This is a genomic window from Porphyromonas sp., assembly GCF_030529325.1.
GTDB lineage: Bacteria > Bacteroidota > Bacteroidia > Bacteroidales > Porphyromonadaceae > Porphyromonas_A.
Genome location: NZ_JAUMXC010000012.1, coordinates 1 through 50,264, shown reverse-complemented (window position 1 = coordinate 50,264; position 50,264 = coordinate 1). Strand labels below are relative to the sequence as shown.

General features: G+C 44.7%; 36 protein-coding genes and 1 pseudogene. 27 read left to right on the top strand and 10 right to left on the bottom strand.

The features are described from left to right. Positions 1-167: 167 nt before the first annotated feature. Positions 168-1,460 (bottom strand): UDP-N-acetylmuramoyl-tripeptide--D-alanyl-D-alanine ligase, encoded by a 1,293-nt coding sequence (gene murF / locus Q4A14_RS03395; RefSeq protein ID WP_303169944.1) that lies wholly within the window; start codon positions 1,458-1,460, stop codon positions 168-170. 93 nt (positions 1,461-1,553) lie between these two features. Here murF and folP point away from each other — a divergent pair, with 93 nt between their 5' ends. From folP to recG, 4 genes are read left to right on the top strand one after another with little or no spacing between them, the layout of a single operon-like run. Next, positions 1,554-2,405, top strand: a complete 852-nt coding sequence (folP, locus tag Q4A14_RS03390; protein ID WP_303169943.1) for a dihydropteroate synthase — start codon at positions 1,554-1,556, stop codon at positions 2,403-2,405. Continuing rightward, on the top strand, positions 2,405-2,941 hold the full coding sequence (locus Q4A14_RS03385; protein WP_303169942.1) for an RNA methyltransferase: 537 nt from the start codon (positions 2,405-2,407) through the stop codon (positions 2,939-2,941). The genes folP and Q4A14_RS03385 overlap by 1 nt, the downstream gene beginning before the upstream one ends. Further along, positions 2,938-3,621: a 2-C-methyl-D-erythritol 4-phosphate cytidylyltransferase gene (locus Q4A14_RS03380; RefSeq protein ID WP_303169940.1), complete on the top strand. Its 684-nt coding sequence runs from the start codon at positions 2,938-2,940 to the stop codon at positions 3,619-3,621. Before Q4A14_RS03385 ends, Q4A14_RS03380 begins: the two co-directional genes overlap by 4 nt. A 1-nt stretch (position 3,622) precedes the next feature. After that, positions 3,623-5,725, top strand: a complete 2,103-nt coding sequence (gene recG, locus Q4A14_RS03375) for an ATP-dependent DNA helicase RecG (RefSeq protein WP_303169939.1) — start codon at positions 3,623-3,625, stop codon at positions 5,723-5,725. Positions 5,726-5,970: 245 nt separating this feature from the next. Here the strand turns inward: recG and Q4A14_RS03370 are convergent, their stop codons facing one another. The 4 genes from Q4A14_RS03370 to Q4A14_RS03355 form a co-directional block, all read right to left on the bottom strand. Beyond that, entirely contained in the window at positions 5,971-8,445 is a 2,475-nt protein-coding gene (locus tag Q4A14_RS03370) for a bifunctional UDP-N-acetylmuramoyl-tripeptide:D-alanyl-D-alanine ligase/alanine racemase (protein ID WP_303169938.1), read from the bottom strand. Between the two features lie 6 nt (positions 8,446-8,451). Then, positions 8,452-9,441, bottom strand: coding sequence for a GSCFA domain-containing protein (locus Q4A14_RS03365; RefSeq protein ID WP_303169936.1), 990 nt, complete (start codon positions 9,439-9,441; stop codon positions 8,452-8,454). A 12-nt stretch (positions 9,442-9,453) separates the two neighbouring features. After that, positions 9,454-10,440, bottom strand: coding sequence for a glycosyl transferase family 90 (locus Q4A14_RS03360; protein ID WP_303169935.1), 987 nt, complete (start codon positions 10,438-10,440; stop codon positions 9,454-9,456). A 232-nt stretch (positions 10,441-10,672) separates the two neighbouring features. Further along, a complete protein-coding gene (locus tag Q4A14_RS03355) occupies positions 10,673-12,175 on the bottom strand; it encodes a Do family serine endopeptidase (RefSeq protein ID WP_303169934.1) in 1,503 nt (500 codons plus the stop codon). Positions 12,176-13,028: 853 nt separating this feature from the next. Here Q4A14_RS03355 and Q4A14_RS03350 point away from each other — a divergent pair. The 21 genes from Q4A14_RS03350 to Q4A14_RS03250 all read left to right on the top strand — a co-directional run bounded on the left by Q4A14_RS03350 (position 13,029) and on the right by Q4A14_RS03250 (position 40,990). Continuing rightward, the gene (locus Q4A14_RS03350; protein ID WP_303169933.1) at positions 13,029-13,637 is read left to right on the top strand and encodes a hypothetical protein; all 609 of its coding nucleotides are present in this window, start codon (positions 13,029-13,031) and stop codon (positions 13,635-13,637) included. A 14-nt stretch (positions 13,638-13,651) separates the two neighbouring features. After that, on the top strand, positions 13,652-14,536 hold the full coding sequence (locus Q4A14_RS03345; RefSeq protein WP_303169932.1) for a DUF2764 family protein: 885 nt from the start codon (positions 13,652-13,654) through the stop codon (positions 14,534-14,536). 146 nt (positions 14,537-14,682) lie between these two features. Further along, the gene (locus Q4A14_RS03340; RefSeq protein WP_303169930.1) at positions 14,683-16,467 is read left to right on the top strand and encodes a V-type ATP synthase subunit A; all 1,785 of its coding nucleotides are present in this window, start codon (positions 14,683-14,685) and stop codon (positions 16,465-16,467) included. Positions 16,468-16,480: 13 nt separating this feature from the next. Next, positions 16,481-17,803: a V-type ATP synthase subunit B gene (locus Q4A14_RS03335; RefSeq protein WP_303169928.1), complete on the top strand. Its 1,323-nt coding sequence runs from the start codon at positions 16,481-16,483 to the stop codon at positions 17,801-17,803. A gap of 12 nt (positions 17,804-17,815) precedes the next feature. Then, positions 17,816-18,427 (top strand): V-type ATP synthase subunit D, encoded by a 612-nt coding sequence (locus tag Q4A14_RS03330; protein ID WP_303169926.1) that lies wholly within the window; start codon positions 17,816-17,818, stop codon positions 18,425-18,427. Positions 18,428-18,435: 8 nt separating this feature from the next. Beyond that, on the top strand, positions 18,436-20,286 hold the full coding sequence (locus tag Q4A14_RS03325) for a V-type ATP synthase subunit I (protein WP_303169925.1): 1,851 nt from the start codon (positions 18,436-18,438) through the stop codon (positions 20,284-20,286). Between the two features lie 46 nt (positions 20,287-20,332). Beyond that, the gene (locus Q4A14_RS03320) at positions 20,333-20,797 is read left to right on the top strand and encodes an ATPase (RefSeq protein ID WP_303169924.1); all 465 of its coding nucleotides are present in this window, start codon (positions 20,333-20,335) and stop codon (positions 20,795-20,797) included. A gap of 516 nt (positions 20,798-21,313) precedes the next feature. After that, positions 21,314-22,003: a tetratricopeptide repeat protein gene (locus Q4A14_RS03315; RefSeq protein ID WP_303169923.1), complete on the top strand. Its 690-nt coding sequence runs from the start codon at positions 21,314-21,316 to the stop codon at positions 22,001-22,003. A 289-nt stretch (positions 22,004-22,292) separates the two neighbouring features. Beyond that, positions 22,293-23,213, top strand: a complete 921-nt coding sequence (locus tag Q4A14_RS03310; protein WP_303169922.1) for a transcription antitermination factor NusB — start codon at positions 22,293-22,295, stop codon at positions 23,211-23,213. Positions 23,214-23,253: 40 nt separating this feature from the next. Beyond that, the gene (gene yajC, locus Q4A14_RS03305; RefSeq protein WP_303169921.1) at positions 23,254-23,580 is read left to right on the top strand and encodes a preprotein translocase subunit YajC; all 327 of its coding nucleotides are present in this window, start codon (positions 23,254-23,256) and stop codon (positions 23,578-23,580) included. A 161-nt stretch (positions 23,581-23,741) separates the two neighbouring features. Further along, positions 23,742-24,629: a CdaR family protein gene (locus tag Q4A14_RS03300; RefSeq protein ID WP_303169920.1), complete on the top strand. Its 888-nt coding sequence runs from the start codon at positions 23,742-23,744 to the stop codon at positions 24,627-24,629. A 5-nt stretch (positions 24,630-24,634) separates the two neighbouring features. After that, the gene (locus Q4A14_RS03295) at positions 24,635-25,240 is read left to right on the top strand and encodes a dephospho-CoA kinase (protein ID WP_303169918.1); all 606 of its coding nucleotides are present in this window, start codon (positions 24,635-24,637) and stop codon (positions 25,238-25,240) included. Positions 25,241-25,258: 18 nt separating this feature from the next. Continuing rightward, the gene (locus tag Q4A14_RS03290; RefSeq protein ID WP_303169916.1) at positions 25,259-25,684 is read left to right on the top strand and encodes a DUF5606 domain-containing protein; all 426 of its coding nucleotides are present in this window, start codon (positions 25,259-25,261) and stop codon (positions 25,682-25,684) included. Between the two features lie 513 nt (positions 25,685-26,197). Then, a complete protein-coding gene (locus Q4A14_RS03285; RefSeq protein WP_303169915.1) occupies positions 26,198-27,460 on the top strand; it encodes an Omp28-related outer membrane protein in 1,263 nt (420 codons plus the stop codon). Positions 27,461-27,470: 10 nt separating this feature from the next. Continuing rightward, positions 27,471-29,120 (top strand): DUF6029 family protein, encoded by a 1,650-nt coding sequence (locus tag Q4A14_RS03280; protein WP_303169914.1) that lies wholly within the window; start codon positions 27,471-27,473, stop codon positions 29,118-29,120. An 11-nt stretch (positions 29,121-29,131) separates the two neighbouring features. Then, positions 29,132-31,426, top strand: coding sequence for a BACON domain-containing protein (locus Q4A14_RS03275; RefSeq protein ID WP_303169912.1), 2,295 nt, complete (start codon positions 29,132-29,134; stop codon positions 31,424-31,426). A 73-nt stretch (positions 31,427-31,499) separates the two neighbouring features. Next, positions 31,500-33,410 (top strand): M64 family metallopeptidase, encoded by a 1,911-nt coding sequence (locus Q4A14_RS03270; RefSeq protein WP_303169910.1) that lies wholly within the window; start codon positions 31,500-31,502, stop codon positions 33,408-33,410. 483 nt (positions 33,411-33,893) lie between these two features. Beyond that, positions 33,894-37,106, top strand: coding sequence for a SusC/RagA family TonB-linked outer membrane protein (locus tag Q4A14_RS03265; protein ID WP_303169909.1), 3,213 nt, complete (start codon positions 33,894-33,896; stop codon positions 37,104-37,106). Between the two features lie 16 nt (positions 37,107-37,122). After that, positions 37,123-38,580: a RagB/SusD family nutrient uptake outer membrane protein gene (locus Q4A14_RS03260; protein ID WP_303169907.1), complete on the top strand. Its 1,458-nt coding sequence runs from the start codon at positions 37,123-37,125 to the stop codon at positions 38,578-38,580. 9 nt (positions 38,581-38,589) lie between these two features. Next, positions 38,590-39,282 (top strand): hypothetical protein, encoded by a 693-nt coding sequence (locus Q4A14_RS03255; protein ID WP_303169906.1) that lies wholly within the window; start codon positions 38,590-38,592, stop codon positions 39,280-39,282. Between the two features lie 13 nt (positions 39,283-39,295). Beyond that, positions 39,296-40,990, top strand: coding sequence for a PKD-like family lipoprotein (locus Q4A14_RS03250; RefSeq protein ID WP_303169905.1), 1,695 nt, complete (start codon positions 39,296-39,298; stop codon positions 40,988-40,990). Positions 40,991-41,290: 300 nt separating this feature from the next. Here the strand turns inward: Q4A14_RS03250 and Q4A14_RS03245 are convergent, their stop codons facing one another. Beyond that, positions 41,291-41,434, bottom strand: a complete 144-nt coding sequence (locus Q4A14_RS03245; RefSeq protein WP_303169904.1) for a hypothetical protein — start codon at positions 41,432-41,434, stop codon at positions 41,291-41,293. A gap of 55 nt (positions 41,435-41,489) precedes the next feature. Between Q4A14_RS03245 and Q4A14_RS03240 the strand changes: the two genes are divergently transcribed. Both Q4A14_RS03240 and Q4A14_RS03235 read left to right on the top strand, forming a co-directional pair. After that, a complete protein-coding gene (locus tag Q4A14_RS03240; protein ID WP_303169903.1) occupies positions 41,490-43,763 on the top strand; it encodes a zinc-dependent metalloprotease in 2,274 nt (757 codons plus the stop codon). 14 nt (positions 43,764-43,777) lie between these two features. Beyond that, positions 43,778-45,757 carry a DUF5117 domain-containing protein gene (locus Q4A14_RS03235; RefSeq protein WP_303169902.1) on the top strand — a complete coding sequence of 660 codons (1,980 nt, stop codon included), beginning with the start codon at positions 43,778-43,780 and terminating at the stop codon, positions 45,755-45,757. 71 nt (positions 45,758-45,828) lie between these two features. On the opposite strand, the gene Q4A14_RS03230 is transcribed toward Q4A14_RS03235, so the two are convergent. The 4 genes and pseudogenes from Q4A14_RS03230 to Q4A14_RS03215 form a co-directional block, all read right to left on the bottom strand. After that, positions 45,829-46,656, bottom strand: a complete 828-nt coding sequence (locus Q4A14_RS03230; protein WP_303169900.1) for a GIY-YIG nuclease family protein — start codon at positions 46,654-46,656, stop codon at positions 45,829-45,831. Between the two features lie 276 nt (positions 46,657-46,932). Continuing rightward, positions 46,933-47,489: pseudogene (locus Q4A14_RS03225) on the bottom strand (GNAT family N-acetyltransferase). A 259-nt stretch (positions 47,490-47,748) separates the two neighbouring features. Further along, a complete protein-coding gene (locus Q4A14_RS03220) occupies positions 47,749-49,626 on the bottom strand; it encodes a P-loop NTPase fold protein (protein ID WP_303169898.1) in 1,878 nt (625 codons plus the stop codon). 280 nt (positions 49,627-49,906) lie between these two features. After that, positions 49,907-50,044, bottom strand: a complete 138-nt coding sequence (locus Q4A14_RS03215; protein ID WP_303169896.1) for a hypothetical protein — start codon at positions 50,042-50,044, stop codon at positions 49,907-49,909. Between the last annotated feature and the right edge of the window lie 220 nt (positions 50,045-50,264).

Below are 50,264 nucleotides of genomic sequence, written 5' to 3'. Positions count from 1 at the left end.
ATTGAAATCGTCAGAAATCCTAAACTACCCACTTGTGCTTAAATCGAACTGGCGTTACCTACAATAGTGTAGCAACATACGCCCAAATCGACTGAAAACGATCGGAGCGGCGGGAGGTTGTCTTAACCTCGTCCCTGCTCCCATAGGGGAGGAATATTGACGGGTATTCAGGAATTGGGAGAGAGCAGTGGAAGTACTTTCTCAAGAGCTATACCTCGAGATCCCTTGATAAGTACAAGACTTTCGGCTTTTAGGGAGTGGACTTTGAGGTGCTCTGCAACCTCTTCGGAAGTCTCAAATGTGGGATAATTGTTGCCTTTTATGCCCTTGAAGTGCTGACCGCAGAGGATTACTTCGATTTCCGGATGAGAGCGAAGTAGGTCTACTATCTTACGATGTTCTCCATCGGAAGCTTCTCCGAGTTCGAGCATGTCTCCGAGAATTGCCACCTTGTGTGATGCCGGAGATTCTATGAGATTGTTGATCGCTGCGAACATGCTTGAGGGGTTGGCATTGTAGGCATCTACGATGAGTTGTAGTCCCCTTGCTCCATGGATGAGTTGAGAGCGGTTGTTGGTCGGGGTGTATTCCTCAATCCCTTGATAAATTTCTTGGTCAGGAATCTCAAAGTATCTGCCGACAGCCACTGCTGCAAGGATATTGATGAGATTATACGCTCCGACGAGTCGTGAGTGGATTGCTTTTCCATCAATATTGACGTCAAGGAAAGGTAAGTGTCCGGCTACGTCTCCTTGCACAAAGCTACCCCGGGTACCGTAGGTTAGTTGCGTGAATACGCTCCACTTTTCCACCAATAGAGGGTCATCGGCATTAAGAAGAAAAGTACCTCCGTTTGCAAGGAGGAAAACCGGCAACTCACTTTTGGTACGCAATACCCCTTCGATGGAGCCAAATCCTTGCAAGTGTGCCAAGCCGATATTGGTGATCAATCCTACCGTAGGGCGAGCGATCTCAACGAGCGTCTCTATCTCTCCGGGAGCTCCTGCTCCCATTTCTACGAGAGCCATCTGATGATCAGGTCGGATCTTCAGTACCGTAAGTGGTACGCCGATGTGGTTGTTGAGATTACCCTCGGTTGCAAGGAGATTATATCGGCGCGAAAGGACAGAGCGAATCAGTTCTTTGGTTGTCGTTTTACCATTGGTCCCCGTTATACCTATGACGGGTATGTTGAGTTGTTTACGATGATATGTGGCAAGGGATTGCAGAGCAGAAAGTGTATCCTCAACGACAAGATAGTGAGGGTCTTCCGGTGCAATATCTCTATCTACGACGACATGAGAAGCTCCAAGTTCGAGAGCTTTGAGAGCAAAATCATTGCCATCAAAGTTAGCTCCATGTAAAGCAAAAAAAAGATCTCCCTTTTGTAGTTTTCGGGTATCTGTGCAGATATTGGGATGAAGGTTGTAGACTTCGTACAGTCGTTGTATTGTCATCATATACTTTACTTTTTAGCATGAATTGTGGCAGTTCTCTCGAGCCATTGCAAATATAATCGTTAAATTTGTTACAAAGAGAATAAATCCAGTAATATGAATCCAAATCTACTTGTCAATATTCGTGGCCGACTGCTTGATCTCGGAGAGCGTCCGGTGGTCATGGGGATACTCAATCATACTCCCGACTCTTTCTATGCCGGTAGCCGCATCCGAGGAAAGCGCGCCATACATGAACGCATAGAGCAGATACTTGCAGAAGGTGGTGAGATGATCGATGTCGGAGGGTATTCGACACGTCCGGATGCCGTAGAGGTTTCTCCACAGGAGGAATGGGAACGAGTGTCCATGGTCCTTGATGTCTTGCGTAAAGATTATCCTGATGTGACAGTATCGGTGGATACGTTCAGATCTGAGGTCGCTCGTAAAGCGGTAGAGATCGGTGGGGTTGCTCTTGTCAATGATGTCTCAGGTGGATTGCTTGACAATGATATGTATCGGACTGTCGGAGAGTTGCAAGTGCCTTATATATTGATGCATATGCGTGGAACTCCAAAGACGATGCAGAGCTTGACGGAGTATGAGGGTAAGGTGACGGATGTTGTCATATCGGAACTCCTTCAACCTATCCGGCAGGCTCGCGAGGCCGGAATTAAGGATATCATCCTTGATCCGGGATTTGGATTTAGTAAGACTCTTGAGCAGAACTATGAACTGATGAGAGAGATGGACAAATTTGCAGTCCTTGAACTCCCTCTCCTTGTCGGGATATCTCGGAAGAGTATGATATATAGGCTTTTGGGTACAACTCCTCAGGAAGCTCTCAACGGTACAGCCATACTGAATACCTTTGCCTTACTGCATGGAGCACATATCCTGAGAGTGCATGATGTCCGAGAGGCTGTCGAGGCAGTGAAGATCGTACAAATGCTAAAACCTCAGAGCTGATGGTGCGTAAACTGAGTATACAGGAGATGGAACGCCTGACTCCGGCAGAGTTTTTATCTGCGGAGAAAGTCCCCGTTACGGTCGTTTTAGACAATGTCCGGAGCATGAATAATATCGGGTCTATCTTCCGAACTGCAGATGCCTTACGCATAGAACATTTGTGCCTTTGTGGGATAAGTGCCCGTCCTCCGCATCCCGATATTCATAAAACGGCATTAGGTGCTGAAGAAGTTGTGTCCTGGTCTTATCATGAAAGTACTTTGGAGTGCGTCAAGGCTTTGGTAGCAAGAGGTTATGAAGTCTGGTGTGTAGAGCAGGCAGAGGGAAGTGTTTTCCTTGACGAATTTGCTGATAAAGTACCGCTCAAACCTATTGCTCTTGTCATGGGTAATGAGGTCAAAGGTGTTGATCAAGCTGTGATAGATACCGGTCATGGGTGTATAGAGATCCGCCAGTATGGGACAAAGCACTCGATGAACGTTTCGGTTGCTGCGGGGATAGTTATGTGGGAAATCTGTAAGAGATACGAGAGATGAAGAAGGGATGTATCGTTGTTGCGGGAGGTAAAGGCCTGCGTATGGGCGGAGAGATCCCCAAGCAATATCTTGAAATTGGGGGTAAACCTATCCTTGTCCGTACTGTAGATGCTCTTAGGGCATATGATGGAGATATGTTCATTGTCGTTGCTGTCCCTGAGAGCGATCTTACATTTGTCAGAGAATTATTGTCCATAGGGCAAGAAGAGCATCATATTTCCATCGTTGCAGGGGGAGAAACTCGTACCGAAAGTGTGCTCAATGCACTTTCTGCCATGCCTCGAGACATCGATAGGATAGGTGTACATGATGGGGTAAGACCTTTTGTTGATGAACAGCTTTTGAGTCGACTTTTTGGGGATAAGGCTGCGGTGGTTATCCCCATTGTTCCATGCACTGATTCTGTACGTCTGAACATAGAGGGTACTTATGTCCCCGTAGACAGATCGGAAGTAGCACTCGTGCAGACTCCTCAAGTCTTTGATGCTTCGGTGCTGAGAATGGCTTATGATGAGTATATCGACAGGGGGGGCACAACAACCTTTACCGATGATGCTTCTTTGGTCGGGGCTCTGCTTGAAATACCTCCGAGTGTTGTCCCCGGTAGTGAGTACAACATCAAGATAACAACACCCAAGGACATGATCCTTGGCGAATGGATAGCTTCCAAAGCTGACTGATATGCGTGCACTGTTGGACACTGATATCAAGTATCTCCCCGGAATGGGCGAGCATCGAGCAAAGGTGTTTGCCAAGGAGATCGGTGTCCGCACCTATCGTGATTTACTCTACTATTTCCCTTATAAACATATCGATCGTACCCGCATCTACAAAACCGTAGAGGTGAATGAACAGTTGCCTTATATCCAACTCAAAGGGGTTATCACTTCAAAGTCCATTGAGGGGGAAGGTAATCGTAAGAGGCTCAAAGCTATCTTTCAAGATCCCTATGGTGAGATCGAACTCGTGTGGTTCAATAGCATTCCTTATTTCCGAGACCATCTTAAACTAAATACCCCTTATCTCATCTTCGGTAAGCCTACTCGCTTTGGCAACACTTATAGCATTGCCCATCCTGAGGTTGATGATCTCAAAAATCCCAAGCAGGCAAGTGCAGGCAAGCTCTATCCCATGTACTCGACCACCGAGAGGATGAAAAAGCTCTCCCTCAACTCCAAGTTTATCAGCGAACTCGTGTACAAACTCCTTGATCTCATCAAGGATAAAATCCCCGAAACTCTTCCTTCATACATCATCGAGCACTATAACATGCTTTCTCTGCAGGACTCTCTCCGTCAGATACATGCACCGGAGGACGAAGATATGTTACGTCGGGCTTCTGCAAGGCTCAAGATGGAAGAGATCTTCTATGTGCGTCTCAGGATGCAGTATCTCAAGGAGAAGCGCCGACATGAGACGGAGGGCATTTTGTTGCCTAAGGTCGGTGAGGAATTCAAGCGTCTGTACAGCGAAGTCCTACCCTTTGATCTTACCGAAGCACAGAAGAGGGTCGTCCGAGAGATACACACGGATCTCCAGACCGGAAAGCAGATGAATCGTCTCGTTCAGGGCGATGTCGGCAGTGGGAAGACTGTCGTGGCATTGTTGACTATGCTTCTTGCTGTCGACAATGGCTATCAGGCCTGTATGATGGCCCCTACCGAAATCCTTGCCCGACAGCACTATGAGAGTCTCAGTCAGTTGCTTGCTCCCCTGAGCACCTCTATCCGTTTGCTTACCGGTTCCACAAAGGCGAAAGAGAAGAGGGAGATCACTGCCGGTATCGCAGACGGCTCGATCAATATCTTGGTAGGTACCCATGCCCTTATTGAGGACTATGTGCAGTTCCGTCGGTTGGCCGTTGCGGTGATAGACGAGCAACATCGTTTCGGTGTCAATCAGCGCTCCATCATGTGGGAGAAAAATCATCACGTCCACCCGCATATCCTTATCATGAGCGCCACGCCTATCCCTCGTACCTTGGCAATGACCCTCTATGGTGATCTCGATGTCTCTGTGATAGACGAACTGCCTCCCGGCCGGACACCGATCCGCACGGCACATTATTACGAGAGCAACCGTCCCGAACTCAATTTTTTCATTCGTGATCAGATCGAGGAGGGACGACAGGTGTATGTCGTCCACCCGCTCATTGAGGAAAGCGAAAAGATGGACTACAAGAGCCTTGAAGAAGGATTTGAAATGCTCAAGGAAGCTTTCCCTACACGAAATATCGGCATAGTGCATGGTAAACTCAAGCCTGCGGAAAAAGAGGAAGCCATGTCCCTTTTTGTTTCCGGCAAGACCGATATCCTCGTTGCTACCACCGTGATAGAGGTCGGTGTCAATGTCCCCAATGCCACCGTCATGGTCATCGAGAGCGCTGAGCGTTTTGGGCTTTCTCAGTTGCACCAGTTACGTGGACGTGTGGGGCGTGGCAGCAAACAATCTTATTGTGTGCTCATGACCGGTAACAACCTTGGTGAGGACTCTCGTAAACGCATCGGTATCATGGTCGAAACTACTAATGGCTTCCGTATTGCCGAAGAAGACCTCAAGCTCCGAGGGCACGGAGATATGGAAGGGGTTCGCCAAAGCGGTATCGGGTTGGATTTCAAGATTGCCAACCTCGCAAAAGACGGTCGGATTGTCCAATTTTGTGTCAATCTTGTCGAACAAATTCTTCACGATGACCCCCTTCTCGAGTCTCCCCTTAATCTGATTTTGCGCCAACAGATCACAGATATCCTCAAACACGAGAAAGACTGGGGGCTTATCAGTTGATTTTCTCCTAAGTATTATTTTGTCTGAAAAAGGTTGTCTAACTTGATGCGTCAAGTTAGACAACTTCATTCATCAAGGTAGGCACATTGTTTTCGAACGTTGTCTACCTTTTTCTTTTCCTTCTTTTGAGCCGGATTTCGACTATCGGGAGTGCATTCTGATACGATACAAAAAGAGTCCGATGAGGTCACGTAGATCTCATCGGACTCTTTTTGCATCAGATAATGGATATCCTATCGGGAGGGCTACTCATTAAAGTAACGTCGGGCCACACGAGGAGAGAGACGTGATAGTATCTCATAGGGAATAGTCCCGATGGCATCGGAAAGGCGTTCGACGGGTAAGGTCTCATCAAAGACCGTTATCTCGCTTCCCTCCACAGCCATGGGGGCATCGGTGACATCGAGCATGAGTGTATCCATGCAGATATTACCTATCGTGGGGACGAGGGTGCCATCGGCTGTCCTCATGGTCAGATTGCCATTGCCAAGCCTGCGATCGATCCCGTCGGCATATCCGATCGGGATGATTGCTATGCGAGAGGGACGGGATACTTTGCCCCTACGGCCATAACCGATGGTTTCGCCTGCCGGCACTTCTTGCACTTGGAGTATGATCGTACGTAGTCCCGCAACAGGGCGCAGTCCTTCTGCTGATTCTCCGAGCGGAGAGATACCATACAGACCTATTCCCAAGCGCACCATATCCATCGCATGATCGGCAAATCGTGTGATACCTGCCGTGTTGAGAGCATGGGTATAAAACGGGTAAGGCACTTTTGCCGAAAGTTGTGCCGATATCTCCTTGATTTTGTTCAATTGGCCGAGGGTGAATATATCTTCACTCTGATCATCTGCGACAGCCAGGTGAGTAAAGACCGATGCGACACGCACCGCAGAGGTGTCCCTGAGCAGCTCAAGGAGTTGGTCTACCATCTCCATTCTCAATCCCATGCGATGCATTCCCGTATCCCATTTGAGGTGGATGGGGTAGTGATGTTCGCCTATGTTGTCGGCAACTTTGATGAAGTCTTTGAGGAGTTGGAGACTGTATATCTCCGGCTGCAGGCGATATTCAATCATTCGGGCAAAGGCAGAACGCTCGGGATTCATCACGATGATGGGCATATCTATACCTTTATCTCTCAGGGCTTTGCCTTCGTCCACTACAGCTACGGCAAGATAGTCGCAGCGTTGCTCCATGAGAGTCCGTGCTATCTCGTAAGAGCCTGTGCCATAGCCAAAAGCTTTGACCATACAGACTATACGTGTCCCATGAGGGAGGAGATTTTTGTAGTAGTTGAAGTTGTGGATGATGTTGCTGAGATTGACATCAAGGATGGTCTGGTGGGTATGCCTTTCGAGTGTCTGTACTATCTTCTCGAATCGGGCTGAGCGTGCCCCTTTGAGGAGTATCACTTTGCCTTCCAGCTGAGTGTGACGTAGAGCAGAGATAAGGTCGTCTGTCGTGCGGTAGCAGGTCGTGGGCACTTTGAACAAGGATGCATATCGGGCCAATTCCTCTCCTATGGCATAGACTTCGGAGATATGGTGGCGAGACACAAGGTCGGCCATACGCTGATATAAGACGGAGGGATGAGTGCCGCTCTCGTAGATATCGGACACCATCAGTACCATGGTTTTCCCCTCTGTATTACGTCTCGTCATATAGTCAAGGGCTATACGGAAGGAGTCAAAGTCGGAGTTGTAGGTATCGTTAATGAGCATCATATCTCCGTTACCTTCGATGACTTCGAGGCGCATGGAGATAGGTTCAAGGTGAGAAAAGGCTTCGGCCTCTTCGAGTATATTCGGATATACTTTTGCCAAAAAAGTAATGGCGAGCAGCACGTCATGGATAGAGCCCTCATCCGTGTATGGGACTTTGTACTTTCGCTCCTGTCCGAGTATGCTTAGTTTGAGTAGAGTCTCTTCCTTGCCTCTCTCCACACCGTGCACAAAGACCGGTGCACTTTTATTCGTCATGCTCCATGCAAAAACTTTCTCCGAGAGTCTGAGAGTTTTCAATCCCTCTTGTATTACGGTATCATCGGCAGAGCAGATGATCGTATCTGAATGGGCAAAGAGGTGTAGCTTTTCGATGCACTTCTGTTGCAGAGAGACGAAATTCTCTTGGTGAGCTTCTCCGATATTGGTGATGATACCGATGTTGGGGGTTATCATCCCTTCGAGTACCTTCATCTCGTCAGGTTTGGATATACCGGCCTCGATGAGCGCTATTTCATCGGTTTGTTCGATGCTCCATAGTGACAAAGGTACACCGATGGATGAGTTGTAACTTTTAGGTGATCGTCCGACTCTTATCCGGTGGTGCAACAGCTGATACAATATTTCTTTGAGTGTTGTCTTGCCGTTGCTCCCGGTTATACCCACGACAGGTATCGTCAATGAAGACCGATGAGTCTTGGCTATCTTTTGGAGAGCCTCAAGGGCTGACGGAACACGTATGAAGAACGCTTCAGGACAACTATCTCCATACTTTCCTTGTGAGATGACAAAGCTCCTCACCCCCTGACGGTAGAGCGTTTCGATGTAGTCATGTCCGTTGCCCTTGTGTGTGACTATGGCAAAGAAAAGTGTGCGCTCCGGATAGGTAAGCGAACGACTGTCGGTGAGCAGTATATCTATCATGGGATCTTCCTTGTGAGCAAAGGCAGATCCGAGTATTGTTGCGATGGTGGATAAAGGATAAGCTGTCATCTTTGATTACAATTGATCCATTAGAGATTGGAAATGTTTGATAGCTTCTTGTACTGAGGGATGGTGGAGCTGAGAGTTGAAATCTTCCAGTTCCAGGATTATTCCCGAATAATGCTGTCGTAGCTTATCGGGAGCTTTTGTCATCGGTCTGTGAGACATGCGTTTTCTCAATTTTTCCCAATGGACGAGGGGACCTTTGGTTGTTTTGGGGTTGATGCAAGCCTCCGTGAAACGTTCCATGATGTACTTTACCGCTATCGGGGAAGGGTGGGAGAGATCTTCACCATAGAAGCGATAATCTCTCAGTTCGTCTGTCATGATCTCGTATGATGGGAAGTATTTCACAGAAGGAAATCTGCGTTGCAACTCATCTATTGCGAGTAGAAGGACTGCCTTGCTTAGGCGGCTTTCGTGTGCTCCGTCGCGGTAGTGGCATATAGGACTGACGGTGAAGATCACTTCTCCTCCCATGTCCAGTAAGTGATGCAACAATGGCTCCCACTGCTCGACAATCTCATCTATACTCAACCTTCTGCGATGGAAGTCCTTGGCCGGGCGACGATGACAATTGTTGACAACTTCATGTGGTGCACGGCTTTCTTCATACACGTAAGACGTCCCAAAGGTAAACACCCACACGTTTATGTCTCTGAAAGCTCTGTGCAGTCGGGACAGTTCGCCATTGATCCGCGCAAGAGCAAGCTCCTTATCTTCCGATGCATAGTCTCCGTGGTGCATATTGCTATACCACGTTTCATTTTGGACGAAGAGATCCCCTTCTTCAAACGGTGTCCCATCTATCACCCGCCGTAGCCCCTTGGCTATCGATGCAGGATTGTACATGATGCCGAATGGCGAGGGGATGACATCAAACAAATTGTCAGACAAGTGACGAGTCAGTTCCGAGGAAAAGCATGACCCCCACAGACTGAACTTTGTCTTGTGATCATACAATCTTGTCCACTTGGGGATATTTACTCTGTGAGTGAGTTCCATGACCTTTTGGGGTTATTTCAACTTGTATCCGGGGTTTGTCTTTTCAAAGTACTTTTGGAGCACGAGTAGCGAGATAAGCTCTTCTCTCTCCTTGTCCCAAAACTGTTTCACATACTCATTGGCATTGTCGATGATGCGCTGTGCCTCATCCGTATGGGCTATGTAGTAGTTGACTCTTTCTTCGAGATCGCTGAAGTCCGGTTTGATCTCCACATAGTGGTGATTGGGGATCAGTTTTCCCTCCATGAACCATGTCTCACATGTCGGACGAGGCATGACGGCAAGAGAATTGGACGACATGACCCACTTCAGATTGCTTGCTACATCATTGCCCTCAAGTGCCATGATGAACTTATAGTCCAAGTGAGCCCTAAGGGTCATTTTTTCCACGATCCATTCTTGTCGTGGGCAACTACGAGAGACATCTCCCAAGTCACACATCGGATGTCCGAAGTACATTTCCATGAAGCGTATACGAGGCTCTTTGTCCTCGGTCTTGCCCCTGAATATGACTTTGTTCATCTTGTCCTTGAAGGGTTTATGATCCTTGATGAACGTAAAGTGACGCACCTTGTCCAGCTTCATCAGTACCGAATTGGCATTGTCTTCTGTCAAGGGACGACTTTTGACGATCGTGGGATGATCCGGTACATGTACGATGTCTCCCGGTAGTAACATCCATCTCAGGTCATCATCGAAGTAGCGTGTGTACTCGTATGTGTCAAAGAAATAGACTTTGTTTTCCTCTATACCATGGTCTCGGAGACGGGGAGTATCTGCCGGCAGTGGAGTCGTCCCGAGAGCATTGTAGTAGTTGACGCGCTCCATGATATACTCCTTGTCGCTTCGCTTTTCCAAACGTGCGAGGCGGCTACGAAGACGCTTGCGAAAGCATACTTTGGGCTGGAGATACAGCCGGAAATAATTTTGGATGTAGTAGACGAATTTTGGATTCTTTCCACTGTTGAAAATATACGAAAGTCGCTGGCGTAACTTCATCTGTATCAGTCTCTAAATCTTGGAGCTCTTTCTAAAAACATTTGTAACAAACAAAGATAGCCAAAATTATTCAGTGGCAGTCTGATAAGTTCGCTGTGGAGCGGCGGAGGGTGCGTCTGTAGCAGGGCAGAGAAAGGCGGTATTTCTATAAATCAAATAAAAACCCCGAAGACCGCACTTGGTGCGAATCCTCGGGGTACAGAGTAATTATTGATTATTGAAAGACGTTTTTTTAGCTGAGGTCGACTGCAAAGTATTTGATCTTACCGTTGGGATAAGCCCCCTTGATGAAGAGCGCCTTGTCGGGAGAGTTGGCGATGACTTCTTTGACGATAGCTTCCACATCTTCAGCCGTATTGACCTTTACATTGTTTATCGAGAGGATGATGAATCCCTTGGAGATACCGGCATCCTTGAGCTTGCCATTGTCTACCCCGACAACAGAGACACCGTGGTTGATTCCAAACTTTTTGCGCTGTTCCTCTGTGAGCGGTTTGAACGCTGCTCCGAGAGATGATGCTGAGAGTCCGTTGACTACTTCTGTTGTACCTTGCATATTTTTGAGAGTCAGGGAGATATCCTGAGTCTTTCCCTTACGGTCTACCGTGACAGTTATCTTGTCGCCCGGACGGTATTTGCTTATCTGTTCCTGTACTTCGGCCATGTTGCGTACAGCCACCTTGTTGATGCGAGTGATCACGTCTCCCTCCAATATGCCGGCTGTCTTGGCAGGGCTGTAGTCCGCAAAGTTGATGACCACCGCGCCCTCGCTCACTTTAAGATCATATTTTTGAGTCAAGTCGGATACGATATTCGAGCCCACGATACCCAATACCGCACGCTGTACGGCACCATACTTTTTGATGTCGGCTACCACTTTTGAAGCAATACTCATAGGTACGGCAAAAGAGTAGCCCGCATAGTTGCCGGTGTTGGAGTAGATCATCGTGTTGATACCGATGAGTTCGCCCTTGGTGTTTACAAGAGCTCCTCCACTGTTGCCGGGATTTACGGCAGCATCGGTCTGGATAAAGGAAGCGATCTGTAGTTCGCCCTTCGCTATGGTCGAACGCCCTTTGGCACTCACGATCCCTGCGGTCACTGTCGAAGAGAGGTTAAACGGGTTGCCTATTGCCAGTACCCACTCGCCTACCTTCACCTTTTCACTGTCCCCGATAGGTAGAGGAGCCAGATCTTTGGCCTCGATTTTTATCAATGCTATATCCGTTGCGGGATCCGATCCTATCACCTTGGCTTCCCATTCCTTGTTGTCGTTGGTGGTGACAATGATCTTTGTCGCATTGTCTATGACGTGATTATTGGTGATGATATATCCGTCGGTAGAGATGATCACACCGGAGCCTATCCCTATTTGTGAGGGTCTCTTTTGATCCTGACGAGGCTGATTCCCCCTATTGAATGGCCCAAAAAAGAATTCAAACGGATCCATATATCGGCGGGACATTTCCCGCTCCGAGAGCATCACCTCGGCACGGATGTTCACCACGCCATTGATCGAACTTTCCGCCACATCAACAAAATCCTGTGGAGCGTGATCTGCACCGAAAGCAACCGGCATGGATGCCCTTACGGTTCGGAACTCTCCTTGGGGAGTATCTTGCACTATGGAGTGAGTTTTGTGAGATTGATAATAGTCATAGAGTCCTACCGCGCCCACTGCGCTGAGGGTAGAACAGCACAAAAGAGCCGTAACTGTTTTTATTCCTCTTTTCATGTCTCAAATGTGTATTATAGTGATTGAATAATTTATTGTGTCTTTTACAGACCTGGGAGGGGTTCATGTGGGTGAGTCCCTCTGTCAGGTCAGACGCAAAGGAGAGAAAATCTTTCTTGTTTTCCTAATCTCGATGGGCTGTTTTAACAAAGTTAATGACAAAAATAGTCACCTTTAATCATGATTAACAGTAATAGGCTTTACAAACTACCAATTTGGAAAAGGATAGGGGCGTATGTTTAGTAGTTCGGATTTAGATTTTTTTGATGTGGATTCATGTTCATTTAGCTTTTTGGATGGTCGGTTAGGGAGACCGTTTGCTTCTTTTTTTTATTTGTAATTGTCTCTTTATCTTTTAGTTGTGTTCTTATTTTGTGCTTTTGATATACCTTCCTATGTGATGTTTATTGTCGGTAGCTCCTACCCGTTGGTCTCATATGCTTCATTTGCTTTCTGACGGATAGGGTTGGAACGAAGGTGTACATCTCTCGAAATTCAGGAGTCTAACTTGATGAAAAAGGTTGTCTAACTTGATGCGTCAAGTTAGACAACCTTTTTTGGAGGGGCACCACACTCTCATTTTCATAGAGTTCCGGTTAAGAGATTTAAAAGGTTTTTTAGGATGGGCATGGCGCAGGTTGATATCGTCAGGATCGGGCTATTTCGGTCAAGCTCAGAGTGGATAAAGTCTTACAAAAAGGCTGTCATCGCGTCATAATAACAATAATCTATATGACAACAATGTTTTTTAGGGATTTTTTTTAACTTTGCCTATGCTGCAAAAAAGCTCCGGAATCAATGGGGAAATCTTTTTTTGCTGATACAACAACAGTTCGTTTAAGTAAATCTATTTATGGATAATAAAGTACAAGAGTTAGCCAACAAGATCTATCAGGAGGGCGTCCAAAAAGCAACCTCCGAGGCGGAAGAAATCCTAAGAAAGGCGCAGGCACAGAGCGACAAGATCTTGTCTGACGCTAAAGAGCAAGCAACACTTCTCGTGCAGGATGCAGAGAAAAAAGCAGTCGAAGTCAAGGACAATGCAGAGGCTGAGTTGCGTCTCGGTACCAATCAGGCTATCGAAGCTCTCCGCACTCAAGTGACCGACATGATCAACGAACAAGTCATCAAGACTTCTATCGACAAGGCTTTTGCCGATCCCGCTCTCCTATATGGTATTGTCAAGGACATGGCTACACAGTGGGCCAAGGGGCAAGACGTCGTGGTGAAGACCGAAGATGCCGCGAAGTTGGAGGAGTTCTTCAAAAACGAGATCAAGGAAACTCTTGAGCATGGTATCCGTGTAGATCAAGTCAGTGGCAAAGCCCATACCTTCGAGATCATGCCTCAAAACGGCTCTTACAAGGTGGTGATCGGCAAAGAAGCCTTTGCAGAGTACTTCAAGGACTTTTTACGCCCCAAGCTCAGAGCATTTTTGTTTGGCAATACTCAGGAGCAATAAATATACACGACCTTATGGCTAACTATTATACCTTAGGTGCCTCGCTCCCGGATTTGTTGATAGACGACACAAAGATCGACTATACGACAGCGGAGTTTGTGGAGGAACTCAAAGGACAAGCCGCACCCTCGGATCAGAAGCAAATAGACCTCATCCTCTTAAGAGGAGACAACAGAGTGCTTGTCTCCATCCTCAAAGAACGCCCTCTGCCCACACTATATATGCCTCTTGCCCTTGGAGAAGCGCATCTGCGCGCCCTTGTGGAAGCTGTCCGCAGTGAGAGTCTGGAGGATAAGCAGGATCATCTCCCGATACCTGATGGTACACCGGACTACATGGTGACATTTGTGCGTGATTATCTCAGTGAAAAGTACAGCAAAGGTGTCCTTTTTATCGAAGATAAGCTCGCAGAACTATATCAGGACTATGTGATGCGCAAGGCCAATACCTTCCTCAAAGGGTGGTTTGAGATGAATCTCAATCTCAACAATATATTGGCATCACTCACCGCAAAAAAATATGATCTCGATCCCGCGAAGTATCTCGTAGGCTCCAACGAAATAGTGGAGATCCTCAAGTCCGGTATTTGGAGCGATATCTCAGACCTCAAAGAGGGTGAGATGATGAACGAGATCATCAAGATCGGTGAAGAAGTGGAGCCTATGCACAGAGAGAGACGCCTCGATGCTTTCAAGTGGAGAGCACTGGAGGATGTCACATTTTCAGATACTTTCTCCATCAACGCCATGCTGGCATACCTCCTCAAGCTTCAAATCCTCGAGCGTTGGGTGGCTCTCGATAAGGAGCAGGGTATGGCACGCTTCCGTGAGATCATCATGGGCTTGAAAAAGGAAGGGCGTGACGAGCTTGCAGACTTTGTGCAGAGAACGAAAAAATAATGAGATAAAGGATGAGCAGAAGCTGGATCATGCCGAGTGCTATCCGGCTTTTGTCCGTTACTGAATCTCCATAAGGCACCGCCCCGGTGTGATCGTGGGGCACGGAAATATTTGAAATAAAAAACACAAGATACAATATCCAAGTAATGAAAACTAAAGGCGTCGTGAAAGGGATCGTGTCGAACCTCGTCACCATAGAGGTCGATGGTCCGGTAGCACAAAATGAGATCTGTTTTGTCTCTGTACGTGGTAGAGCACTTATGGCTGAGGTCATCAAAGTCATCGGTAAGAATGCCTATGTCCAGGTATTTGACAGTACACGAGGAATGAAGGTCGGTGATGAAGCCACTTTTGAGCAACACATGCTCGAGGTGCAGTTGGGACCGGGTATGTTGTCGAAAAACTTCGACGGACTACAAAATGACCTCGATAAGATGGAGGGTGTATTCCTCAAGAGAGGGGACTATACCGATCCCCTCGACAGAGAAAAGAAATGGCACTTCATCCCCCTTGCAAAAGAGGGTGACACAGTAGTAGCCGGCTCTTGGCTCGGAGAGGTGGATGAGAACTTCCAACCCCACCGTATCATGACGCCTTTCATACTTGAAGGCTCATACAAGATAAAGAGCATCGTTGCCGAGGGTGACTATACCGTAGATCACATCATTGCCGTACTCACAGATCCTCAGGGTAAGGACATTGAGGTGTCTATGGTGCAGCGTTGGCCGGTGAAGAAGCCTATCCTCGTCCATGTCGACAAACCAAGACCTTACAAACTTCTCGAAACCGGAGTGCGTATCATCGATACCATGAATCCTATCGTAGAGGGTGGTACAGGATTTATCCCCGGTCCTTTCGGTACGGGTAAGACGGTCTTGCAGCATGCTATCTCCAAGCAGGCAGAAGCGGATATTGTGATCATCGCTGCTTGTGGTGAGCGTGCCAATGAGATCGTGGAGATCTTTAAGGAGTTCCCTGAGCTCGTGGACCCTCACACTGGTCGCAAGCTCATGGAGCGTACGATCATCATCGCAAATACTTCGAACATGCCGGTAGCGGCTCGTGAGGCTTCGGTGTACACTGCGATGACAATAGCCGAGTATTATCGTGCGATGGGACTCAAGGTGCTTCTCATGGCGGACTCTACTTCTCGTTGGGCTCAGGCGCTCAGAGAGATGTCCAACCGTCTTGAAGAACTCCCCGGGCCTGACGCTTTCCCAATGGACTTGTCGGCAATCATTGCCAACTTCTACGCTCGTGCGGGCTACGTTCAACTTAAAAATGGTAAGACGGGTTCGGTGACTTTCATCGGTACGGTGTCTCCTGCAGGGGGTAACCTCAAGGAGCCTGTGACAGAGAACACAAAGAAGGTGGCACGTTGTTTCTATGCCCTTGAGCAGGCGCGTGCAGACCGAAAGAGATACCCTGCTGTCAATCCGATAGATAGTTATTCGAAGTATTTGGAGTATCCTGAGTTTGGCGAATACATCACTGAACTTGTCGGGGAGAACTGGATACCTATGGTCAACGAGGCTAAGACTCGTATGCAGAGAGGTAAGGAGATCGCCGAGCAGATCAACATCCTTGGTGATGATGGTGTGCCCGTAGAATATCACGAGATATTCTGGAAGTCGGAGCTCATCGACTTTGTGATCCTCCAACAGGATGCTTTCGATGATATCGACTGTGTGACACCGCTCGAGCGCCAGGAAGTGATGCTCAAAAAGGTCATAGACATCTGTAACATGAAGTTCCGTTTTGAGGAATTTGTCGAAGTGAGCGAGTTCTTCAAGCGTATCATAAACGTCTTGAAGCAGATGAACTATAGTGAGTTCAAGAGTGCACAGTTTGAGAAGTACGAGGCTCAACTTGTTGCGCTTCTCCAAGAGAGACTAATAGAGGAGGCTGTCACTACGCCTGAAATGAAGTAAAATAGTAAACGTTATGGCTACAAAGGCATTTCAAAAGATATACACAAAGATTTCCAAGATCACAAAAGCTACTTGTGCTCTGAACGCTCAAGGTGTGGGCTATGATGAGTTGGCTACCATCGATGGTAAACTTGCCCAGGTGGTGAGCATCCAAGGTGAAGAAGTGACGCTGCAGGTGTTTGCCGGTACAGAGGATATTCGTACCAATGCGGAAGTGGTATTCCTTGGCAAGTCTCCTTCACTGAAGGTTAGTGAAAACCTTGCAGGTCGTTTCCTCAATGCTTACGGTGATCCTATCGATGGCGGTCCGGAGCTTGAGGGAAAAGAGATTGAGATCGGTGGACCTTCGGTCAACCCTGTTCGTCGTGAACAACCGTCCGAACTCATCGCTACGGGTATCTCAGGTATCGACCTCAACAATACTTTGGTGACAGGGCAGAAGATCCCATTCTTTGCTGACCCTGACCAACCATTCAACCAAGTCATGGCAACGGTGGCGCTCCGTGCAGAGTCAGACAAGATCATCCTCGGAGGTATGGGACTCACCAATGATGACTACTTATACTTTAAGAATACCTTCTCCAACGCAGGAGCTCTTGACCGTATCGTCAGCTTCATCAACACCACGGAAGACCCTTCTATCGAACGTGTCCTTATTCCTGATATGGCTCTTGCTGCGGCAGAGTACTTTGCGGTAGAGAAGCATGAAAAGGTACTTGTGCTCCTTACGGATATGACCAACTATGCCGATGCTCTTGCCATCGTCTCCAACAAGATGGACCAGATCCCATCCAAGGACGCGATGCCGGGTTCGCTTTACTCTGACCTTGCGAAGATATATGAGAAGGCTGTGCAGTTCCCGACAGGTGGATCTATTACTATTATTGCCGTGACCACCCTCTCAGGCGGGGATATTACCCACGCTGTTCCCGACAATACCGGATATATCACAGAGGGGCAGTTGTACTTGCGTCGTGACAGTGAGATCGGTAAGGTCATCGTCGACCCATTCCGAAGCCTCTCACGTCTCAAACAGCTCGTCATCGGTAAGGATACAAGAGCAGATCACCCACAGGTGATGAATGCTGCTGTGCGTCTTTATGCCGATGCTGCCAATGCTCAGACCAAGTTGGAAAACGGTTTTGACCTCACAGACTACGATGAGCGTTCGCTTGCTTTTGCAAAGGAATATTCAAACAGCCTCTTGGCTATCGACGTAAATCAGAATACTACCGCTATGCTTGACACGGCATGGAACCTCTTTGCGGATCACTTCACTCCCGAGGAGGTAAACATCCGTCAAGAATTTGTCGACAAATATTGGCCATTCAAGTAATATTACTCTGTCATGGCAATTAAATTTCAATACAACAAGACCTCTCTTCAGCAACAGGAGAAGCAGCTCAAGATCCGTGTGAGGGCGCTCCCTACTATCAAAAGTAAGGAGAGTGCCTTGCGTATGGAAGTCAAGCGTACCAAGGATAAGGCCGAGGTGCTTGAGCGTCAGCTCGAAGAGCATATGCAGTCGTACGACAGCATGGTCGCCCTTTGGAACGAGTTTGATGCCTCTCTCATCAGTGTCAAGGATGTGCGTATGTCTACGCGTAAGATCGCGGGGGTACTTATCCCTGTGCTCGAAAGTGTCGAGTATGACGTTCGCCCATTCAGCCTCACTGATCGTCCATCTTGGTTTATGGAGGGGATGAGTCTCATCAGAGGTCTTGCCGAACTCGGGATCGAAGCAGAGTTTACCCGTCTCAAGTTGCAACTCCTTGAGCATGCTCGTAAGAAGACGACTCAGAAGGTAAACCTTTTTGAGAAGGTGCAGATCCCCGGCTATCAGGATGCTATCCGAAAGATCAAGAGATACCTTGAAGACGAAGAATCTCTCTCCAAAGCATCTCAGAAGATCATGCGTGCTAATATCGAGAAAAAAGAACAGGAGGTGGCCGAACTATGATAATTAAGATGAATAAATACTCTTTCTTGATTTTTCATAAAGAGTATTCCGATTTTCTCGTTCGTCTCAGAGACTTGGGTGTCGTCCATATCCGTCAGAACAACGATACCAAGCAGGTCGAGGAGATAAAGGCGCTCCTTGCCGAGCAGAAGCAGATGCGTCAGACTATCGATCGCATGACCTCCATATGGAGTATTGCAGGTCTTACGCCGGAGGAGCTCAAGCCTGCGAACGAATATTTGCACATCTCTGCAGATAGTTTCAGTACCGCATCAAAGTACATAGAGACCATTGCAACTATAGATGCTGAGATCGAAGCCAACCTTAAGAAAGTCAATGAGCTCAACCAACTCAAGAGCGAGCTCCGAGTATGGGGAGACTTTGATCCACAGTTGCTTCGACGTCTTGCAGAGGCAGGACAAGAGATCCGATTCTGGACTATTCCATTACCTCAGTATAAGACCGAGTGGGAAGAACAGTACGGTGCTATCATCATCAGTGATGCACGACGTATCGCCAGCTTTGTCACCGTCACACCAACAGGGGTGGTGCCAAAGATCTCCGCAGAGAGGGTGGATCTGCCCATGCGCAGCCTTTCAGACATCGAACGTGAGGTCGAAGAGATCTCTGCAGAGACCGAGCGTCTCCGAGAGTCCCTCGTGTACCTCTCGCATGACAAGTCTGTGTTGGAAAGACATCTTTCGGAACTCGAAGATGTGTACAACATGAGCAATGCTCTCCTCCAAGGGGAAGCGATGTTTGATGATTCGCTCATCGTGCTCGAAGGTTATATCCCTGCTGAGCAGTCCGAAGGCTTGGAGAAAGCTCTTGATGCAGAGGGTTATGCATACGCACAGTTGGAGATCAAGGATACAGAAAACGTGCCGATAAAACTCAAAAACAACTTCTTTGTCGGAGTTTTTGAGCCTATCGTCAAGCTCTTCTCTCTCCCCAACTATCACGAAGTCGATCCTACACCATTTGTCGCTCCGTTTTTCATGCTTTTCTTTGCCATGTGTTTCGGAGATGCAGGTTACGGACTCTTCCTTCTGATCCTTTGCTCTTTCTTCAAGATCAAAGCCAAAGAAAATCTGAAGCCCGTCCTTTCCCTCTTCCAATGGTTGGGAGGAGCAGCTGCGGTAATCGGCTTTTTCTCCGGCTCATTCTTCGGTATAGAGCTTGCAAAGGTCGAGGCTCTCGCGTCCATTCGTAAGTTCTTCATCTCCTCAGACAACATGATGATCATTGCCATTGCCGTGGGGTTGGTGCAGATCATCGTTGCGAAGTTCGTCGGAGCGTACAAGGTTAAGATCCAAAAGGGTACAAGGCATGCCCTTTCACCCTTCGCATGGGTGATCTTTATCATTGTAATGTTGGCGATAGTGCTATTCGGGCTACCACAAGTTGATATACAATTACCGGCCTATTCCAACTATATACTATACGGTATAGCAGGCTTGTGTGCGGTTGTCATGGTCTTTTTCAACAGTCCGGGCAAAGGGATTCTCTTCAATATCGGTAGTTCTATCTGGACAGCGTACAACACCGCTTCCGGTCTGCTTGGAGACTCCCTCTCGTACATTCGTCTTTTCGCTATCGGTCTCACCGGAGCCATCCTCGGTAGTGTTTTCAATACTTTGGCCATCTCCATGACAGACGGCATACCTATCTACGTGCGCTGGCTCCCGATGTTGATCATCCTTTTGCTGGGTCACGCCATCAACTTCGGACTTGCGATGATCGGTTCGCTCGTGCATCCTGTCCGACTCATATTCGTGGAGTACTTCAACAACTCCGACTATGAGGGTGGGGGACAGGCTTACTCTCCACTGAAGAAAAATTCTCTTTCACAAGACTAATAAAAACAAAACTTATAAATAACAACCAAAATCCCTTATTAGAATTATGGACACAAACTTAATGTTAGCTTACTTGGGTGTTGCCCTCATGGTCATCCTTTCGGGTGTAGGTAGTAGTATCGGTATCACCATCAGTGGTAAGGCTGTTGTAGGCGGTATGAAGAAGGACCCAACGCAGATGGGTAAGTACATCGGTCTCGCTGCTCTTCCTTCATCACAGGGTCTTTACGGCTTCGTAGGCTTCTTCCTTGTACAGTCAAAGATCTTTGATGGCATGCCTACGCTATCGGCTTGGGCAATCCTCGGTGCCGGAGTAGCGCTCGGAGTGCTTGCACTTGTCTCTGCTATCCGTCAGTCTCAAGTATGTGCCGAAGGTATCGCAGGTGTCGCTTCAGGTCACAATGTCCTCGTGCCAAGTATGGTCATGGCGGTATTCCCCGAGCTTTATGCTATCTTGGGTCTTCTCGTCGCCATCTTGACATTCTTTGCACTTCCTTCTGCTGCAATCTAAGGAAGTAGGGAAACATATATTGACCCTCAAAAAGCCATGGATGAAGACTCTCTTCGTCCATGGCCTTTTTTGTATCCCGATCGGGTGCTTTTGAGAACGATATTTTGTGGAGTCGGTTTTCTTATCGCCGCTTGTATATACCCCGATGTGTCCTTCTCCTTACAGCACTCTTCTAAGGTCATATGAGAAAAAGGTATAGAACCTTCGAAATTAAGGTGTCTAACTTGATGAAAAAGGTTGTCTGACTTGACGCATCAAGTTAGACAACCTTTTTCGGTCTATTTCTTTGTGGTGTTCACTTCCCGTCCAATAGGGGAGTATCGCTGAGGATCGGATAGTCACTCTCTACGTCTTGGTAGGAACCTATCGTATCCGACCAATGATACTGATTTTTAGCCTTTAAGTCATTTTTTTCACGTTAAAGGCTCTTTATCTCTTGTAAATTTGTTATTTTTGCAGGCAATTACTATTGATACATAAGCGAGTAAATAATAACGTAATATATAAGCAGGAACCATGAGTAAAGATCCTAAGCAACAAGACAACCTCACGCCCGAGCAAGAAGTTGGTGTGATCGTTTCGAAATCTGAAAAGTTTATCGAGGACAACAAGAAGACCATCACGGTGGCTGTCCTTGCGCTGATCATCCTCGTAGGTGCATTCTTTGCGTATAAGTATCTCTACGCTAACCCAAAGGAAAAGAATGCCAAGGAAGCAATGTTCAGAGCTGAGCACTACTTCGGTATAGACTCATTTGCTATCGCTCTCAATGGCGACGGAGCCAAGACCGTGGGATTTCTTGATATCATCAGGAAGTACGGATCTACAGAGTCCGGCAACCTTGCACACGCATACGCAGGTATCTCTTACTTCAAGCTCGGTGACTACGACAAGGCATTGGAGCACTTGAAGAAGTTCTCTGCAGATGATGAGATGTTGGCACCCACAGTAGTAGGTCTCATCGGGGACTGTCTCGTGGAAAAGGGTAATACACAAGAGGCTGTGTCATACTTCGAAAAGGCTGCTGCAAAGGCAGACAACGCAGTCATCTCTCCCGTTTACCTCAAAAAAGCGGGTCTAGCTTATGAAGCTCTTGGTCAGAATGACAAAGCTATGAAGTGCTACCAAACCATCAAGGATAAGTACTTCGACTCTGAAGAAGCTGCATTCGTCGACAAGTATATCGAAAGACTCAATTTGAAGTAATAGCCTGCCGGAGGATTTTCTCCCTTAGAAAAGAATAATTGGACACCGTGAGGTAACATCATACCCTCGGTGTCCATCTTTTTTATCTCAAGTAGGGACTCTCGGCTGTAAACCATCCCCTTCCCGGTATCTACATTTATGACACGTTAGCGCATCGGTGTAGCATATTAGGGGTAAAATGATTAAATTTGCACTTACTTCATTGTCACGCAGCCAAGTGCCGATCTTTTTTCATGACAAGTGGCTGCAGTACACGTACGTTAAAATACATAAGCATAAAATTTTCTCGATGATAAATCGTCTACTGATTCGGATCAAAGTACTTCAGATACTATACAACTTCTACCACAACAGCGGGATGACCGGCACGCAGGCTATCTCTACGTTGAAATTGGCATTGGATAAGTCGTATCAGCTGTACATCCATCTCTGCGGACTCCCTTTGCAGGTATCGCACGTCTCTCGTAAGAGATTGGAGCGAGAGATCAGCAAGATTGCTCCGGAGGAAAAGGTGGTCGAGATCCTCAGAGGGCTATCTGACAATGCTCTCATAGATTGCATCGAGGCAGACGAAGACTTCATGGCATTGTATAGCACATGTGCTTTCAATCGTGATGATATGGAAGAGTACTTGACAAAAGCTGTCGGTGCAGTGGTGACCAAAGGTGAGGCCCTGGATGATGAGGGGCGTAAGGATTTGGATGCTTCTCGCCAATATTGGAAAGACTTTTATCGCTCACACATATTGAATTCGGAAGACTATCGTCAGTGTCTTGAGAACATATCCGTGTATGTCAATGATGATATAGATATAGTTTACACGTTTGTCACAAAGCTGTTCAATGGAGTGACGAAAGAAAAGTCATTCAGTGCGCTCATCAAGCCCCCTTACATGGGTGAGGCAGAGGAGAAGTTTGGCCCTGAACTTCTTGCTAAAGCAATGAAGCACAAGGATGAGTACCGTGATATCATCAGCCGCTATTTCAAGAATTGGGATCGTGATCGCGTGAGTGAGATGGACTTCATTATCCTCCAACTTGCTCTCACAGAAGCGATAGCATTTCCAAGTATAGCCACACGTGTAACCATCAATGAGTATCTCAATCTCGCAAGATATTACAGTTCGCCCAAGAGCACCACATTCATCAACGGGATCCTGCATGGTATGATGCTCGACCTGAAGAAACAAGGTGTCATCCTTGGTGAATGAATCAACTTGATAACACACAACCAAATAAATAGATAAGACAATGAATTTCCTAAACATCCTATTACAAACGGCCGCAGCCGGCGGCAACTCAGGTTTGATGCAGATCGGTATGATCGTCCTTATGGTCGTCATCTTCTACTTCTTCATCATTCGCCCTCAGTCTAAAAAGCAAAAAGACCTACAAAAGGCGCGTGAAGCCCTCAAAGTGGGAGATAAGATCATCACTGCCGGAGGTATCTATGGTGTCATCCGAGATATCAACCGTGAGACAGGTGTCATCATCGCAGAGGTATGGGAAGGCGTGAAGTTCAAAGTCGATATGAACTCCGTCTATGCCGTCTCAGAACAGTCGGGTAAAGGTCGATAATCCGAGGAGAAGTCTCTCCTAAGACATTTCCCTATTGTCCCTCAAGACAATATTGTGATATGAAAGGTATCAGACGAGTATTTAAAGATTATAAGAAGGTTCTGCGGTTTTTAAAAAAACAGCAGACCCTTCTTTTTTTTCTTTTTTTCATGGTCTCGTTGTTGCTGTGGTTCTTACAGGTCTTACAGGATACCTACAATGCAACCATAAAGATCCCCATCGTTGTTCGTGAGATACCTTCGGACATCGCTATATCCGAGGAGATCCCGGAGTATATATCAGTGGAGGTCAGAGATAATGGTTTTGAGTTGCTCAACTACTCCCTGTCAGGAGCCATAGAACCTATCGAGCTGTCATTCACTCCCGACGAAAGTCGTGAAGGCTACTATGAATGGTCTACGGGAGAGCTGGACAACGAGTTGTATAAGCGATTTGGTGTAGGGGGAAAGCGTACTGTTATCATCTCTTTCAGTCCTCAGTATATATCATTTACTTATTCACCAAAGGCAAAAAGGGAAGTGCCCATCGATTTTAAGGGACAGGTCATCTCATCTTTGGGTACAATCATCACAGATTTGACCCTTGACCCTGACAAGGTTATTGTCTACGGAAACAAGAATGATATCGACACACTGAAAGTCATACGTACGGATACACTGACATTCAGCGGATTTGATGCAACAACGAGCTTCAAGATGCCTTTGATAGCTCCGGAGGGCGTGTCGCTGACGCCGTCACATGTTTCGATCAATGTCACTGTCGAACAACTTGTGCAGCGTAGATTTTTGGTGCCAATCTCTCATAATTACTCAGGGCAGCAGTATGTCCTCAGACTTTTTCCTGCCTTTGTGGATGTTGTGTGTGTGGTACCTGAGAGCAAGGTGGGAGAGATCTCTGCTTCCGACATCATGGTGGAGCTTGAGGAAAGTGACATTCACAACAGTAACTCCAAAGGGAAGCTCAAACTTCAAATAACCAAGTATCCGGATTATGTGCAAGTAATCCAGGCCGAGCTTGATCAGGTCGAATACATCTTCGAAGAAAAGTAACGACTATGAACCATCCGAAAATCATAGGCGTGTGTGGACTGATAGGCTCCGGCAAGAGTGTCGTGATGCGCTATTTTGAGCATCTCGGGTACCCCGTATATGATTGTGACACCGTTGCCAAGGCTGTCTATTATGACACAGACGTCAGGGATGAGGTCACTTCTTTACTTGGTTTTGATCCTATCGATGGTCAAGGCAGTCTCCAAAAATCCCGGATATCTGCAGCCATGGCAGATCCTTTGATCAAGAAAGCCCTTGAAAGCATTGTGCATAGAGCCGTTTTGACTGATTTTGATAGATGGAAGTCTCTACACTCTGATGCAGAGGCAGTCTTTATGGAGTCTGCGATCCTTTTTACTTCTCGGTTTGATACGGTTTGTGACCTCACTATTGCTGTCGAAGCCCCGATAGAGGTCCGACGGGCAAGGGTGCTTGACCGAGATGGGGTAGGAGACCCATTGCGATTTGACCGTATAGATGCTCTACAACAAGATGAAGCATTATTGATCAAGGGAGCAACTTATCATATAAATAACGATAACAAGTGTTCTGTCCTGAGGCAGTTGGAGCGTATAGCTTCCGAACTGACAGACAAAAACACTCAAGCATAATATTACACATAATAGAAAATGAAACTAAAAGAAGTTTTTTCAATCTCAGGTAAACCCGGATTGTACGTAATTGTTTCGGGTAACAAGATGCCATTCATTGTCGAACAGGTAGGCGATGCCCAAAAGCGTGTTCCGGTCTTTGCTAAGGACCGTATCGTCTCTCTTGCCGATATCTCTATTTATACCGAAGAGGACGATGTCCCACTTGGGCAGGTTATGGATGCTATAAAAACCAAGCAGGGCGGAGCAGTCGTGGACGAAAAGACCGTATGTGCTGATGCTGCATCACTCAAGGCTTTCATGACAGAGGTTTATCCATCCTACGACAAGGATAGAGTACACAATGGTGACATCAAAAAGCTCGTCAAGTGGTACAACATCCTCATCAACGCAGGTATAGAGACATTTGTAGACGTTGAGGAAGAGGCTCCTCAAGCAGAGTAATCTGAACGCAGAGAATAAAAGCCCCCACCCATCGGTTTTTCCCGATAGGTGGGGGCTTCTGTTTTTACAATTATATAATGGCCTGCGTTGGTGCTTTTTCCGTCTTTTGGAGATCTTCCGATGATCTGTCAGAGCAAAGAGTGATTTTATGGATAATTCCGACAAAGAGCAGTCGTATTATATTAACTGTTAACCTTACATTTTCTTGCTCAATGATGATAGGGAGTTTTTTCTCTTTGTCTGATGTGATGTCTTCAAGGCCTTCGAAAGGCAATAGTGCCATGATAATCATTTATTGCACTTATTTCTTTTTAATGTGCGTGTATTGATGTTTTGAGGCTCACTGATAGCGTTAATCGTTTAAATAGTAAAAATTATGTCTTGATTTTACTTTATAATGTCAAAAACTTAGTTAAATTTGCGCACGTGAATGTGCTCTCGAAATGAGAGAGCATTGCGGAATACTGAAAGATAAATCAATTCATCCTAATTCTATTATAAAAAACATTCGGTATGAACACACGTGTATTATTTACATTTTTGACTCTTGCCATGTTTGTCCTTGTAGGAGCATGTAAGAGTGATAGTGGGAAATCTACCCCTGTCGAGCCTTCGTTGACACTGACGGCAAGTAAAAAAGTTATCATCGCTGACGGCAAGGACAACGCGACCTTCACTGTGATAGATCAAGATGGTAAGGATGTCACTGCCTCTTGTATTTTCACAGCCGGGGGAAAGGAGCTGTTGGATAACAGTATGGTTAGCACTGTTGCCGGAGACTTTGAGGTATTTGCTAAGAATACTGCGGGCACAAAGTCTAATGTCATCAAAGTCAAGGCTCTTTCTGAGAAAGCAAACTTTGAGGTAAGAGCAAGTCGTGCAGCGATCGTTGCTGACGGAGGTGACTTGGTCACACTTTCTCTCTGGGACAGGGATAACGATCTCGAAGTAACAGAAGGTGCTACTTTTTATCTTGATGGGAAAGCTATTGATGGCAATATCTTGCGCCTCCGGCAAAAGGGAACTCGTAAGGTGACCGGTGTTTGGAACGGAAAGGAGGCAAAAAAATCGCTTACTGTCTCCGGAGTAGATCTCCGTACTATCACAGGACGTTCCTTGATCGAGACTCTTACGGCTACCACTTGTCGTTATTGTAAATCGGAAATCGAGACTATCGAGAAGGTCGATGGGAAGTCAGATCGTGCAATTGTCATCGCTATCCATAATGAGTTCTCTTCTGTCCATGATAACATACTTGATGAGGATGCAAGGAGAGATGCGATGTCATTTATAACCTATGTGGCAAAAGGGGAACGCGCAACTCCAAACTCATTTGTCAATCGCGGAGAGAAAAAGATAAAGATAGGGAACATCGGAGCAGAGGTGTTCCTCTCTCAATGGATCCCCAACAACTCTGATGTCGCTATCTCGATCGATACAAAGATTGATGGAGACAAGATCAAAGTGCTGGCTCATGTGACAGGTAAGATTGACTTGAATGGCAAGATTGTCGCAGCGCTTGTTGAAAATGGAAGAACTGCCGCTCAAGATAATATGGGAGTCATCGAGATGAAACAGATCTTGCGTGGTTATCGCCCTTCTGTTCTTGGACAGGACTTCAGCGTCGAGAAGGGTAAGGCTAAAGTCTTCAACACCGAATTCAACATCGGTTCGGCAAAGCCTGAAAACTGCAATGTCATTGTTTTTGTAAAAGAACCTGAAGGACAAGTGAAGAATGTCCAGCAGGTAAAAGCCGGTCAGGCAATAGGTTATTGATAACATCGGCATGAATTTATATCAGAGCTATATATTGCCGATAATACTATTTTGTCTATCCTTTTGTTGGGTAAGTGGATTTGCTCAACAAAAGGATGGGCAGACTCCAAGCCACTTCAACGTAAGCGTGGAGTCGAATATCGGTGTCTATGTCAAGGACTCTGAACTGAAGATTCCGGAGCAGGACAGGAAGTTTCGCACCAATACATTTGTGAACCTCGGTTATGGGGTAGGTAACTTCCGTATGGGTGCTCAGTTTGATGTATTTGAGCCTGCACTATTGGGATTCCCTTCCGAGTTGAAGGGTAGTAGGCTGATGCAAGGCTTTGCATCCTATCTGTCTCCTAAGGTTGAAGCGACATTAGGCTCATTTTATGAACAGTTTGGCAGTGGGCTACTTCTCAGGACCTATGAGGATAGGGCTCTGGGAATAAACACCGCTTTGATGGGAGTCTCTCTCCGTCTTCGCCCTTTTGATTGGCTCTCCATAAAGACTTTTGCAGGTTTGCCTCGTAAGCATATGAGGTACGTGCACTCGAGAGTTTATGGTCTTGATGCCGAGGTCTCTCTCTCTCATTTGTTACCCGACGATGTTGTCAATACACTCTCTGTCGGGGGGGCTTGGATATTGAGGGACGATCACTCAAAGTTGGAGTATGAGCATTTGAAACCTCCGAGGAGCGTCAATGGCTTCTCCGGAAGAGGTCAGCTGAGCAAAGGTGTGTTGACTCTCAGTGGAGAATACACCTATAAGGGGAACAACATGATACATGATGGCACTAACTTAGCTCCCAAGGGTCAAGCGTTGTTGTTCAACGCCGGATTGGACTTTGAGGGCTTGGGGATTACCTCTCAGTTTCGTTCGATTGAAAATATGAGTTTGGGCATTGATGACTTGACCGACACAGAGTCTGTCTTCCTCAACTATATCCCATCTCTGACAAAATTGCAGAAGTATGCGCTCTTGTCTCTGTATCCCCATTCTGCATCAAAGAGTCTTGGCGGAGGTGAGATTGGTGGTCAGGTCGATGTGTTCGGGAGCATCCCTTTGAACTCAAATGACCGATATCCGCTCTCCTTTAATCTCAATGCATCATATTTCAAGAAATTGGTAGCGAAGGATACCCCGGGTCAGTATAAGTTTTTGGATATGTCAGGTGAACTCTCGTTTGCTGAAGTCGGCCTTGAACTTGAGAAGAAGTGGAATAAGGCTTTGAAGACCGTTATGGTCATGGATTGGCAGCAGAGTATGGAGTTCAGTCGCCTCGGACATGGAAAAATGAAGATGAATACCGGAGTCCTCGTGACGGATATTTTGTATAAGATCACACGAAAAAACTCTCTTCGGATGGAGTTGCAGCATGCTTGGAGCGACTCTAAGGACGATCAGAGGTGGATCATGGGACTTCTCGAATGGGGACTATCTCCGTATTGGGTGTTCTATGTCAGTGATATGTACAACTACGAGAGTGCAGGCAAGAAGATACACTACTTTTCTGCCGGAGCTAATTTTACTTGGAAATCACTCCGAGTCGGAGCTTCTTTCGGACGTAATAGGGAGGGATTACAATGTTCGGGGGGGGTCTGTCGATATGTACCTGAGTATACAGGATTCATGATCAACATCTCCTCAACAAACTTATTGGATATAATATTCTAAAATATAAGATTATGAGAAAACAATTTATCGCGCAATTAACGATTGTCGCAACCCTGCTGAGTATACTTCTCTTCTCTTGTAAGAAGGAAGAAGACGTTGTATTGCCGGTTGAACTCAGAGTGGCAAAACAAAGCCTTGAGTTCAAATCAGATGACACAGAACAAACAATCGAAGTCTCCTCGAACTATGAATGGGAGGCAAAATCTGATGCTGATTGGTGTAAAGTAAAGGTTGAGAAGAAGGCCTTGACTGTCAGCGTAGATGAATACTCCAATACAGAGGAGGACAGATACGCAACCGTAACTATCAAGAGTAGTAACGGTAAGGAAATCAAGACTATTACTGTCGACATATCTCAGGCAAAGCAGGAGCCCGTATCGCTTATACTCAATCCCGGAAAAGCTATCCTTGAGTGTGAAGGTCTGGTGCCTACTACGGTTGAATTGATCTCCACCGTAGGTCATGTGTCATTCTCTTGGGAAGGTGGTAAGCCCGAATGGATGAATGAGCCTGTCATCGAAGGAAGTATCATGACCCTTACAGCTCAAGACAATCCTACGAAGGAAAAACGTACTGCGACTCTCATGGTGACTGTCGGAAAAGAGGGAAATCAAGCAACGGAAAAGTTGGAGATCGAACAATCTCCTAATGCTCCCTATATTAAGATACTTCCTTCTAACGAAATAGAACTTGACTATAGGGGAACTCCGGTTAAAATAGATGTCTATTGGAATACTGAATATTTTGATCCGGATGAACTCCTCAACGGAGCATGGGGTTATCGAATGTATAACATTGAGGAGATAACCGAACAACCATCATCCCTAAGATCCGAACTTCTCAAGACTAAGAAGAGATCTTTCAAGATTTCTGCGGATATCAATCCTCAAACCAAGGAAAGAACTCAAGAAGTTTTGCTCTATGCGAAAATGGATCAAGGTAAACCTAATGAGATAAGTATCTTCCAAAAGTTTAGAGTGATACAAGTGGCGACTCCCGAAGCAGCATTCAATATTTCAGAGAAGAGTCTGTTGTTTGGAAAGCAAGGAGGAGAAGAAACCGTCGCTGTAAAGCCTACTATTTTCAATTGGGAAGCTACTTGTGAAGCTTCTTGGATCACCTTAGAGAAGACTGAAAAAGACGAATTGATCGTCAAGGCGAAGCCAAATACTCAAGGTGAAAATAAGACTGCTACAATCAAGCTGTCTTGCGGTATCCCGGGTAATACTGCGACCGACGAAATCAAAGTGACCATCGCAGGCCGGAATACAAAAATCACTCTTTCTTCAGAGCAAGTTTATCTCGATGCAGAGGGCAATGAGCAGATTATCAAGGTTTTGACCGATGCTAAGGATTGGTTTGTTGAAGGAACTCCTGATTGGTTGACTGTCAAAGAGGATACCGCAAAGGGTACATTGTCACTCAAGGCATCAAAGGCCGAAGCTACAAGGACTGCAGCATTGAAAGTCGTTGCAATTATCGGAAATGAAAAGGTTGAAGCTGCTCTTACTGTAAAACAAGCTAAGCAGTATAAACTTGGAGATGTTTACTACATTGATGGAAAAGCTGTAGGTATTGTTTACCATGTTTACAACAATGGCTCTAATGGCTATGTCTTCTCATTTGAGGACAACAAACTCCTCGATCAAGGTTATGATCCTACTAAGATGCCATGTTGGAGCGTGGGTATGTATGCCGGCCCTAGAGATCAAGATGCTGATGATGCAATGAAGAAAATGAAACCATGCTGTCTTGATCCTAATGACGGACGCAATAATCTTGAGGCTGTTAAGAAACGTTCGGCTGAAGACTTGAGAGGTAAGACTTGGCAGCAGCGTTATCCGGCTTTGGGTTGGGTCGAAAAATTTGATCAAGAGAAAGGCAACCAAGGATGGTATATACCTGCAAAGAATGAGCTCAAAACGCTTGTATTGTATGTAAATGGTATTCATGAAGGTTCCGATATCGTATTGCCTCAAGATCGTGATTCGGAAGATCCTGAAAATGCAAAGAAGAGGAATCAGGCAATCGAAAAACTCAATGAAATTATTCGATCACATGGCGGTAATATATTCTACCGTGATATCGGAATAGACGGTGCTACGATCACTGCGGTTACACGTATGATTTCTTCTACTGAGGCCGGTGCGCAAGAAAGTGGACTAGGATCAGTAGGAGTCTATCTCCTCAAGACTGTTTATCCATGGTGGGATCAGTACCAACATGCTTCTGCAGTCACTGAAAGAGAAGAGCATGATATTGAGCTTCCTATACGTTGCTCTATCCGACCAATATTGAGATTTTAATTGATTTTTTACATACTAATTATGGGCTCTCCCAATGTTCAAGCATTGGGAGGGCCTGATAAATCAAATGTTTATGAAAAAACATTTACTATCATTTCTTACGTTAATTTTGATCTTGGGGGTATGGTCTTGTAAACCCGACCGGAAGGAAGAGCCCGCTTTTCTCAAAGTCCCGGTGACATCTGTTACATTTGGTGCCGGCACTGAAAGTAAAACTATTAAGTTCGAGACCAACAGAAATTGGCAGATAACCGATATCCCACAGTGGTTGATAGTGGAGCCGGGTTCCGGAGAAGCCGGCGAACTCCAAGTGAAATTTACTGCCAAGGAAAATCCGGATAATGCCGAAAGACAGGCTCGACTTTCCTTAAAAGCAGCAGAAAATGTTGTCTTCCTGAGTGTAAAGCAGACAGTCAAAACCTTTTTGACTGTGAAAGATAAGGAATTTTTCTTCTTTGCTCAGGCTAAAAAAATCATTATCAACTGTGAGGGTAATGTCAATCCTGAGGTTATCATCCCACAAGAGGCCAAAAGCTGGTTGAAGTTTGTCTCAAATGACGTAAAGAAAGATAGCCGAGTCATCTTGGATATGTCTGAAAACCAAGATGTCCCAAGACAAGCTGAGGTCAAGATTGTCGATAAAGCAAGCAACATCTCGGAGACTGTTCTCATCAAGCAGTACCCTGATCCTAAGGTCGATCTTCAAAAGGAAGACTACTATCTCCACTACAATCAGTCTGAGTTTGTCATGGAATTTGACTCCAATATCCCTTTCAATCACGAGTTAGAGGGTGTAGAGGGAGATTGGATTTCGGTGAAATCTTCTGCTTTTGCAGACAAAAAGTTCAAGATTGTTTTTGACTTGAAGGTTAATGACAAAGACAAGATGAGGTTTGCTCGTCTTATCCTTAAAAATACCGACTGTGACAAAAACTATATCATAAAGTTGACTCAGGCATATAGAGCCGACTCCGGCCAGGCAGTGTTACTCCATAAAGCCACATATGCTCCCTCTTTTGATTGGACACAACTTGGAAAGGTTGTGAAGAGACCGACGTTTATTTTTACCGGCGATGGTTTTACCAAGGAGGATATTGAGAATGGTACTTACCAGAAATTCATGATGGAAGCTTACAATGCAATATTCAACACCGAACCATTTAAGGCACTCAAGGATAGATTTAGTGCATGGATCCTATACGCCGAATCAAGAGAGAAAGGCATCACCACAATTGAAGAGCACGAAGCCGGTAAGCATCGGGATACACACTATGGTGTCTATTTCGAAGATCGCTCGAGAGGTATGACTCTGACAGACTTTGATGGAGTCATTGACAGATGTAAGAAGTCTATCGAGAAGGCCGGAGGTGAATATCATGTTGAGACCGGTGTGGTTGTTATGGTTGCAAATACACCGGTGTACGGTGGTACATGTATGTTGAGCAAGACTTCCGGCAAAGCTATAGCTATCTGTTCTACTTCAGAAAGCGAGCCCGGTGTGTTTCCCCGCATAGTTTCACATGAGGCCGGAGGACATGGTTTCGGGAAGCTTGCTGACGAATACTCTACCGGTGGTGGTCCTACAGAGGGGGATAAGAAATCCTTGAGATGGTACCAGGAAGAGACTTGGGTTGAGGGTGTCCGTACTTCTGAGCGACACTACATGAATGTCACTTTAGAGTCTGACAAGAATAAGGCTCCTTGGGCTTGGATGTATGGTTTACCGGGCTATGAGGAGGTAGATCATTTTGAGGGTGGTCACACCTTTGCCTCCGGAGTCTGGAGATCGAGTCGCACGAGCTTGATGAAGGACAATCGTATAGAAAGTAAGTTCAATGCATACTCTCGTTATTTGATTTTTGAAAGGCTCTATAACATATATGAAAACATAGATAATATCAGGAGCTATCTACCCGATGCATTCCGCCCCAGACCACTTAGAGAGTGGTTTTTGGAGGTAGATAAACCTAATACGAAGAAGTAAAATATCAACCTTGGGCTCTACCACTGCCATTATTTTTGGCGGGGTAGGGCTCGAGTTGTTGGTTGACGAGAAGAGTGTCATCAGGTTTGCAAGGCGGTGTCTGTCTTGTTTGGTCTATATCCTTTTGGGTGGAGTTGTTATTTACTGAGTTTTGGAGTATACATGTTCTGACATCAGCTTTTTGTTGCTCTGACTTATTTCCGCATGACGGTATAAACCCTTTAAAACATCAAATCAAAAGGAGAGATACAATATGAATCCACATCGATTTATCAAGTTATCCATCTTGCTTCATCAAGTTATCCACGTTAATTTGTCAAGGTAGGCAAGCTCCATATTAAAGATTGGTGTGATGTATCCCTCCGGTTCTTTTGGAAACTACCATTGAGGTGTCAAAACGATAAATTTATTGATGACTTCTTCATTCTTCTTGAGCATTCATTTTATAGTATATATCTCGCGATCAAAAAATAATTGTGTATTATGGGAATATTTTCAAAGCCCAGTTATGAACAAAACCTTACACGAGTGAGACCCGCATGGGGGCACACTCTCTGTGTTTCTGTCATTGCTGCAGTTCTCTCGGGCACGACATTCGTGGACTTATATGCTGACAACACAGCCCCAAGTCCTGTTGTCACAGTAGCTCAGCAGGCTCCCAAACTTGTTATTACCGGTACAGTTGTGGATTCCAAGGGTGAGACGATCCCCGGAGTCAACATCGTGGTTAAAAACAGCAATCCACGTGCCGGTGGCAGAACAAATATCGATGGAGAATTTACGATAAACATGGACACTGCGCCCGATAAGGTGGTGCTTGTTGTGTCATTTATCGGATTCAAAACACAGGAGGTCCCTGTCCCAATAAAGAAAGGACGAGTGGCTCCTGTCAAAATCACGTTGAAAGAGGATACCCAAGCCCTTGGCGAGGTCGTTGTGACAGGTATGTTTACCCGAAAGAAAGAGGGTTTCACCGGTTCTATTGTCACTGTGAAGGGCGAAGAGTTGAAGAATCTCAGTACAACAAATATCTCGAAAGCTTTGTCTATCATCGAGCCGGGTCTTAGGATCATGGACAACATCAACCTCGGTTCGGACCCCAATAAGCTCCCGGATATGCGCATGAGAGGTCAGACCACCCTTCCCGGGGGGGCTACCAGTTCTGACGCCATTTCTCTCAAAGGAGAATACAATACATTCCCCAACCAGCCTCTTCTCTTGTTGGATGGATTTGAGATCAGCATACAGACGCTTATGGACCTCGATCCTGACCGAGTGTCCTCGATCACTATCCTCAAAGATGCTTCTGCAACTGCCATCTACGGATCAAGGGCTTCCAATGGGGTCATTGTTATCGAGACATATGCTCCCAAAGAAGGGACGCTCAATGTATCATACAATGGCAATGTGCGTATGGAGACTCCTGACCTCTCAGCCTACAACTTGATGGATGCTTCTGAGAAGTTGCACACAGAACACCTTGCAGGGTTATATGCTCCGCAAGACTTGGATGCCCTCAGGGACTACCAAAGCCGTCTTAGAGAAGTCAAAAGAGGGGTTAATACATATTGGTTGTCTCAACCATTGAGGACAGCTTGGCAACAACGCCATGCTCTTACTCTTGAGGGGGGGTCTCAGGCTCTTCGATACAAGCTATATGCCGGCACCAACCTCACGCCGGGTGTCATGAAGGGATCGGAAAGAAAGACTCAGACCATGGCTCTTGATTTGTCGTATCGCTTCAGCAAATTATTGATGAAAAACAGTGTGACTGTCGATAATTCGGAAAGCAACAACAGTCCTTACGGAAACTTCTCTCAGTATGCTCTCCTCAACCCTTATCTCCGACCTTATGGTAAGGATGGTGAGATCAACAAAGTGATGCAGGCTTGGAACATGCTTTATAACAACAGCAATATCCCCTATGAAGTATCCAATCCTTTGTACAATACGACATTCCACTCTCTCGACCGAAACTCTACCTTCCAGATCCGAAATCTCTTCAAGCTCGAGTACAAACCGATAGATGAGCTCCGCTTGAGTGCAGATATTTCTGTACGCAAGGGGGTTGGTAAAGGCGAGATATTCAGACCTGCTCAACACACAGATTTCACAAGAGTCATAGATCCGACACTCAAAGGGTCGTTCAAGCGTGATCAATCAGAGGAGTTTGGCTACTCTCTTGACTTGACTGCAAGCTACGATAATTCGTTTTTTGATACTCACTATGTGACAGGTAATGTTCGCTACTCTATCCAGGAAAATTCGAGAGAAGTCTATGGGGCTACGGCAACCGGATTTCCCAATGATGCCATGGACAATATCCTCTTCGGAAAGCGCTATAACGACAACTTACGTGGTAGTGAGGGTACATCCAGACTCGTTGGTGGAGTCCTCACGATGGGGTATTCGTACAAGTATAAGTACTCGTTGGACTTCAACTTGAGAGTCGATGGGTCGTCACAGTTTGGTAGTGATAATCGTTTCGCTCCGTTCTGGTCTGCCGGTGCAAAGTGGAACCTCAACAAAGAAAACTTCCTCAAGGACGTCAGCTGGCTCAATGACCTTGTATTTAGTGTCTCATATGGTGTCACCGGTACACAAGGATTTTCTCCATATCAATCCCGATACCTGTATACTTATGGCAATCTCATGAGACCATACATCTCATCCGATGCGACAGGTACCGAACTTGTTGCTTTGGGGAACAAAAATCTAAAGTGGCAACAGGCAGAGACATGGAACTACCGTTTGGAGACTTCTCTATTGGATGGTAGGCTTACAGCAAGAGCAGAGTACTACCGTAAGTTTACGAAAAACTCTTTGGCTCAACTTACCCTTGCACCATCTATCGGATTCGGCTCATATCCTGAGAATATCGGATCTGTGCAGAACCAAGGGGTAGAGCTCAATCTCTCATTCATCCCTTATAAGGATGTCAGTAGAGATGCTTATCTGATCTTTACTCTAAACGGAGCTCACAATAGAGACAAACTCGTGAAAGTCTCTGAAGCTCTCCGTAAGATGAACGAGAACAACGCTGCAAATTCGCTCAAGACAAATGCCCCACTTCCTCAGTACCAAGAGGGAGAGTCTCTGACTCGTATATGGGTGATGAAATCTTATGGTATCGATCCTGCAACCGGGGATGAGATATTGGTCAGGAGAGATGGTACTCTCACAAGTGAGTATGATCCTGCTGAACTTGTGCCCATCGGAAGCACCGAACCCCTATGGCAAGGTAATATCAACACATCTTTCAACTACAAGGGATTTGGAGTGAACTTGTCATTCAACTATCAGTTTGGCGGGCAAGTATATAACCAGACTCTTGTTGATAAAGTGGAGAATGCAGACTTGAGATACAACGTAGACAAGAGAGTCTTGACTGACCGATGGCAAAAGCCGGGAGACCTTGCGAGATACAAACGCTTGACAAACTCCATCGGAGGTGCTGATACCAAGGCTACATCTCGCTTCATTATGGATGACAACATCTTCCGTATGAGTACTCTTTCTCTTTCTTATCGAATGGACAGTAAGAATACACCTTTCTTGAAGAAGTCTTTCGTTAAGTCTATGAAGTGGGGTGCTGCGGTAGAAGATCTCTTCTATCTGTCTACGGTAAAGAGAGAAAGAGGATTGGCTTATCCTTTTGCTCGTCAGTTCTCGCTTTCTCTCAATCTTGTATTCTAAAATAAAGGACTGAACAATGAAACATATATATATATTCCTACTATCAGTCTTCTGCTTGAGTGCATCTTCATGTTCAAAGTGGCTTGATGTAATGCCTAAGACTTCTATTCCGGAAGACGAATTATACAAAAATGAGTTTGGCTTCAAGGATGCCCTCACAGGACTTTATATCAAGATGGGAGCACAGGAGTTGTATGGCCGAGAGTTGACTTATCACTACATGGATATGCTTGCAGGGCGATATGACCTCATCCCTAATGTCCCCAATCTGGAGCACTTATACAACTATGAAGGGACTTTTAAGTCCACGAAGAATACGTTTTTCTTAGATACGTACAACATCATCGCGAACCTCAACAATATGTTGAAGTTCATGGAAACTAACCGATCAGCTATCGTTACGCCTCACTATTATGAGACGATGAAGGGTGAAGCATTGGGACTTCGTGCGTTCCTACATTTTGATTTGTTGAGGATGTTCGGTCCGGTCTATGCTGTTGATCCTCAGGCCAAGGCAATTCCGTACAGAACGCAGCTTGACAATATTGCTACGCCCGTACTTCCCGCTTCTGAGGTAGTCGAACTATGTTTGAAAGATCTTCACGAAGCTGAGGCGTTGTTGGAAGATCATGATAGCAATCTGTTCAAGAACGATCCCAAGTCCGATCAGTTCACCATCATGAGACAGTACCGTATGAACAAATGGGCTGTCAAGGCAACTCTTGCCAGGGTGTATCTGTATAAGGGTGATCCCGAGAGTAAAGCCAAGGCTCTGAAGTATGCGGATGAGGTCATCGAGAGCTCCCAGTTCCTCCTTTATGAGAACAATAATGAGAATAGAATACTATTCGACGAAATCATCTTTGGTCTCTATGTCTATGAACTGAACAAGGTCATCGATCCTGACTTCACTAATATCTCGCCTTCTTCGGTATTGGCTCTATCGGGTGCCAAGCATGAGCAATTGTTTGAAAAGAAAGGAGCCGGTGTCAGCGATTTCCGTTGTGGTACTTATGCATTCAGATCTGTGAAGTTCGACTCTGTCGACAAGATGGTACTCCAGAAGTATGACCAAAGTGGTTATCGTGATGACTATGCCGGAAGAGGAGCAATTCCATTGATCCGCCTTCCCGAGATGTATTACATCAAAGCTGAGTGCGAGACCAATCCCAAACTGGCTGCGGAGTACATAAATACTGTCCGCTTTGCCAGAGGTATTGCTCTTTCGGATGCTATCGAAGGAAACTCAGATTTTCATAACCTTGATACTCGTGCAGGATATGACAATACCAAAACTATTCTTGTCAATGAGTTGATGAAAGAGTATCAGAAAGAGTTTTATGGAGAAGGACAACTCTTTTATTTCTACAAGAGACAAAACTATGGAGCATTTTTTGGTCTTCCTTCTGCTATCGATGTCAGAGCGAAATACCAACTTCCGCTACCTGGCGATGAAATTACATTTGGTAAATAAACAATCACTATGATACGAAAATTATTACTTGTACTGACAGTGTGCCTTGCGGTGGTATCTTGTAAGCAAAATGATATTGCGTTGTACAATGGAGCGCCACGCTTGGAGTTTACTTCAAATATCTCCTGCATCTTTGATGATACAGACTATGTAAATAAGGTGGCAGAGAAAGATTTTGAGGCAGAAATCCGTCTCATCGGGTTGCCTCTTTCTGATACGAAAACATATGCGATGCTCTGTGTGGCACATCCACTTTACGGAGAGGGCATTGTGCCGGAGATAACGTTCTCAAATCCATACACATTTCCCGTGGAGAAAAGTGTTATCAAGGCAGCTTTCAAAGTGAAACGACCAAAGAATGTCCGAGCTTCGCATGTCGGTCGTTTGGCGTTTGATATGGAGAATGCACAGCATGAGTTTGAGGCAGGACGCAAAGAGCATACCACTCCGGACATCGAAGTGCGTACCAATATCAATCAGCACGGTATTCGTTGGTCATGGAACCAAGACTTATGGGGACTATACAGCACCAATAAGTATATCTTCATGATGGACAATCTCGGAAAGACCTATGATCAGATACCTCAGACGACGGAAGAGGTCATTAAAGTAGGTAAACTCTATCAGGAGTATCGTAAGAATAATCCTCCTCTTTTGGATGACGAAAAGGATGCTTCTGAGATATATTTCCCAACTCACTAATAAACTGTAAGACATGAAAAAGATATTTATTTCTCTCTTAACCATTATCTTAGGACTCATGTCCTGCTACGATGATTTGGGAAATTATGAATACGAGGAGATCAATGATGTCATCATCAAGATGGATAAGCGTATGCATGTCAAGATCCCTCTTGCAGACTCGACTCTTGTCACGATTCCGGTATCTTACACTCAACTCCTCACGAAGGGGAAAGACAATCTCCGCTATCAGTGGTATATACAGAAGAAAGATCCGAGAAAGTGGATTCCATGCGGCAATGACTCTACCGTCACCATCGCAGTCTACCCCGATGATCCTCACAAATTCCACTTGCGAGTCGAAGTAACAGATACAAACCTTGATATTGTTTCTTATGGAGAGATCAGCATAATACTCCAGCATGCATTTGATCCTTGTTGGTTTGTGATGCAGGAAGTAGGAGACAATACAGTCTTGGGTGCTGTTGATGGGAGAGAGGGCGTTGCGGTCGTCACTCCGGATGTCTATGGACGATATGGCAAGATCAGCGGTAAACCTCGATTTATGGCTGTAAATATCCAGCACTCTACCGGAGATGCAAGAGATCAAAATGCTCCTAAGATCCCTATGTTGCAACTATTCACGGAGAGAGATATCCTCATCCTTGATGGGGGCAATCTTGGTCGTCAGTTGTACACATATGATCGTATGCTCCTTGACAAAAAGATCAAGGGTGATATGAATTTCAATCCTCAGTTTGCTGCCGGAGAGCGATATGGGGAGTGTATTATCGACAATGGCATGTTTTGGTTTGCCTTTGATGATGGATGTTCAATTTTCTATCCGGTACAAACGGAGACGGGAGATGCATACTCTGCATCTATGGCAACACTCTCATATTATAGAGGGGTTAAGATCGTTTTTGATGACCTCAACAAGCGATTCTTGACCTACGTCAACGACAATATGCCTTTGATGTGGAATACCCACAAGAGGATTGCCTATGACCAAAACTATGTTCTCTACAATCCTTACCATAATATCGCAAACGGGCCTAAGCTCCAGAATGTCGGTGAGTCTTCATCAGCTGATAATCTTTTCAATCCCGACAATATAGGTTCGGACAAAAAGATGATCTACATGGGACCGATATCCGATAAAGACTATCCGGAGATATTGTCCATTGCTCGTACAGAAGCAAAGTCAAACAGATTCTATGTCTACGAGATCTGCCCCAAGGCCATAATGGGAGCTGCACGTCGAAAGGCCTATTGCTCCGGCTACTGGGAGTTTGCTCCGGAAAGTAGTATCGCAGATAAAGATGTCCCTGTGGCGACATCGGCTTCTTACGATCGTATGTTCTTTTATGCATCGGGCAACAAAATCTATCGAGTAGACCTGAACCGTAGTGAACCCACAGAGTTTGTGATATACGAGCATCCCGGTGACAAGAACGTTGAGTTTACCCACCTTAAGTTCCGCTCGGATCGTTTGGACGTTGGCTATGCCACCGAAGATATGTCAGACGATGATGACCTTATCCTCTACGAATATCCATCGTGGTTGGGTGGTGTCGTTACTGACAGCGAGGGCAACAGTACGGTCGTTGAGGTGAAACTGAACAGAGCCGGTGATGTCGCAACGAATAAAGAAACGAAGGAAAAGATCATCTACAAGTATTCCGGCTTGAAGAATGTCAAGGACTTCGTCTATTCGTTCCGCCTTTGATTCCTGATTTAAGAGTGATAAGGAATCACATCTCGTAAACAAACAACAAATCATAGAGTGTATGTCGGCAGTATATTGGCCGACATACATCCTACTTATTTTCTGCAAAGTCCTGAGGCTATGTATAAGGTCAAAAAGTTCACTACCTTGACTTGACAAGGTAGGCATATCGATAAGTCAAGGTAAGGAACTTTATTATGCAGGTTCACTAATTTTGCAGAGAGGGCACAGACATCAAGATCCCCGAGGGATAGGAGTTATTTTCTGTTGGTGTCTTTGTGAAGCATTTACAATCTATTCTCAATCAATATAGACTTTTGAGACAGCAAGAGAGATTATGCTCTTATCTTGTTTTATCTCAAGTATGTAGTTCATGTTTTTGATGTTTTCAAAGATTTTTGAAAGTATAAAGTTCCTGAATAGGGGCGGACTATCTTTCATCATAGTTGTTTTCTGCCTGTACTTCGGGAATACGATATCCCTCTTCGCACAGCCGAGTGTGACAGAATATCTGAATAAGGAAGGTAAGGTCTTGACCACTCAGGGCCTCCTCACTGCACACCGGGTCGGTGAGAGGATATACTGTGAAATCCCCGATGGTCTTTTGGGAAAAGATCTGATGATAACACATACCCTTCTTCGAGCTTCTGCTGTAAGGTATAGGAGTGTAGACAAAAAAACAGGCTATTCCGGAGACTTTTTCGGACCTATTGTCATCAGATTGAAGAGGGTAGGAGATCAAATCTGCGTGTATGCTCCTCTGTACGATAGGATAGTGTCCGACAAGTCGTCAGACCTGAATCGTATTGCTGCACAGAGGGGGAATGAAGCATTGCTCTTGACACAGGATATTGTTGCAAGAGAAGAGGGAAAAACACTGATAGAGGTTACAGTACTTTTCCGAAAGACCCCTTACCTTAACCTCAAATCCCTCTCTTTGGAGTTAGGATTGGGTGCCCTTCAGAACATCAAGATCGAAGACATAAAAGGGGATGAGGGATCTCTCATCATCACGAGCAGACAGAGTTATATGTCCTCCTCCATGTTTAAGCAAGAGAAGGAAGAGCTTCCTTATATTAAAACTTGGACTGTAGGTACTTGTATTACTGTTTTACCTGAGGAGTCCCTGGATGTGATCAAACAGTCAACCCCTTCTTACTTTTATATATCTAAGGAAGATTTTGAGGCAGACCCATATATATCTACCAAGAGTTATTTTATCAAACGTTGGAGACTCCAACCGGCAGAAAAGGATCGTAGTCGCTACGATCGTGGAGAGCTCATCGTACCTTCTTCTCCCATTGTTTTTCATATCGACAGCAATCTGCCATCAAAGTGGCTGCCTTATGTAGTTGAGGCAGTAGAGGCATGGCGATCGGCTTTCGAGCGTGCCGGTTTCAAAGAGGCTATCCATGCTCGTCCCATCACGAGTGATACCCTTTTTGATATAGCAGATAGCAGGCATCCTTATATATCGTGGAAAGTCTCTCCTCAGAAAAATGCTTATGGCCCACATCCCAATGAGCCGAGGGCCGGTGAGATCATGGGAAGTCATGTCGGTATATTCAGCAGTGTGTTGGATATGCTGAGAGATTGGTACTTTGTTCAGTGTGGTGCGAGTGACCCACAGGCGAGATCTATAGTGTTACCCGACAGTATCATGGGAGAAATGATCAAGATGGTTGTCACGCACGAGATAGGGCATACCCTCGGGCTGGAACACAACTTCTTCGGTAGCAATATGGCTTCTGTCGATCAGTTGAGGGATAACAATTACCTCACCGAGCATGGCATCACATCTTCTGTGATGGATTATGTCAGGTGCAATTATGCTCTCAGACCGGGCGACAGTGTATCTCTCAAGAATAGGATAAGTCGTATCGGTGAGTATGACCGTCATATTATAGAGTACGGGTATAGGATATTTTCGGGGAAAAATGCTTCTGATCGAGCATTGGCACGTCAAGAATGGTTGGCTAATCAGAAAAATACCCCTGACCGTGTTTTCATGGCAGGAAAAGACTGTCGCTCTCAGTCGGAGGATCTCGGCAAAGATATCATTGAGACCAATAGACAGGGTATTGAAAATCTGAAATATCTCTCCTCAATCCCCGAGCTTTGGCAGCCCTATGATCTCTACTCTCTCAGAGTCATGCAACGCCGTATCAGAGCCATGATCCAATCCTTGAATCAGTGGGGCGAGCATGTGGTCAAGTATGTCGGCGGATGCGAGCGTACAGATATTTATGGGGAGACTTTGGAGCTTGCTCCTATTTCATTCGAAAAGATGAGAGAGGCCACAACGTTCCTCACCCGGTATATCCTCCAGCCTCCAATGTGGCTTTTCGATCAAACTCGTTTTGACAAACTTGACTTGGATGTTGTCAAAGAAGCTGAGCTACTGTACGACAAGATTATACCACATATTACACATCGGGTTGAAGATATAGGAAGCCTGCAATATTCGGGATATGAGTTTTCCTATACCGTTGCGGAATACTTAACCTTCCTTCATACCGAACTTTTCTCCGAATGGGGTTCCCGATCCGATCAAGGACTCCATAACCGGATCAAAGGTATCATGCAACTCAGTTATGTTTCTTCTCTTATCGACATTTTGGACAAGACTAAAAATGCGATTGTCAGGGTCGAAGTCTGGAAAGAGTTGAATCGTATCTGTGACAAGGGTAGGAAAGATCGGCTTACAGCCACTGCCGATGAGCAAAAACATATTGACGAAATAATAAGTAACATCGAAATAGAGATCAGATAAAAATGCAGATGAGGATGAGATATAGACTTTTGCTTTGTATCATATTAGTGCAATTTTGGTGTAGCCCTATAGCCGTAGCCTCAGACCGAGGAGATGGCCTATTGCCTCCTGACGACGACTTCGAGTTGGTCAGCAAGGGGATTTTCTCGGTCTTTCAGAAAGGTCAGTCGATCTATCTCTCCATTCCTGACCGAATGATAGGGCGAGAAGTCGAGATCCGGGCACAGATCAATAGTGGTTTTGATATGATTGCACGCCCTGCGGGTGGTCTTGGAGTAGTGAGACTTGTCAAAAAGGATGATACCTCTATCTGTTTTTTGAAGGAGATATATAGTGAACGGGTTTTGAGCAATAAAAATCCAAAGTTGATCAATGCCTTTTCGCTGTCCAATATTCAGTCCCCCCATAAATGCTATAATATAGAGGCCTATTCTCCCGAACATGGATATCTCATAGACGTAACAACGGACATCATGACTGGGGACGAATGGTTTTCGTACAAATACGCCAATATCCGACAGATGGATCCCAAAGGATCTCGACTTATAGGAACAGCTTCTCTCCCTGATGGTGTAAGTTTTAAGGTAAGACGACAACACGAATACGCCATAGATAAAGACAAACAGATCAGTTATATCATGGTCTTGCCCAAGGGTACAATGCCATTGGAGGTAGAGTGCATCTTTAGATTATTACCCGAGCGAGATATGCCCATCCGTCTTGCAACTTACCGAAAAGTTCCACATGTCATCCATTTTACGGACTACACCCAAGACGATTATACCGCTGTCAAGGACTCCATACTTGTGCGTTGGGACTTATCATCCCGATCCAAGATGCCGATTACATTCTACATCGACAGTCTTTTCCCCGAATATTATGTTCCTGCTGTACGCAGGAGTATTGAGTTTTGGAACGATAAGTTTCGTCAAGCCGGACTTGCAAGCCCTCTTCGTATTCGCAGAGCCGACAAGAATACATCTCTTGCGTCTCAACGAGCTGTTGTGGCATATGACCTCGTTCGTCCGGGTATAGAGGAGACTCTTACATGGCATCCTCGTACCGGAGAGATCCTTTCCTGCCGTCTCAATATAGGTCACGGTTTCATGCGTGACAAGCTCGCAGACTATCTCCTCACCCATGCCCTTGTGGATAAAGATATTGTCAAGGACAATGACAGTCGTCGGCATGCTGTCGCACTGCTCGAAGAAGAACTAAAGCAGAAAGTCGGAACGATCCTTGGCGTCTATTCTCCGGAAGATTTGGCGTGGGCATATCGCCCTCATTCCAGAGCGAAGGATTGCTATCAAGATAGAGAGAGGGGATTGACAAAATACGGTAAGCAAAATGGGAAAATTACTCCCCTTTCGGTGCAAGTATATGCCGAAAGATTGAGGAACCTATCTGTCGTGGTGGCTGAGATAGAGACAATCACCGGAGAGAAAAGAGATAGAGATATCACCCGTAAGGCCTCCGATCTTTATCCCAGAGCCTGTAGGTTATACACCGGCTGTCTGAAAGAGTTGGTTGACAACGTAGATGCATACACTCCGCACGAACAAGAGGAGGCATTTCATATCCTCGACAAATATCTTCTATCCGGAGAGGTTGTTTTGGATTCCCCCTATCTACGTGCGCGTTCCGGCTCGGGATTGTGGCTGATTCAGGAAGAAAGCCTTAAGGGTGTTTTTCGACATCTTTTTGAAAAGTGGCACAATCAATACTCCGCTTCCATCCCTTTACAGCGAGTGTCCAGCTCCCTTTTCAAGGACTTTGCCTCAGGACTATCACTGACTCCATATCAGATGAATCTCCAACTACTATTCGTCACCACATGGATATCCGAGAGCGATAAGAGTCCTTATCTGCGGAGAGCACTCGGGCATTTTTATCAAGCATTGGAAGAGCTTCTCGAGGATGAGAGAGACACAACGCTCCGTGCTCATTATGAATTTTTATTGCTCAAAATCAGAGCCGATAAAAGTGATTTTTAATCTTGATGATACGCTTCTAAAGAATAGAGTACACTTACTATCAATGTGGTAAGTGTCCCGTTTTATAAAAGCTACTCCAATTGCTTGCGATATATGGTATCTAAAGTTTGATAGTTTTCATCCTTCCATTCTGTCCAACCATTTGAACTTCTCCCGAGACAGAAAGCAGCTGCTGTACTTGGGCTTGTGAATGTGATGTCCGTGTGGACAATGACTTTTTCATTAATGCAGGAGCAGAACTTATTTATAGTTCGTGCTCTCTTTTCTGACCAAGAAAAGGATTTAGTCGTATGGGCTGTAATTTGACTGCCTTTTAGCACCACAAATCCGGATGAGTTGTAAAAGCCCTTAGCGTCGCAGTCTTTTCCTTTTGTGTAGAAAATATGCTCTTCCTTTGGTTTGATCGTTTCAAATATGTTACATCCTATAAAAGAGGCAAGAAATTTGACATCATCGAAAAACTCGTCCATGGCGTCCCTCTGGTATTCGGGAAGGTTTGGAGCTTTCGGAATTTGTTTATTTTCATTTAGGATAAAAGTATTTGATAGACGTGCTTCTGCGATTGCTTTATGTTCCAAATACTGGACATCGGCTTTCGTCATATCTGCGTCTTTCGACACAAATATCAAGGCCTTTTGCCAAAATGTTTTTCTGTCTTCGTGATCCTTTACCCTTTCTCGAAAGTTTTCTGTCTCTCCTATGTAGGCCTGTGGTTTGGTTTCTTCATTCTCACCAATGAGTATATAGAATGCCGGTTTACGTAATTTATCTTGTTTGTCTAAGTATTTAATATCAAATCGTGGTATGACATACATTTGACAGATTTTATTGCTGATAAATGCATATTGAGTTCCTTTAGGATCTCCATCAACCAAATATGTTGTTACTGTTTTGCCCATTGTGTGATATTTAAGTATATACTTAGGTAGTTACTTTGTTTTACAGATCGGTTCAACGACTATCTTATTTTCAATACCTATTATGAGATTGTGAATCTTAAGCCGTAGATTTATCTTTCGTTAGATTCGCAAAGGTATGAAAAAGTGAGACTATATTTAAAAATGATGAAATATTTTTCTCAGCTTATCCTTTTAGTCCTATGTATACCCATGGATCTTTATGGTATGTCCCCATAAACTTGTTTAACAAGTCTACAAAGGTATAGCCAAACTTGCTTATCTGTCTTTAACCTTTTTCCAATCATCTGATGTGAGTTTGGTAAAGTGCTCTGTCCGAAATTCGTTCATCAGTGGAATCGGTTTATCATGCTCTGTATGGCTGTACATGAATCCGCATTTTTCTTGCACTTTCTTAGACTTTTCATTACCGTCAAAATATCCGCACCAAACTGTAGTCCTCCCCAAATTTTCAAAAGCATACCGAAGTACTTCATTTATAGCTTCAGGGATCAAGCCCTGACCCCAAAAAGGCTCGCCAATCCAGAAGCCTATTTCACACTCACCATCTGACATCTTTGCACTGTGAATTTCGCTTCTTGCATTCATTATTCCAATACTGCCTACAGCTTCACCGGTCTCTTTTAATACAACAGCATAACTCTTTCAGAAGCCGAAAGAACAGTCTTTATTATTTCACGACTGTTCTCTAAACTCGCATGCGGTGGCCAACCAGCTATTGGTCCAATATTAGGATTTTGTGCATACTTGTAAAGTGCTTCGGCATCGCTTTCCTGCCACGGCCTCAAAATCAGACGTTTTGTTTGTAACTCTATCATCTTTTTGATTCGTTTATCTTCTTGTTATCAGATTGTTATAGTACGTGTTCTGCCTTGTATTTGATTGTACAAAGATACGAAATGGAATAATCATAAAAACAGACAGAAATCGAACCGACTGGCGATCTATGTAGTCTTTGTTACAGGACTTTTATTCAGTTAGTTGCTATTTTGATAAGTATTAATTCTTTTTTAGAGATATATTCTATCTTGAAATATAAAATATTGTATCCTTTCCTTTTGAGGATGAAAAGGCTCAATTAGAAGATTGTTTACACCTATTTATAACCTTATGCAAAGTTTTTGATAATTCTTGGAATGAGTATCTTTCTATGCTTTGGGTTAATTTTATTTCATCATCTATCCTTGCCTTTAATGCAGATAGTGTCGCTTCATCCTTGCTGTAATAGGGCATAGTTCCTGTAAAGTCATAGTGTCTGTTTAAAAAGCCAGTGAACTTATTTCGACCTTGATTACTCATTCTTTTAAGGGATATAAAGATTTGCTCTGCATCTTCCTTTTCAAATATTGGCTTTAGTTGATATGTTGAACTATGGTCTGGATAAACTTTCCCATCAATTGATAGGAGTTCATCAATGTTTTTGTCTGACAAGCTTCGTAAGATAGACTGCGCTAAGTCTGGTAGACTGTTTATCTTCTTCTCAAAAGCTTCATTGAAAGTTTTTAACAAACTCATATTCAATTCTTCTTCTTCATAGGCTAAAATATATCTGTATCCTTGAAAAAAGTTTGTTCTTATTTTATAAAGTGTATCTAAATTGACTTGTTTCGAGACATATTCATTGATAAACTTTTTAATTTCGATTATTTTCTCTTTAGTTATTTCCTTGATTTGTTTGAGATGAAAGAAACTTATATACCCAATTGTTCGTCCAATCTCGTAAGGAGTGAAGATTTGGTTGCTTAATAGATCTTTAGTTAGTTCTTCATAGACGTTGTTAAAGTCTTCATTAGATAACTCTCGAAAATTTAATATCTCTTGCCAGCTCCTTTGTTTTTCTTCTTTCTTACCTTGCAATATGTTCTTGATATATTCCTGGATGCTTTTTCCTGTAAGCAGACTTTCAGTAATATTTGAAACAAATTCAGGGTAGAATGTAGAGTATATGCACCCTTTGTCTATTTCCTTATACTTACCTTCAATTTCATTGATGATAGATAACATCTCATCATTTTTATCCCTGATCCTTCGTGGCAGAGCTTCACTCATTGCTCGTTCCCAATCCATAAGAATGTTACGATATTTCTTGTTATTGAGATCAATGCAAACAGCAATATAGGTAAATAGGAAATTCTCCAAGTAGGGATTTGTAACTTCTACTTTAATACTTGAAATCTGTCTTTTAAAGTCATTTAAACACCGGCGGAGGATCCTTAGATTCTTACTACCTGTAGATTTAAAGCAAGCTCTAATCTGCTCTCTTTTCTTAATTAAATAATCACATTTAGGAACTTCTTCTAAGAAAAAGTCTAATGCTCCATCTATATTTGGTTCAAGCTTAAACTCTCTACCGATAGTCTTTTCTTTAAAATCATCAAATGTAGATTGTGCTTTCTTTTTAAGCTGATTGTAATCTCCAAGAATTATGACATGACATCTGTAGTGTTCAACGAAATAGTTTACAAAGCCAAGTGTTTCTTCCATAGAGATTTGGCATCTCTCAATGTCGTCAAATACAATCAAACGAACACCCTTAATTACCTCATCATTCTCGCTCTTGAATATCGATAGAGAGTCAAGAGAGGCCGTCAGAGTAGCATCATTATTACCATCTGAGTTAAGGTCTATGTCCGTTTTTAAGATGAGTTTTCCCAAGATCTTGGCTCCCCCTTTTAGTAGTTTTGCTGCCTTAGAGTAGAGGAATGGATTTAGCTCTCTATCGATAGCTTTTCCTATCTCATCAATTTTGCTTAGCCCGTAAAGTGATATATAAATTGGACACAAATTTATTGTATTTTCATCTTCTGATCTATGTCTTGAATAAGATGTTTCAATCCATTGCTTTATAAAGTAAGTTTTTCCTACTCCCCATTCTCCATTCAGGAAAATTGCATATCGAGGGTTTGGAGTATTTGCGTATTCGACTAAGTAGTTAAAAATGTTTTCATTCATGACTGAACTGCATTTTTTTTATAATTTTTATTTTGAGGATATTTTTAGCCTACAAAATAATTTCTTTATCTTGACCGAAGCCATAGGGAAAAGTAGAAGGGGATATGTTTTTATCTGTTTTGTCTTATTTTTTCGACTTTCTGGTAAGACTTTTTGGAGTGGTGTTAAGACGTTGTAGCTCAGATAAAGTAGGCTTTTTTGAAGATGTCATCAGATAATAAAATACCCCACAATAGGTGTCAGGACTTATTGTGGGGTGTGGTTATTACATCATCTTAATTTACTTATTAGAAGAAGACTTTGAAGGTTTCAATGCAGGATTATTCCTTGGAGTATCCTTGTTGTCTCTTCTTCTTTTATCAACTTCACCAGTAGACTTTGCTATTGGCTTTGGACCAGGTTTTAGTTTGTAAGCCATATTTCTATATATAACATTGTCTTACTTCACTTCTTCAAAACAAATCCATACTGATTTACAGAGAATTGCAATTACATGGTACAAATATGATTGCTGAAATTGATTACAAACAATCGGTTATATTGTCTTTATTGCTCTGCTTTTTCAAGTTCTATTCGATCTGTGAGTTCTTCTTGGTATGTGGTCATAAACTTGTTTAAGTCCATAAAAGCATACCCAA

Excerpts from the sequence above, each read along its gene's own strand:
- murF (WP_303169944.1), bottom strand. The coding sequence starts at position 1,460 with ATGATGACAATACAACGACTGTACGAAGTCTACAACCTTCATCCCAAT.
- folP (WP_303169943.1), top strand. The coding sequence starts at position 1,554 with ATGAATCCAAATCTACTTGTCAATATTCGTGGCCGACTGCTTGATCTC.
- Q4A14_RS03385 (WP_303169942.1), top strand. The coding sequence starts at position 2,405 with ATGGTGCGTAAACTGAGTATACAGGAGATGGAACGCCTGACTCCGGCA.
- Q4A14_RS03380 (WP_303169940.1), top strand. The coding sequence starts at position 2,938 with ATGAAGAAGGGATGTATCGTTGTTGCGGGAGGTAAAGGCCTGCGTATG.
- recG (WP_303169939.1), top strand. The coding sequence starts at position 3,623 with ATGCGTGCACTGTTGGACACTGATATCAAGTATCTCCCCGGAATGGGC.
- Q4A14_RS03370 (WP_303169938.1), bottom strand. The coding sequence starts at position 8,445 with ATGACAGCTTATCCTTTATCCACCATCGCAACAATACTCGGATCTGCC.
- Q4A14_RS03365 (WP_303169936.1), bottom strand. The coding sequence starts at position 9,441 with ATGGAACTCACTCACAGAGTAAATATCCCCAAGTGGACAAGATTGTAT.
- Q4A14_RS03360 (WP_303169935.1), bottom strand. The coding sequence starts at position 10,440 with ATGAAGTTACGCCAGCGACTTTCGTATATTTTCAACAGTGGAAAGAAT.
- Q4A14_RS03355 (WP_303169934.1), bottom strand. The coding sequence starts at position 12,175 with ATGAAAAGAGGAATAAAAACAGTTACGGCTCTTTTGTGCTGTTCTACC.
- Q4A14_RS03350 (WP_303169933.1), top strand. The coding sequence starts at position 13,029 with ATGGATAATAAAGTACAAGAGTTAGCCAACAAGATCTATCAGGAGGGC.
- Q4A14_RS03345 (WP_303169932.1), top strand. The coding sequence starts at position 13,652 with ATGGCTAACTATTATACCTTAGGTGCCTCGCTCCCGGATTTGTTGATA.
- Q4A14_RS03340 (WP_303169930.1), top strand. The coding sequence starts at position 14,683 with ATGAAAACTAAAGGCGTCGTGAAAGGGATCGTGTCGAACCTCGTCACC.
- Q4A14_RS03335 (WP_303169928.1), top strand. The coding sequence starts at position 16,481 with ATGGCTACAAAGGCATTTCAAAAGATATACACAAAGATTTCCAAGATC.
- Q4A14_RS03330 (WP_303169926.1), top strand. The coding sequence starts at position 17,816 with ATGGCAATTAAATTTCAATACAACAAGACCTCTCTTCAGCAACAGGAG.
- Q4A14_RS03325 (WP_303169925.1), top strand. The coding sequence starts at position 18,436 with ATGAATAAATACTCTTTCTTGATTTTTCATAAAGAGTATTCCGATTTT.
- Q4A14_RS03320 (WP_303169924.1), top strand. The coding sequence starts at position 20,333 with ATGGACACAAACTTAATGTTAGCTTACTTGGGTGTTGCCCTCATGGTC.
- Q4A14_RS03315 (WP_303169923.1), top strand. The coding sequence starts at position 21,314 with ATGAGTAAAGATCCTAAGCAACAAGACAACCTCACGCCCGAGCAAGAA.
- Q4A14_RS03310 (WP_303169922.1), top strand. The coding sequence starts at position 22,293 with ATGATAAATCGTCTACTGATTCGGATCAAAGTACTTCAGATACTATAC.
- yajC (WP_303169921.1), top strand. The coding sequence starts at position 23,254 with ATGAATTTCCTAAACATCCTATTACAAACGGCCGCAGCCGGCGGCAAC.
- Q4A14_RS03295 (WP_303169918.1), top strand. The coding sequence starts at position 24,635 with ATGAACCATCCGAAAATCATAGGCGTGTGTGGACTGATAGGCTCCGGC.
- Q4A14_RS03290 (WP_303169916.1), top strand. The coding sequence starts at position 25,259 with ATGAAACTAAAAGAAGTTTTTTCAATCTCAGGTAAACCCGGATTGTAC.
- Q4A14_RS03285 (WP_303169915.1), top strand. The coding sequence starts at position 26,198 with ATGAACACACGTGTATTATTTACATTTTTGACTCTTGCCATGTTTGTC.
- Q4A14_RS03280 (WP_303169914.1), top strand. The coding sequence starts at position 27,471 with ATGAATTTATATCAGAGCTATATATTGCCGATAATACTATTTTGTCTA.
- Q4A14_RS03275 (WP_303169912.1), top strand. The coding sequence starts at position 29,132 with ATGAGAAAACAATTTATCGCGCAATTAACGATTGTCGCAACCCTGCTG.
- Q4A14_RS03270 (WP_303169910.1), top strand. The coding sequence starts at position 31,500 with ATGAAAAAACATTTACTATCATTTCTTACGTTAATTTTGATCTTGGGG.
- Q4A14_RS03265 (WP_303169909.1), top strand. The coding sequence starts at position 33,894 with ATGGGAATATTTTCAAAGCCCAGTTATGAACAAAACCTTACACGAGTG.
- Q4A14_RS03260 (WP_303169907.1), top strand. The coding sequence starts at position 37,123 with ATGAAACATATATATATATTCCTACTATCAGTCTTCTGCTTGAGTGCA.
- Q4A14_RS03255 (WP_303169906.1), top strand. The coding sequence starts at position 38,590 with ATGATACGAAAATTATTACTTGTACTGACAGTGTGCCTTGCGGTGGTA.
- Q4A14_RS03250 (WP_303169905.1), top strand. The coding sequence starts at position 39,296 with ATGAAAAAGATATTTATTTCTCTCTTAACCATTATCTTAGGACTCATG.
- Q4A14_RS03245 (WP_303169904.1), bottom strand. The coding sequence starts at position 41,434 with ATGATGAAAGATAGTCCGCCCCTATTCAGGAACTTTATACTTTCAAAA.
- Q4A14_RS03235 (WP_303169902.1), top strand. The coding sequence starts at position 43,778 with ATGAGATATAGACTTTTGCTTTGTATCATATTAGTGCAATTTTGGTGT.
- Q4A14_RS03230 (WP_303169900.1), bottom strand. The coding sequence starts at position 46,656 with ATGGGCAAAACAGTAACAACATATTTGGTTGATGGAGATCCTAAAGGA.
- Q4A14_RS03220 (WP_303169898.1), bottom strand. The coding sequence starts at position 49,626 with ATGAATGAAAACATTTTTAACTACTTAGTCGAATACGCAAATACTCCA.
- Q4A14_RS03215 (WP_303169896.1), bottom strand. The coding sequence starts at position 50,044 with ATGGCTTACAAACTAAAACCTGGTCCAAAGCCAATAGCAAAGTCTACT.